Source organism: Vibrio sp. KMM 9700, from assembly GCF_058545285.1.
Window position 1 is genome coordinate 57,672 of the sequence record NZ_CM178590.1, and the last position, 57,671, is coordinate 115,342.

Below are 57,671 nucleotides of genomic sequence, written 5' to 3' on the forward strand. Positions count from 1 at the left end.
CCTCTAGGCTTGGCTGATTGTCATCAAACACGATATGGTTGACCGAGTCACTGCCATGGTCAAAATCAATCTGACCGGTTTCGCTTTGCTCTTGGTCGGTTTCAGTGAACTCAACCCCTGAATCCTCACCAAAGCTTGGGTTTTGGCCATCTTCGATGTTGATGGTGATATTCACATTGGAATTATCATCGTCTGTATCTGTAACAATCATAGGTACATTAATTTGCACCTGATCTTCAGCGATGGTGATAAAATTGCCGCCGCCATCGATATGATCAATTGGCGCACTTTGAGTCACATCCGTGGTGATAGTCATGTCACCATTGGCATCCACGCTTGGCGTAAATCGAATATCAAGCGCCGGTGTGCCGCCAGGCAAGACACCTGAAATAGCAATGCTGCCATCGCTATTTTCTGTGATGGTGAAATCAATCGCTTGACCGTTTGATTTTAAGCCGTCTAGCTCAGATTCAAGTTGGGCTTTCACGTCCGCATCAAAGTGAAGCGAGTCTTCGACCAAGTTATCACTTGGCGAATCAATCACAGTTGAGCTGTTGCCATGCACAGGATAACCATTGCCCGCAGCAGGATCTTCGGTGTCGCCTTCGGTAATCGTCACTTCATCGCGACCACCTTCACTGACTTTGCCGTCATTGATTTGAATATTGATCGAGCCTTCAGCGGTATCGCCGTCAGCATCAGTGCCCGATACGCCAAGGTTAATATCCGTTAGATCACTTGCATCTTGGTCAATCGCACCATCTAAAGTAACTTGATAGTTGCCTTGGTTATCAATGGTCACAGTCAGCACAGGGTCGCCCGATACCGTTTGAAGGATCAGAACATTATTTAACTGATTACCATCTTCATCTGTGCCGTAAACATAGACAGTTTTCTCACCGTTTGAGGTAATGCCTTCTAAGCTTGGCTGATTTGCATCAAACACAATCTCATTGACTTCATCACTGCCGTGGTCAAAATCAATCGAACTTTGGGCTGATTGTGATCCATCGGTTTCCGTGAATGTCACGCCGTTGTCTTCACCAAAGCTTGGATCTTGTCCATCGGCAATGTTGACTTGGATATTAACCGAACTGTCATCACCATCTGTGTCTGTGACCACCAATGGCAAGTTAATTTGAACATTATCCCCGGCAACCGTAATGAAGGTTCCGTCGGCACTGTCATGATCGATTGGCAAGCTTTGCAACACGTCTGTGGTCACCGTCATGTCACCATTGGCATTCACACTTGGGGTGAACGTAATCGCCAAGGCTTCATCACCTTGGCTGCCATCGTCATTGACTAAGTGACCAACAATGTTGATCTCACCCGTTTCAGTATTTTGCGTGATGGTAAAATCAATTTCTTGATCGTTTGACGTCAGCTGATCTAAGTCAGACTTCAATTGCGTGAGGGCCGCATCATCGATATGCAGTGAATTCTCGACCAAATCATCACTTGGTGAGTCCACAACGACAGAGTTTGAGCCTTCCACTGGGTATGCATTACCTGCCGCAGGATCTTCAGTATCGCCTTCCGTAATGTTTACCACATTACCTGCATCTGGATCTGAGCCGTCAGGTACGTCAATGCCAGGTGAAACCGCACCATCGTTGATTTGAATATTGATCGAGCCTTCAGCGGTATCGCCATCAGCGTCTGTACCTGATACACCTAAGTTAATATCCGTTAGATCACTCGCATCTTGGTCAATCGCGCCATCTAAGACCACTTCATATTGACCTTGATTATCAATGTTGACCGTCAGAACCGGCTCTTGCCCATCCACGGTCACCAACATGATGGTATCACCATCTACGATATATTCGGTTTTTTGGCCGTTTGAAGTAATGCCGTCAAGACTTGGCTGATTGTCATCAAACACGATATGGTTGACCGCGTCACTGCCGTGATCAAAATCAATCTGACCGGTTTCACTTTGCTCTTGGTCAGTTTCAGTGAACTCAACCCCTGAATCCTCACCAAAGCTTGGATCTTGGCCATCTTCGATGTTGATGGTGATGTTAACGTTTGAGTTGTCACCATCCGTATCGGTAACGATCATCGGCACATTGATTTGCACCTGATCTTCAGCGATGGTGATAAAATTGCCGCCGCCATCGATATGATCGATAGGCGCACTTTGGGTCACATCCGTGGTGATGGTCATGTCACCATTGGCATCCACGCTTGGCGTAAATCGAATATCAAGCGCCGGTGTGCCGCCAGGCAAGACACCTGAAATATCAATGCTGCCATCGCTATTTTCTGTGATGGTGAAATCAATCGCTTGACCGTTTGATTCTAAGCCGTCTAGCTCAGAGACAAGTTGGGCTTTCACGTCCGGATCAAAATGGAGCGAGTCTTCGACTAGATCATCACTTGGCGAATCAATCAGGGTGGAGCTGTTGCCATGCACAGGATAACCATTGCCCGCAGCAGGATCTTCGGTGTCGCCTTCGGTAATCGTCACTTCATCGCGACCACCTTCACTGACTTTGCCGTCATTGATTTGAATATTGATCGAGCCTTCAGCGGTATCGCCGTCAGCATCAGTGCCCGATACGCCAAGGTTAATATCCGTTAGATCACTTGCATCTTGGTCAATCGCACCATCTAAAGTAACTTGATAGTTGCCTTGGTTATCAATGGTCACAGTCAGCACAGGGTCGCCCGATACCGTTTGCAGGATAATTTCTGAGCCATTGACCACATACTCAGTCGCTTCACCGTTTGAGGTGATGTCTTCTAGGCTTGGCTGATTTGCATCAAACACAATCTCATTGACTTCATCACTGCCGTGGTCAAAATCAATCGAACTTTGGGCTGATTGTGATCCATCGGTTTCCGTGAATGTCACGCCGTTGTCTTCACCAAAGCTTGGATCTTGTCCATCGGCAATGTTGACTTGGATATTAACCGAACTGTCATCACCATCTGTGTCTGTGACCACCAATGGCAAGTTAATTTGAACATTATCCCCGGCAACCGTAATGAAGGTTCCGTCGGCACTGTCATGATCGATTGGCAAGCTTTGCAACACGTCTGTGGTCACCGTCATGTCACCATTGGCATTCACACTTGGGGTGAACGTAATCGCCAAGGCTTCATCACCTTGGCTGCCATCGTCATTGACTAAGTGACCAACAATGTTGATCTCACCCGTTTCAGTATTTTGCGTGATGGTAAAATCAATTTCTTGATCGTTTGACGTCAGCTGATCTAAGTCAGACTTCAATTGCGTGAGGGCCGCATCATCGATATGCAGTGAATTCTCGACCAAATCATCACTTGGTGAGTCCACAACGACAGAGTTTGAGCCTTCCACTGGGTATGCATTACCTGCCGCAGGATCTTCAGTATCGCCTTCCGTAATGTTTACCACATTGCCTGCATCTGGGTCTGATCCGTCAGGTACGTCAATGCCAGGTGAAACCGCACCATCATTGATTTGAATATTGATTGAGCCGTTTGCTGTGTCCCCATCGGCATCAGTACCCGATACGCCAAGGTTAATATCCGTTAGATCACTCGCATCTTGGTCAATCGCGCCATCTAAGACCACTTCATATTGACCTTGATTATCAATGTTGACCGTCAGAACCGGCTCTTGCCCATCCACGGTCACCAACATGATGGTATCACCATCTACGATATATTCGGTTTTTTGGCCGTTTGAAGTAATGCCGTCAAGGCTTGGCTGATTGTCATCAAACACGATATGGTTGACCGCGTCACTGCCGTGATCAAAATCAATCTGACCAGTTTCGCTTTGCTCTTGGTCGGTTTCAGTGAACACAACCCCAGAATCCTCACCAAAGCTTGGGTTTTGCCCATCTTCAATGTTGATCGTAATGTTGACATTTGAGTTATCACCATCGGTATCGGTAACGATCATCGGCACATTGATTTGCACTTGATCTTCAGCGATGGTGATAAAATTGCCGTTGCCATCGATATGATCGATTGGCGCACTTTGGGTCACATCCGTGGTGATGGTCATGTCACCATTGGCATCCACGCTTGGCGTAAATCGAATATCAAGCGCGGGTGTGCCGCCAGGCAAGACACCTGAAATATCAATGCTGCCATCGCTATTTTCTGTGATGGTGAAATCAATTGCTTGACCGTTTGATTTTAAGCCGTCTAGCTCAGATACAAGTTGGGCTTTCACGTCCGGATCAAAGTGAAGCGAGTCTTCCACCAAGTTATCACTTGGCGAGTCAATCAGGGTGGAGCTGTTGCCATGCACCGGATAACCATTGCCTGCCGCTGGCTCTTCGGTGTCACCTTCGGTAATCGTCACTTCATCGCGACCACCTTCACTGACTTTGCCGTCATTGATTTGAATATTGATCGAGCCTTCAGCGGTATCGCCGTCGGCATCAGTGCCCGATACGCCAAGGTTAATGTCAGTTAGATCACTCGCATCTTGATCAATCGCGCCATCTAAGACGACTTCATATTGACCTTGATTATCAATGTTCACCGTCAAAACCGGCTCTTGCCCATCAACTGTCACCAACATGATGGTATCGCCATCTACGATATATTCGGTTTTTTGGCCGTTTGAAGTAATACCCTCTAGGCTTGGCTGATTGTCATCAAACACGATATGGTTGACCGCGTCACTGCCATGGTCAAAATCAATCTGACCGGTTTCACTTTGCTCTTGGTCAGTTTCAGTGAACACAACCCCAGAATCCTCACCAAAACTTGGGTTTTGGCCATCTTCAATGTTGATCGTGATATTCACATTGGAATTATCATCGTCTGTATCTGTAACAATCATAGGTACATTAATTTGCACCTGATCATCTGCGATGGTAATAAAATTGCCGCCGCCATCGATATGATCGATTGGCGCACTTTGGGTCACATCCGTGGTGATGGTCATGTCACCATTGACATCCACGCTTGGCGTAAATCGAATATCAAGCGCCGGTGTGCCGCCAGGCAAGACACCTGAAATATCAATGCTGCCATCGCTATTTTCTGTGATGGTGAAATCAATCGCTTGACCGTTTGATTTTAAGCCGTCTAGCTCAGATACAAGTTGGGCTTTCACGTCCGGATCGAAGTGAAGCGAGTCTTCGACGAGATCATCACTTGGCGAGTCAATCACAATTGAGCTGTTGCCGTGCACTGGATAACCATTGCCCGCAGCAGGATCTTCGGTGTCGCCTTCGGTAATCGTCACTTCATCACGACCCCCTGGGCTCACTTCACCATCATTGATTTGAATATTGATTGAGCCGTTTGCTGTGTCCCCATCGGCATCAGTACCCGATACGCCAAGGTTAATGTCGGTTAGATCACTCGCATCTTGGTCAATCGCGCCATCTAAGACGACTTCATACTGACCTTGATTATCAATGTTGACCGTCAGAACCGGCTCTTGCCCATCCACGGTCACCAACATGATAGTATCGCCATCTACGATATATTCAGTTTTTTGGCCGTTTGAAGTAATACCCTCTAGGCTTGGCTGATTGTCATCAAACACGATATGGTTGACCGCGTCACTGCCGTGATCAAAATCAATCTGACCGGTTTCACTTTGCTCTTGGTCGGTTTCAGTGAACACAACCCCAGAATCCTCACCAAAGCTTGGGTTTTGGCCATCTTCAATGTTGATCGTGATATTCACATTGGAATTATCATCGTCTGTATCTGTAACAATCATAGGTACATTAATTTGCACCTGATCATCAGCGATGGTAATAAAATTGCCGCCGCCATCGATATGATCGATTGGCGCACTTTGGGTCACATCCGTGGTGATGGTCATGTCACCATTGGCATCCACGCTTGGCGTAAATCGAATATCAAGCGCCGGTGTGCCACCAGGCAAGACACCTGAAATATCAATGCTGCCATCGCTATTTTCTGTGATGGTGAAATCAATTGCTTGACCGTTTGATTTTAAGCCGTCTAGCTCAGATACAAGTTGGGCTTTCACGTCCGGATCAAAGTGAAGCGAGTCTTCCACCAAGTTATCACTTGGCGAGTCAATCAGGGTGGAGCTGTTGCCATGCACCGGATAACCATTGCCTGCCGCTGGCTCTTCGGTGTCACCTTCGGTAATCGTCACTTCATCGCGACCACCTTCACTGACTTTGCCGTCATTGATTTGAATATTGATCGAACCTTCAGCGATATCGCCATCGGCATCAGTGCCCGATACGCCAAGGTTAATATCCGTTAGATCACTCGCATCTTGGTCAATCGCGCCATCTAAGACCACTTCATATTGACCTTGATTATCAATGTTCACCGTCAGAACCGGCTCTTGCCCATCCACGGTCACCAACATGATGGTATCACCATCTACGATATATTCAGTTTTTTGGCCGTTTGAAGTAATGCCTTCAAGACTTGGTTGATTGTCATCAAACACGATATGGTTGACCGCGTCACTGCCGTGATCAAAATCAATCTGACCGGTTTCACTTTGCTCTTGGTCAGTTTCAGTGAACACAACCCCTGAATCCTCACCAAAGCTTGGATCTTGGCCATCTTCAATGTTGATCGTAATGTTGACATTTGAGTTGTCACCATCCGTATCGGTAACGATCATCGGCACATTGATTTGCACCTGATCTTCAGCGATGGTGATAAAATTGCCGCCGCCATCGATATGATCGATAGGCGCACTTTGGGTCACATCCGTGGTGATCGTCATGTCACCATTGGCATCCACGCTTGGCGTAAATCGAATATCAAGCGCGGGTGTGCCGCCAGGCAAGACACCTGAAATATCAATGCTGCCATCGCTATTTTCTGTGATGGTGAAATCAATCGCTTGACCGTTTGATTTTAAGCCGTCTAGCTCAGAGACAAGTTGGGCTTTCACGTCCGGATCAAAGTGAAGCGAGTCTTCGACGAGATCATCACTTGGCGAGTCAATCAGGGTGGAGCTGTTGCCATGCACAGGATAACCATTGCCTGCCGCTGGATCTTCGGTGTCACCTTCGGTAATCGTCACTTCATCGCGACCACCTTCACTGACTTTGCCGTCATTGATTTGAATATTGATCGAGCCTTCAGCGGTATCGCCGTCGGCATCAGTGCCCGATACGCCAAGGTTAATGTCAGTTAGATCACTCGCATCTTGATCAATCGCGCCATCTAAGACGACTTCATATTGACCTTGATTATCAATGTTCACCGTCAAAACCGGCTCTTGCCCATCAACTGTCACCAACATGATGGTATCACCATCTACGATATATTCGGTTTTTTGGCCGTTTGAAGTAATACCCTCTAGGCTTGGCTGATTGTCATCAAACACGATATGGTTGACCGCGTCACTGCCATGGTCAAAATCAATCTGACCGGTTTCACTTTGCTCTTGGTCAGTTTCAGTGAACACAACCCCAGAATCCTCACCAAAGCTTGGATCTTGACCATCGGCAATGTTAACTTGCATATTAACGCTTGAGTCATCACCATCTGTATCGGTCACAACTAAAGGTAAGTTTATTTGGATGCCATCATCGGCAATAGTGATGTATGAACCTGATTCATCGAGATGATCTAAAGGCTGACTTTGCAACACATCAGTGGTCACAGTCATGTCACCATTAGCATCAACACTTGGCGTGAAGTTTATTTCAAGCGCAGGTGTGCCGTCAGCAAGTTGACCACTAATGTTAATTGTGCCATCGCTATTTTGCGTAATCGTAAAGTCAATCGCTTGGCCGTTGGAGGTTAAGCTATCTAACTCTGATTCAAGTTGCGTCAAAGCGGCATCATCAACATGCAATGAGTTTTCGACTAAATCATCGCTTGGCGAGTCGACTAAGACAGAGTTAGAGCCACTTACTGGGTATGCATTACCTGCGGCAGGGTCTTCGGTATCCCCTTCAGTGATATTTACAATGTTACCTGCATCCGGATCAGAACCGTCAGGTACATCAATACCAGGTGAATTTTCACCATCGGCAATATCAATATGGATCGATCCTGTGGTGTTATCTCCATCAAAGTCAGTGCCGTTAACACCTAACTCTAGATTTAAAATATCATCTGCATCTTGATCAACAGGGCCAGTAACCGTGACGGCATACGATCCATCAACATTGATTTCAATGGTTAGAATTGTATCGCCATTATGGTCCGTTACGGTTGCTAAATTGCCATCGATTTGATATTCAGTTGCTTGACCATTACTGGTAATCGCGGCAAGATCAGGTTGATTCTCATTGAAAACCAAAGTTTCAAGGTCATCACTCCCCAAATCAATATCAAGTTGACCTTCAATGGTTTGACCTTGATTATCGGTTTCATTAATTGAAACACCTGTATCATCACCAAATTCAGGATTCGCACCATCAAAAATACCGACGCCAATGTTGATTGGGTCATTGATGTCATTGCCACCAATATCGCTACCAGAAACAGGGAAGTTAATGTGGATTTCATCTCCAACATTCGTCACCATGCCTGTATTGTCACCACCTTGAATGTGATCCAGTGGTTTTTCCATTGTTGTGGTAACGATAAGATTAATATTGCCTTGATCGCCTTCTACGAAATCAAGATCAATCGTGACGACCGTTTCACCATCTTGCATACCTATGATGGTGCTTGTCGTTTCATCATACGTGAATTCAACCGGACGCCCAGAAGAAGTCACTTCATTATTTAGCTCATCAAGCAAAGAGGTTAAGGCTTCATCAGGGATATAGAAGCTTTCTGGATCAAGTGGCAAGGTGCCTGATTCAATTTCTACTGTTTGTGAGTTTTCAACTGGATAACCATTGCTTGCATCAAAATCGCCTTCAACGATATCCATTTCAAGCGCTTCACCACCACGTGCACGGATAATAACTGTTTCGTCATCCTCTTCAGGACGATCCGTCTGATAAGCGGTTTCAAAGCCAGCTTGTGCAAGCGTTGCATCGCCATCATAATCAATGGTAACGAATAAGTTATTCGATGAACCAGCTGCAGCGATACCTGCTGCGGCTTCAGGCGCAACTTGCGTCGGATCTTCACCTGCTAAAATGGCTTGTTGAATTTGTTCAATCTGAGCAAGATCGCTTGGATCTAAGTTAAGACCAGCAAATGGGTTATTCCCATCTTCAGCAACGCCTGCTGCACTGGCCTCAAAAATCTTGGTTGGATCTTCGCCTGCTAAAATTTGCTGTTGAAGTGCTGCGACTAAGTCTTGATTAAAGCTTGTTTGCTCTGCTTGATCAGGATTTAATTGGACCTGCTGACCAAGTGGCACAGCTTTGAGTTCACCGTTTTGACTGATAACAACGCATTGAACGCAGTTTCCGTTTTGATCAATTGCCTGTACTTGCTCCCCTGCTTTGACAGACACTTGGCTTTCTGGGTTTATCAGTAATACGTCATCCGTTGACATTTGATAAGCGGCTTTGACAGCAATGATAGCTTTATCAGCTTGGGCGATAAAAGCTACACCACTTTCAACTTGGACTTCAACAACGCTTGGCGTCGGCGCTTCATTTGGATTTTTCATAGACAACTCAACTTGGTCACATTTACTTCAACAATGGAATTTTACTAATTTATGTAGGATACAACTTTCAGGAATGCTTACCTAAGAAGGTAATAGAAGGCGAATTTGTACCACTAAACTAATGAAATACTTAACTTTAACAAATCATACAGTTTCAAAGGTTATATATAATATATTCAGTATAGTGATATTTTTATTAATTTGGTGCACTTGCGCACTAAGTTTAAATGTCAAAGAAGGCTAAATACATTAAAACTGAATAATTAAACCTAAGAGCCATTATACGTGATTCAATAATTTTAACATTAATTTTTCATTGATTATTAGATACAAAAATGGGCACCCTGCTGACAAGGTACCCATTTCGATGTAACGCTATGTAATATTTGGTTTTAGTTATTCATACACAAAATAAACCAAGCTTAAATATCATAATTAGGAATATGAATATCCAAAACAGCTTGCTGAACATGTATATCATGTGAGTCTAACATTGACTCTTTTTGTTGCGTTTGCGTTTGATAACTAATCTCAGGCGCGTTATTTTCTGTTTGAAGCGTTGCAACATTTGCTAATAATGAATCCACGCTTTCTTCCTCTTCTTGCATAAAGTCAAATTTAAAGTCTGTCAATTTATCTAAATCTTGATCATACTTCTCTTCTAACAAATGCGTGATAGAGATATCAATGCTCTCATCTGGTAGCCATGCACTCATATCATCTTGATCGACATAAATATTATCACCCGAATCTAAATGCGTTGATAAATGTAGATTATTTGAATATTGAGTAAATGCACCCAGTACATCCGTTTGCTGCGTTTCTTGGTACCAAGTTGAGAAATCATTAAAGTTTTGCGTAAATTCATCTTGACTTGTGCAGTGTGCAAGCCAATCAGAGGTTAATTCGGGATTGTGAATCACCCACTGAATCGCTTCGTCTTCCTGACCAAAAGTAATGCTGAGCTCTTCGATAAAGCTATCAAATCTTGCTTGATAATTCACGTCATCATGTTCAAGTTCTTGATGTTGCGTGAAGTGCTCAGTTGTCATCTTGGTATGTTGCTGCGCTTCAATTAATTTTTGCGTGTCATATACATTTGCAGACGTTGACAAGATAGTGTCATCGCTATTGATTTGCGCGTCTAAATTGTCAATCTCCTCAACCGCTACCTGACTTTCAAAGGTTTGTGTCTGAGGGGCACTATTTGCATCTGTATCAATGCCTTGAGTTAATGTTTGAGCCTCATTTTGACTAACGTCATCACCCACTTGCGACACTTGTGCAACCGCCACCGCATCTTGTTCATAATGCGCTTTAGACTCAGGTAACTCTTGCGCCACAGCTGCACCTGACAAGAGTAAACTTGCCGCGGTGATCACGCTTGTATTCGCGGCATCAAGTTGCATAAACTGACGCATGCTGCGACTATTTTGCGTGCTGTTATATGACAAAGAATCAGACATCAGCGTAGCAGCTTGCGGCGCAGAGCGGCTCAGATTATTGAGCGCAACGTCGTCACTATCTTGCGCAGAGTCCGCGCCTGCATTATCTGTCGTGGTGATGGTTAAGGTATCAGATGTTGCGCCCTCATCTGCCGTATACCCAAGACCCGCATCAAGCAGTGCATTAATGCTATCAAGATCACCAGTTAAGGTCACTTCATTGCTGCCATTGCCACTAATGCTCACCCCTGCGCTATCCGGTGCATTAATCACGCCATTTTCAACACTCAGCACAACCGTGTAATCGCCATCATAATCTGCCGCATCGACATCTGACACCGACAAACCTGTGATGGTATCATCGCTCACGCTGACATTGTCGACATTGTTAACTGGCGCGTCATTGATTGGGTTGACATCCACATTAATGGTTTCATTGGTCACATCATCAGACAAGACGCCATTATCACTGCCGCGAATTTCAAGCTCAAGCTCGCCATTCCAGTTTGCCGAGTTATTATCCCCAGGATTGAAGATGATTTTATCTAAATCTGAGCCCTCGCTTACCACGGTCCAAGTGCCATCACCATTGTCTGTCACGCTGCCTTCAACGCCATCAGGGAATGAAATCGTTGCGCCATCTGGCACATTTGAGATCACAACTTGAATTTGCTCCGGTGGGTTTTCCGTTTCAAGATTGGTTGAGTTCGCATCATCCAAGTTATGCGCGTTGATGATGAGTTCAATATCCGCATTCTCATCACCAGTGGCATCTGTCACCACATTTGCGTTGACTTTATCCCCAGCAGGTTCGATATGAATCGTTACTGGAATATCTTTTGAAACCGGATCAGACAATGAATCTTCTTGGGTTAAGACGCTTAATGTAAAGGTCACATCACCACTAAAATCTTCTGGCGGCTTAACGGTTACATTTGATAAATCAAAGGTTTCATCTGCACTTATGTCTACCGACCAAATGCCATTACCTAAGTTATCTGCGCCTTCGATGACAAAGCCAACCGGCACATCGGTAAGCGTTACGGATACTATTGTCTCAGAGCCATCAGAGTCTTGAAGTGAGCCGGTTAAGCCCGTAAACGAAACTTCGCCGCCTTCTTCACCGGTAAATTCGATTTCATCGACAACTTTACCATCTTGTTGGTATTCAAGATCATCATTGACCGCTTCAACCGTGAAGCTTAGGTTGACATCAAATGAGCCCTCAGCAACAACCGGATCTCCATTAACATTCGCCGTATCTTTCGAACCACCTGTGATATTCACGCTGACATCACCGCTGAAATCGTCAGCCGGTTTGAAGTAAATATCATTACGATCTTCTGGGCTAATCGTGATGCTGTCACCTAACGAGTTACCCTCCGCATCAACAAACTCACCAGCATCTGGATCATTTAGCGTTAGTGTAATATCGCCATCAAAATCTTCAAAGCCGCCATCATCGATGCCGCCATTATTCGTATCCCCTGATGATGCATTTAGGTTCAGATGAATGATGCCATCTTCTAATCCTTGGCCTGATACTGGTGTGTCCTCACCATCGGTTGGCTGTTGGTTTTCATCCAAACCTGTTGTTTCTTCAATCGTGAATGAGAAGTCAGGCTCATCGACAACAGGATCTACATGGACAGGAATTGTCCCTGTTACAGAGTTCGAGATACCACTACCAGTATCCGTATTGACATACTCAACGTCTAACTCAAAATCACCCGCGTAATCAGGCGGCAAAATCAAAGTGATCTCAGGGAAGGAGAAGGAACCATCATCATTGACTTCAACAATCGCTACCCATTCGCCGGTTGCCGGGTTGTATTCCATGCCCTCGATGTCAGCGCCTTCAGGTAAACTCTCATCAGAAATCACCAATGAGAACTGGTCCCCCTCACTATCTTCAGGGCCAATTGTGACTTCTTCATTAATCATGTCACTAATACTAATGACACCATCTTCATCACCATCAAGTGCGATATCTCCCAAATGAATATCACCTGGTTGTTCTGCATCCTCTGGATTAGTACCAGATGTATCATTGAAGTGAATTTTAACCGTGTCTTCACGCACCACAACTTCACTTGGCTCATTTGGTGCTAAATCATCGTCACCACCATCTTGCACAGAAGTCTCGACTGTGATCCCAACTGTGCCAGAAAAACCAGGAGGCGCGACAATATGAATCTTATCTATGTTTGCAGAGCTAATCGTCCAAGAACCATCGCCATTATCGGTTGCATTGCTGATAAAGAATCTATCTAGGTAGTTACTATCATCAGAAATTACATCACCGTTCTCATCATAAAGGGTATCAAAACGGATCACGACTTGAGTGACAAGCTCATCACTGGACGTATCATCATTAACCCAAACAATACCATTGGCGTTATCACTGGTGTTCGTCATCAAATCAACAGTGCGACCATCTTCAGATGTAATCACATCAACAGACTCGCCATTGGTTTGGATGTCTAAATAGTTATCCGCATCGACGTCTTCCACAACTGAAGTTAAGGTGACATTTAATGTCCCTGTTACATAAGAGGTTGCAGCTGTGTCATCATCTTCTTCTTTATCATGAATCGTCACCTTCGTATTAATGGTGACATCTGTATCCGAGTTTTCAGGCGCTTGCAGGTATAAGCCGCCGGAGATTGCATCAGCGAGTTGATCCTCAGTTAAGGTGTAATCACCGCCATCACCTGTGATCACTTCACCATCTTCACCGCCAATCACTAAGCTGTAACCTTCTGGAATTTCCACTTGCAGCCCTGCGACAAATTCACTGTCATCTGGCCCTGGCACTGGGTTCCAATTTAGTTCAACTAACTCATCTTCATACCCTGTGGAATCAAGGCTAAAGTCTGTCATATCTACATCAGGCTCAACCGTCACATTTATTTCAAAGTCATAAACTTCCTGGTCACCATCATCTTCGGTCACCGTCACGCGCACAGGTAAACTAAAGTCCGCTGAGCTGTTTTCTGGCGGAATAATCTTGATCCCTTCCAGTTGGTTGACATCGATGCGGTAGATATTTGGATTACTGGTGACTAAGGTTGACTCAATTGGATTTCCATCTGCGTCTTCGAACGTCACGCCTTCAGGAATACCTGTAATGCCAAAGGCTAGGCTCTCAGAGCGATATTCTTCACTGTCTCCAAATAAGCCTTCTTCCCCAGAAATAAAGCTAAAGTCAATCACAGCCCCTGTATCTTCTGTGATCGTGATGCTGGCTGTAGGCGTATCAAGAAGCTCGCCGTTTTCATCAACGCCTGGTCTGTAAATATCCCATTTAGATAATTCATCACCTTCAATCACTATAGGTGCATCCGCATCCCCAATCAGGTTGACGTTGATTTCACCAGAAGAAACGATTTGACGATCTGTGGTGCTTGAAACATTGCCGTTTTCATCGGTAAGGCTTGCCGTATCTTCCACCGCAATTTCTACATTGATTGAAAAATCAACGTTACTATCTAATGGCGGGATAAGCTGAGCATTGCCGAGATCATTCAGTGAAATTTCGTACACGCCATTCTCATCTGGTGTAAGTGTCACGCCATTCAACTCAATCGACGCGCCATCTGGCAAATCAGAGAAAAGAACGAAATATTCTTCTGAGCCATCATCGTTATCATCTCGAGGCGTCACATGGACGATACTTGAGAGATCAATATCTGTGTCTTCGTTTGATTTAAGCGCCTCAGTCACCAAGCGCACAGCATCAGCCACAGGGTTAACGTTAATCACAATTAACTGTGAATCATCAGTTTGCGCCGTCTCTTTACCCGGTACATAAGGGCTTGATTCTTGGCTTTCGGCGTAGACTTCTAACTTAATGTCGCCACTATAGTTATCATTTGGGTTCACTTGCAGCGAGTGAATATCATCTGCTGAAACTTGGTAATAGCCATTTGCATCCGGCGCGCCAAGTTTGCCGCCAGATAGCACTAGCTGACCAAAGTCGCTGTAATCAACACCATCTTCTTCGCTAAATTTAATATAATAAACAAGCGCTTCGGAGCCGTCCTCATCATTGAGCACTGCGCTAATTTCAAGATCGACATTGTTGCTATCTTCATCAACCGTGTAATGGTTAACCGTTGCATCTTCATCCCATACTGGAATATCAGCAACCCCAGCTACGCTAATATTAAAGCTGCCGCTCGATGTTTTATCGCCACTGTCTGAGCTGACAACCGCTTCCACGCCAATGCTAATATCAGCTTCATTGGTAGAGAAGTCATCATTTGGCACAAAATACACACCTTCAAGGCTGTATGTGCTGTCGCCATTATCAACAAAATAATCCGAGGTAAGCGTAACCGTATTACCATCAGTTGGTAGTGGATCACCATTTGCATCGACAAAGATACCGTTTGCAGGCGTTGGCAAGGTTAAAATAACTTCTGAAATCGCTTCATTTTGATCTTTATCACCAACATCAATCGTCATCGAAATTTCGATCCCGATATCCGAGTGATCGGTCCCGTCTAGGTTATCAAATGCGTTACCTTGTGAACCGTCTTGCTCGATGCCGTTTGCCGTCTCGGCAATAATTTTTGGATCTTGATCAGACACGCTGAGCGTAATTGTACTTTGATCCGTATCGCCGTCGCCGTCGGTGACAATAAAATCGATAGTTTCAGAGATCACGCCATCCGTGTGATCAAGGTTATCTGTTGCAGCAAAGCGCACATTGCCTTCATCATTGATATACAACACACCTAGATCAACAGGGTTACCATCTAAATCAAAAGCTTGCTCACTTTCGACGTTATACACATGGTAGATTTTGCCATCGATTGTCTCGGTCGGTAAATCAGCTAATAAGATCTCAACGCCATCCACAACAATTGAGGTCACTTTCGCATCATCTGCGCCCTCATTACGGTTGATCAGTACGTCACCAAGATCGGTAATTTCCCCTTCTTCAACTTCAAGCGTAATCGCCTCAGCTGTTGGCACATCATCCACAATCTTGATTGGTACATTCACATTGTTGGTGACATCGCCATCATCATCGACGGCAAACACTGGCAAATAGATGGTGAGCTCTTTGTCTAAATCTGTATCGATGGCATGATCAATCGCGCCAAGGAGCGTGAACGTAAAGTCGCCAGTCGGATCAATACTAAAGCTAAAGACATTGTCGTCAGACGCAGTTTTCCCAAAGTAAGTATTGCTCGATTCATCATAGCTTAAGCTAATTTGCTCGCCATTTGAGGTTAAAAGGCCAATGCCAGAATCAGGATCTGAATAATATTCATTAAAGTAGTCAATATTCACGGTGAAGCTGTCGATGTGATCACTGCCTGTATCAATGATCACTTGACCGGTAGCCGTTTGTGCATCTGAGTTCGGGTTTGAACCTTGGTGATTGTCGCCACCAGAGTCGATTGCACTTTCATCCACCGTAGTCGTTGTCGGACTTTTGATGCTTGGATCAACCCCATCATTCATCTTAATCTCGATGGTGACAGGCTCATCAAGTGGCTGGCCATCAGAGTCTGAGACCTGAATTGGCACATTTAAGGTAATTTGATCACCATCAAAGATAACAAAGCCAGAATCATCAAATTTATCATGATCAAGCGGTAAATATTGGGTAAATGAAACTGTAATATCTACCCCAGCAACACTTCCACCGTCTTCTATTTCTGATTGAATGGCGCTAAAACCAAACTCCAGCACCTTTTCGCCGTTACTTGTGCCGATATATGTTTTGCTTGCTTCATCGTAAGTAAATTCAATCGACTGTCCATTTTGCGTCGTTAATTGGGATTCAAGTTCGGCAAGTAAGGCTTCATTTAAAGTTTGATCGATTTCGACTGTATCTGGGTTTAAATCATCTGTACCAGGCGCAACGTGGAAGCTCGCGCTGTCTGAAACTGGATATGTGCTTGTGCCAGTGCCATTGACATCAAGATCCCCTTCTGTGACTTCTAAATCAACAAGGTTACCACCTTCGGCATTTTCACCATCTTGAGATTGAATAGTGATCACGCCGGTATTAACGTCTGTATCCACATCTTCAATTTCAAGATTAATATCAATCGTTAAAATACCATCAGGTTGGTCAAGTGATTCGTATTGATTGACATCAAAGGTACCATCTTGATGCAAGGTCACTACCATAATAGTGATTTGATTCCCATCCGCATCCGTACCATAAATGGTCAGTGTGTCTTGCGCTTCGTTGACGGCAACCTCTGTCTCTCGCCCACCGTGAGTGATCGCATCAAGCTGACTTTGCTCTGGAACAATACGAATTTCTTTTATTTCATCACTGTTGGCGTTTAGCTCAATACTGCCTGACGCATCCGCTACTTCTAATCCGTCCACATACTCCAATATGACAGGTTCAGTTGCACCAAATTCTGGGTTAAACCCATCAGTAATAACTGTTTCAACATCCACACTAATCGGATCACCATCGTAGTCATCAACTAAAATTGGGAAGTTGATAAATAGCTGATCATCTACAATATAAATCAGATCCGAATTACTGCCGGTATCGATATGATCGATTGGACCATAAAGCACAACTGTTGTACTGATCAATAAGTTACCATCAGTGTCATAGCTTGGAGTAAAGGTAATTTGAATCAGCGGATCGTGCGACTCACAACTACCTGTGACAGTAAAGCCACCCAAAGCTTTGGTGGTATCCGACGCATCATTGACGACAAAGGTAACCTTTTCGCCATTCGATTCGATTAAGTTGCTCGAAGCATTCAAATCACCAATTTTATCGGGATCAATACGTAGCGTAGTGCTGTCTAATGCATCACCTTGTTGATAAACAACGACAGATGTTTTATTCGTTTGTGGGTAAAGCTCAGAGTTATTATCAGTGAAATTACTCTCGAATCTATCATCTAAATCGCCTTCGGTCACAGTTACTGAATCTGTCACTGAATCTGCAACTGAGTCTTCAATGATGACTTTGATCTGACCTTGTGCAATATCCCCATCCGCATCGGTTGCGCTTATATCAAAGATGAAATTAATCAAGTCTTCATTAGCATCGACATGATCAAGCGGCTCAAAGAGTGTTGCATCATATGTGCCATCTGCAAGGTTAAGCACGACAGTCATGACTAAAGTGCCATCTTCAGCAAAGATATTCAACACACTCGCATCATCATCTGCCAATTCATAGCTCAGTGCACGACCATTTGATTTGAGGCCAGTTTCACCATCAATTAATGCAGATAAGTTTGTTTGAGTGTCACTAAACGCATATTCAACAATTTCATCACTATTGGTATCTAGTGGAATATCGCCAGAGTTCTTAATCCCTGCCTCATCTGCAAGCTCTGCGCTTTCAGTAATCGTCGTGCCTGTATCTTCGCCAAACACTGGGTCAGCGCCATCTTGCAGGTTAACTTGGATATTAATTTGAGTTTCATCTTTATCCGTATCACGGATTAATAGCGGCAAATCGATTTGGATATTGTCATCACCTTCACCATTTATCGACACATAAGTGCCATCGGCATAGCCTTCGCCTTTCTCATGATCCAGAGGGCCGCCTTGCGACACAAGTGTGGTCAAGGTTAAATCACCATTTTCATCGACAACTGGACTAAAGGTAATGCTCAACACAGGCGAGCCATCTTCACCTTTTAAGTCAGAAACAATGCTTATGATGCCAGTAACAGTATCTGTCTCAATGGTAAATTCAATCGGTTGACCATTTGAGGTTAAGGTTTCAAGCTCTGTTTTAAGAGCAGACAGAACTTCAGCATCAAAATGAAGTGATGCAGCAACCAAATCATCCGTTGGTGACTCAAGGGTGGTGACAGTTTTGTTTGTCGCTGGGTAAGTATTTTCGCCATCAGCATTTAGATCAGATAAATCAGCTTCTTCAACCACCACGACATTTTGCGCATCGGCATCAATGCTGCCATCAGGCTTTAGCTCTGGCGGCTCAATTGGGGTTGGGTTGGTGCCATCAAGAATATTGATATGAATATTGCCTGTCGCGACATCATCGTCTGCGTCTGTTGCAGAAATGCCAAGCACAAGTTCAAGCACATCCCCATCATCATTGCTTTGATCTAGCGGTCTGTCTTGGGTAACGCTGTAATTACCGTCTTTATCTATGCTAATAGTTAGCACTGGCGACTCGAAATCGAGCGTACCCTCATCATCTGTCTGATATAAGGTGATCGTATTAATGATCGCGCCATCAACTATGCTTTGGATGACCGTATAATCAGTTTGCAAACCGTTTGAAGTGAGATTTTCAAGGCTAGGTTGCTTGGCATCAAAGACGATTTCATTGATCTCATCAGCGTTTTTATCCAGCTCAATCGCACCCGTTGCGGTTTGCGTCCCATCCGTTTCCGTCATGCTGACGCCACCGCTTGCAATACCATTATCGGCTTCAGTGCCAAACACTGGGTCGGCGCCATCTTGCAAATTAACTTGAATATTAATTTGGGTCTCATCACCATCTGTATCACTGATTAACAGTGGCAAATCGATCTGAATATTGTCATTGCCTTCGCCATTTATGGATACATAAGTGCCATCGGCATAGTTTTCGCCCTGCGCATGATCCAGCGGCCCACCTTGGGACACAGCTGTGGTTAGGGTTAAATCACCATTTTCATCGACAACTGGCGTAAAGGTAATGCTCAATACTGGTGAGCCATCTTCACCTTTTAAGTCTGAAACTATGGTTGTGATGCCGGTCTCTTCATCTGTCTCAATGGTAAAGACTATCGCTTGACCATTTGAGGTTAAGGTTTCAAGCTCATCTTTTAAGTCTTCTTTCACTTGATCATTAAAATGAAGTGATGACGCATCCAAATCATCCATTGGGGAGACTAGATTGGTCTCAATTGAGCCTGTGCTTGGGTAAGTATTATCACCATTTTCCTCAACGTCACTTAAGTCACCTTCCGTAATGGTTACAACCATTTCAGTATCGTCAACAATGACTGGATCTGCGCCGTCAACGATATTGATATGAATATCACCTGTGGCAACATCACCATCGGCGTCGGTAGCAGAAATGCCGAGCTCAAGCTTAATCACATCGCCATCTTCATTGTTTTGATCCAGCGGTCTGTCTTGGGTGACGGTGTAATTGCCATCTTTATCGATACTAATGGTTAGTACTGGCGCGTCAAAATCAAGCTCACCGTCTTCACCCACTTGATATAAGGTCACCGTATTGATGAGTTCGCCATCTTCAGTGGTGCTTTGCGTCACTGTATAATCGGTTTCAAGACCATTGGATGTGAGATTTTCAAGGCTAAGCTGCTCGGAATCAAAGACGATTTCATTGATTTCATCTGAGCCTGTATCTAAGTCAATATAACCGGTGGCGTTTTGCGTGCCATCGCTTTCGGTCATGCTGACGCCACCGCTTGCAATACCATTGTCAGTTTCTTTGCCAAAGCTTGGCTCTTGGCCATCAACAAGATTCACTTGAATGCCCACTGAGATGTCATCATCATCTGTATCTGTGATTAACAGCGGTAAATCAATCTGGATATTGTCATCACCCTCGCCATTCACCGACACATAGGTGCCATCGGTAAAGGTGTCTAAATGATCAAGCGGACCACCTTGGGATACATTCGTGGTGACGATCACGTCCCCATTGTCTTGCAGCTCTGGCGTGAAGGTGATTTCAAGTAGTGGTGAACCATCTGCGCCGGTTAAATCAGAAACAATTGAAATTGAGCCATCGTCATCTTTGGTGATAGTAAACTCAATCGCTGCCTTGTTTGAAGTTAATGTGCTTAATTCAGCTTGCAGCCCTGCCAGTGCATCTGGGTCAATGCGCAGCGTGCTTGCCACTAAATCATCACTTGGGGATTCAATTGTTGTCGATGTGCTGCCTTCTTTTGGATAGGCATTACCCGTCGCTGGGTTTTCTAAATCACCTTCTTCAATGACAATAACATTATCAGCGTTAGCATCAATGCTGCCATCTGGGTTCAATGGTGGGATCACAATCTCAGGTGAATTGTCACCGTCAAGAATATTGATATGAATATCACCTGTGGCAACATCACCATCGGCGTCGGTAGCAGAAATGCCAAGTTCAAGCTTAATCACATCGCCATCTTCATTGCTTTGATCAAGCGGTCTGTCTTGCGTGACGGTGTAATTACCATCTTTATCTATGCTAATAGTTAGCACTGGCGCCGTTTCGATCGCAACACCTTCGTCATCTGCTAGATAAAGGGTGACAACATTTACAATCTCTCCATCGACAGTTTTTTGGCTAAAGACATAAGTCGTTTTATCATCATTTGAAGTTAAACCTTTGAGGCTAGGTTGAAGAGCATCAAAAGTAATTTGTTTAACATTATCCGAGCCTTTATCAAAATCGATATAACCTGTCGCCGTTTGCGCATCATCCGACTCGACAATGCTCACACCACCGGTTGCAATCCCATTATCATCTTCGACGCCAAAGCTTGGATTTTGACCATCACTTATAGTTAGTGAAATATTGATATCTTGCTTATCACCGGTTAAGAACCCATCGCCATCATAGATATGCAATGGAAAATCAATCACCAAATCATCACCGCTGATATTCACATTGGTATCAGTTAATGCATCATGATCGATCGGCAAATATTCAAACACTTCTGAATTAATGATGACACCAGCACCGACTTGCTCAGCCGTAAAATTAACTTCAAGTGCCACTTCGCCGGAAGCTGCCATCCCTAGAAACTGTAAGCTTGTACCATTATCAACATAAGTGAAGGTAATCGCTTCACCATCATTGGTCGTCAGTTTATTTAACTGATTGATCAAAGAGATTCTTTCGGCCATTATCATGCCAAAACTTTCAGCATTGAGTGCATCACTACTTGGTGACATCGCGATTTGGCTAGTGGTCGATTTAGGGTATGCATTGCCATCAGCAGGTGCTTCTAAATCCCCTTCAACTAGCGTTAAATCATCCTCAACAACGATTGTAGACTGGTCATCAACTAATAAAACATGAATATTACCCGTTGCGACATCATCATCAGCATCAGTGCCTGACACGCCAAGAGTTAAATACTCATATAAGCCATTGTCTTGATCGATACTGCCATAAGTGGTAACTGTATATTCACCATTTGGGCTAATCTCAATTTCCATCAGCTTCGCGCCACTTGCAGTTGTCACTGTGGCTATATTGCCAACAACTTCATATGTAGTGGCTTCACCGTTTGAAGTTAAATCGGCAAGGCTTGGCTGCTCGGCATCAAAAACAATTTCTTTGACCACATCTGAGCCATTATCAAACTCAATGCTGCTGGTCACGCTTTGCTCATTGACCGAATCAACAAGGTAGGCACCTTTATCCGTACCAAAGCTTGGATCTTGACCGTCTTCAAGGTTAACCTGAATGCCAACGGAGGTGTCATCGCCATCTGTGTCTGAGATTAAAAGTGGCAAATCAATTTGGATATTGTCATCACCTTCGCCATTAACTGACACATAAGTACCATCAACAAAATCAGTGTTGTGATCGAGTGGACCGGCTTGTGAGACGTTGGTGGTTAAAAGTACATCCCCATTACTTTGAAGCTGCGGTGTAAGTGTAATCTCGAGCAGAGGTAAGTCCTCAGCCCCTTTCACATCCGAGACAATTAAAATCGAGCCATCAGACATGTGAGAGATCGTAAATTGAATCGGCTCACCATTATTATTGGTGGTCAATGTTTTTAACTCATCTTCAAGCGCTTTAAGTGCGTCAGGATCAATCCGCAAGCTTGTTTGAACAAGATCATCACTTGGCGACTCAATCAGCGTGACTGTGTTACCTTTTTGTGGGTAACTCGCACCGTTTGCAGGATCTTGTAGATCACCCTCTTCGATCACTATCACATTTTCAGCATCTGGATCTGGCGTGCCATCAGGAGTAAGTGGCGGGATCACAATTTCTGGTGAATCGACACCATCAATAATTTCAATCTGAATTTGACCGAAAGCGGGATCATCATCCGCATCAAGCGCTTCAACGGCTAAATCAAAAATTAGATTATCTTCTGCATTGCTTTGATCAAACGGACGCACTTGAGTGACGGTGTAACTACCATCCACTCGGATTTCTACCGTCATCACTGTTTCACCTTCAGCACTGAAGGTAATGCGAGTGCCATCGTCTGAAATCACATAGGTGACAGTCTCACCGTTTGAGCTCAGAGGGCTTGGCAAGTTTTGCTCGGCGCTAAAAGTAATTTTCTCGACTTCATCCGAGCCTTTATCAAATTCAATTTGCCCGTCTTTAACTGTCTTACCATCTGTTTCTTGGAAACTAACGCCAGTATCTTCGCCAAAGCTCGGATCTTGCCCATCTAGAATTTCCACAACAATATTGACCGTCGCGTCATCGCCATCGGTATCTGTCACCAATAAGGGCAGATTAATACGCACCGTATCATCCTGCACATTGACGTATTCACCGACACTATCAAGGTGATCGATCGGTCCAAATTGAGTGATTTGAACACCAACGGTCAGGTTGCCATTACCATTTTCGGTGGAAGAAGCATCGATTCTAAAAATGCGCTCGCCATCAACTTCACCAAGCAGAACAAACAGCCCATTGGTTATCTCTGTGAGTTGCCAAGTGATAGGATCGCCATTTGAAGTTAATTCAGACAACTCTTGCGTTAACTTGGCTAAATCATCTGCAGCCATATGCAAAGAATCACCAATTAACGGATCACTACCCGCTTCTACTAAGGTGTTTTGATATAAATTCTTTGGGTAATAATTCGTTGGACTTGGGTTTTGTAAATCACCTTCTGAAAGGATCAATAAATTATCTGCATCACGGCTATTTTCATCCGGGATATCTACGCCAGTGGAGTCGGCGCCGTCCAAAATATCGATGTGAATAATGCCTTGGCCAGTATCTGCGTCATAATCGGTCGCAATCACATTCAGCGCTAAGGATAAAACATCATCTTCTTGTTGATCGACCGATGCATATAAAATGACTTGGTATTGTCCATCCACACCAATTTCAATGCTCAGAACAGGGTCGCCATCTAAATTAGAAACCAAGATCTTATTGCCATCAACGGCATATTGTGTCGCTTGGCCACCACTGGTGATGGTTTCAAGTGCAGGTTGGTCTTGTAAAAAGTTTAGGCTTTGCCAATCATCACTTCCAAGATCGGTTTCTATATGGCCATTTTGAATGCTGTCACGCTGGTTGGTTTCATCAATATTAACGCCAAAATCAGCGCCAAAACTTGGATCTAAGCCATCTAAGATTTCGACTTCAACATTTATTGGTGAGCGGATCTCATGACCGCCTTTATCACTACCAATTAAAGAAAAGTTAATTAAAATTTGGTCAGATTCAAGATGATCAAGTGGCGCATACAGATTAGTTATCACCTCAATCCCTAAATCACCTTGGCTTAGAGAGGTAAAAACAAGTTGAATATCTAGGATGACGTCATCGCCTAAACGGCCAATCACTTGTTGCGTTTCTTTGTCATACTCAAAAGTTAAGCTTTGCCCAGCCAAAGTTAAACGCTGGCTTAAATCGAGTAAAAAGCTATCCAGTGTTGCCGGTGTAATTTCAAAACTATCCGGGTCAAGAGGCATGGTGCCTGATTTTAGGACAGCGTTTTGAGAAATTTGTTGTGGGTAGGCCGGCCCTTCAATATTTTGGGCTTTGGTGCTTAATTCAGGCGTCGGATCAAGGTCGCCCTCACGCAGCGAAAGCGCAAGCGAGATGCCACCATCAGCTGGAATAATTGCAGGATCTTCATCCTCATATTGAGGGCGATCAGTGCGATAAGCCGTTTCAAAGCCGGCTTCGGCTAAGATTGCATCACCGTCAGCTGCAACAATCGATGGACGAATAATTGCCGAATGCTCAAATGTCGACTCGCTCACCACTTCGCTTTCATCCACTTGCTCAGGATCGACAAGTTCATCTGGTGCATATTCCAATGCCAGAACATTCTGCAAATAAAAGCTAACATCCAACCCATCTTTTAGGTAGTCCATTAACTCATAAAACTGCGCAAGACTTAATTTTGAAACAATCAGGCCAGATGGAATTTGAGAATTATGAAACAACACATGAAAATTAGTATTAAGCGCACGCTCAATCCATTGTCCATCTTCATAAAAGTAACAAACTGGAAGCCCACTATCGTTAATAAAAGTCGCAGTTTGCCCCTGACTAACAAGTGCAGGGTCAAAAGAAAGTTGGGAGCGAGCATCGAGGATGAGAACTGGGGAGGTAGAAGATTCGGAAGAAGCATTCGTATTCTTTGGAGGGTCTAAAATCAACGCACGCCCTGAAACATTCGCATGCTCCAATGGCATCACCAAAGTCGATGAAGGAGATAAAGCCATAAATAAGTCCTTTCAATAGCTTAAAACACTTAAATTTTTTTAATTTTTGTTGGTTATTATTTAAGTATTATCATATTTTATATGCATACATAGCGCATCAATGTGGGTGGTTATTTACAATATAACTATCAATCATACGGCAAATAATTAATTATTTTTCTTAACATTAACGCTACAATTAATTTAATTACATCCATTCTAAGTCACATTTTGAATGAAATGCAAGCCAAGCTTGGCTAGTTTTATGTCAATTTTAACGTTTATTTGAAGGTCCGCATTTTATTTGCGAATAAAAAATTATGAATGCATTTTCAAAAATTTAGGTTACAATCGACAATGTTAAGGATAACCCAGTTGCCTTTAGTTTTATTTATCTCATGCATGTAAGAAATCAGATCTCGATTAACTATCTAAAAAGAAGTAACATTAATCTTTGTTAAACAGCTGTTATCTCTTTTAATATCTGATAATCTTAAAAAAACTAAAGCGCACAGTCATTAGAGTGAGTCCAAATGAGATTAAAAATAAAAACATTGACCCTAGCGGTTGGAGCCTGTGTAAGTTGCTTCCCTGTGTTCGCACAATCTCTCGAACAAGCTGTCGCACAAACACTAGCAACCAATCCAGATATTCGCAGTGCGTATAACGACTTTATGAGCGCGCACGAGTTAACCAATGCATCACGTGGTGATTATCTGCCGGATGTTGATGTCACCGCAGGCATTGGCTATCAAGAAGATAACGAAACTGACGAAGATTTTGACGCGAAAACCGCTGAAGTAACAATTCGCCAGTTAATTTGGGATGGTTCGATTACGTATAACGATATTCAGCGTAATAAAAAAGAAACTGAATCTTTACGTTATCAACTCCTATCGGATGCCCAAGATCAAGCCCTTTCTGTTGTCGAAGCGTATGTTGGTGTGCTTGAAGCGCAAGAAGTGTTAGCCCTGTCAAAGTCTAACTATGAAGTTCACCAAAAAATCTACGAAGATATCAAAAAACGTGCCGATGCAGGCATTGGCTCAACGGCTGATTTATCTCAAGTTGATGGCCGTTTAGCACGCGCCAACACCAACCTTTTATCTGCCCAAAGTAATCTTGAAGATAAAATCACCGAATATGTTCGTCTTGTTGGTCAATACCCTGAAGATTTACGCGACCCTGAAGTTGATCGCAGATACCTACCTAAGTCACTAGATGATGCCCTTGCGAAAGCCTTTAAAAACAATCCTGTTTTATATATAGCAAGTAATGATATCGACGCTGCAAAGTACCAATATAAGCAAGCGGAAGGTGAATTTTTACCAACATTTGATATCGAAGCAAGCCAAGAATGGGGCGATGAAGTTGATTTTTCTGATGGTAAGAAAGATCAAACCTCAGTCATGCTCAACATGCGCTACAACCTGTTTAATGGTGGTAGTGATGCAGCCAGTGCTCGCCGCGCCGCGTACCAGCTAAATAAATCAAAAGATATTCGTGACCGCTCACACCGCATGCTCAAAGAAAGTACCCGTCTTGCTTGGAGCGCTTTAGAGCTTAACCGCGACCAACTTGGCTACTTGCAAAAACATGTGGATTCATCAGCGCGTACTGTTATCGCTTATGAAAAGCAATTTAAAATTGGTCAGCGTACCTTGCTTGACTTGCTTAACACCGAAAACGAATTATTTGAATCGCGCAAAAACTACCTTGCAGCGCTTTATGATGGCATCGTTGCCCGCTACCGCGTACTCAATGCAACAGGGATGATTTTAGAAGAGATGCGAGTTGAAATTCCTGATGAATGGAAACAAGCAAAATAACGAATCCTCTTTTAAAGAATAAGTTTAGGAATAACAACCTATGTTAATGATAAACAAAAAAGCAATGCTAAAACCGCTAGTGATTGCATCTTTACTTGGTAGCTTGTCTGGCTGTTCGTTACTAAGCGTGGATGAGCCACCTGTTGCCAAGCAAGGTAAAAATCTTGCCGATTATGATGGCGACGGCGTGATTGCTGCGCGCGATCGCTGTGAAGCCACGCCGCAAACCGCTGTGATTGATAACGATGGCTGCCCAGATTATGTACACCGTGACAATTCACAAGATGTGCATGTCTTGTTTGCCAATGATTCAACTGTGATCCCAAGCACTTATTATTCACAGTTTGATACGGTTAAAGCTTTCTTGGATGCGTACCCTGATACCTCGATTGAGCTTCACGGCTATGCAAGTCCTGTTGGCTCTCGTGCGCACAATGAATATCTTGCCAAAACGCGCGCCGATAATGTTCGCCAAGCGTTAATCGAATCAGGCATTGATGCTAATCGTATTCGTAGTATCGGTTATGGTGACAGCGACCCAGTTGCCGCTGAAGATCACGAAGAGTCGATGCGCTTAAGTCGCCGCGTGACCGCAAGTGTGGTGGGCCAAAATACCAATGTGATTGAAAAGTGGACTGTATTTACTACACGTAATAAATAATCCTAGATTTCAGCACAACGCACAGCCCCTGCTTCAAATATGACGAATCATAAGAGCTAAGATCCCCTGCTTATCAGGCGCCATCTTAGCTCTTTTTTTGTGGTTAAACTTGCGTATAATACCTTTCTTCTGATTTACAAAACCTAGAGACCCCTATGGAAATACTGATCGACAAACTGAAAAAAATCGAAAAACAAAACTACCGCGCTTATCAGCAAATCAAAGGTGAATATGATTTTACCGATTTTATGCTTTTTATCGATCATATCCAGCCTGACCCTTATGCCAGCGCATCACGTTTTCGTGCCCGTCGTGCTTGGTCTTTAACTGAGCTGACATGGCTAAAAGAAGAGTCTTTAGATTATCAACGCGCCGCACGTGATTTTATTGCGCGCAGTTTTGCCCACTTTGCCAAGCAAGACAACGATGTTGATATTGCTTTTAATGGTCAAAGCGTTCTTGATAGCACTGCGGTTATCTTTGATGACGAAGGCATTGAGTTAAGATTTCGCATCAATTTGCCTGCTGAAGGACGTCAAATTCTAGCAAAACGCGCGATTAACCTTATCACTTTCCACTTACCTAAGATGATAAGAAAAGCGACTCTGGCACGTGAACTTGACTTAGACGCGCTTAAACAACACTGCCAAGTGATTGAAGACCAAGTTGCATTGCGCAGCCAATTAGCCGAGCATGATTTACTTGCCTTTGTAGCCAATGGCAGTATTTTGCCACGCGCATCGGGCACCAGCGATCTGCCAATGAAAGACGCGCAAGCCTTTCAAGCGCCAGAGACACTTGCTATCACGCTCAACACGCCACATTCTGGTCCAATTACCGGCATGGGTGTACGCCGTGGCATCAACTTGATTGTCGGTGGCGGTTTCCATGGTAAATCAACCCTTTTAACTGCTATTGAGCGCGGCATTTATGATCATATCCCCAATGATGGTCGTGAATATGTGGTGACGGATCCGCAAGCGGTAAAAATTCGCGCTGAAGATGGCCGCTGTGTCCATCATCTGAATTTATCAAACTTTATCAATAACTTGCCTATGGGTAAATCCACAACTGATTTCTCGACTTTGGATGCTTCAGGCTCAACATCGCAAGCTGCGTGGTTGCAAGAAGCCCTTGAATCTGGCGCAAATTCACTACTTATTGATGAAGACACCTCCGCCACCAACTTTATGATCCGCGATCAGCGCATGCAAGCCTTGGTCAGCCAAACCGATGAGCCAATTACGCCACTAATTGATCGCATCGAAGAGCTGTATCAAGACTTTGGCGTCTCAAGTGTGATTGTTATGGGCGGCTCAGGTGATTATTTAGATGTTGCCACGTGCGTGATTCAAATGCACGATTATCAGCCTTTGGATGTGACAGACAAAGCGAAGCAAGTCAGCCAAGATTTGCCAAATGTGCGTCAATCTGAGCAGATTGAAAAATATCAAAACTTTAAGCCTCGCAGCTTCCAAGCCACGTGCTTGCAGCAAATTTTAGCTGAAGGCAAATTCCGCATTCAAGGCAAAGGTACTCAAACGCTACGTTTTGGCAAAGAGCATGTCGATGTCAGTGCGCTTGAGCAGCTTGAGTCGAGCAACGAACTTAACGCCATTGGTTGGCTTTGGTTCTTACTCTCGCAACAAGCAGGTCTTGATCCCAAAGCTGCATGGATGAAGCAACCAGCTAAAGCAATTGACGCCCTCTTAGATGACAACTGGCATAGCCTGATGCCAAAAAATGGTGATTTAGCGAAGCCACGTACACTGGATGTGATGGCTGCGCTGAACCGTCTGCGTGAAGCAAAATTTAAGGTTTAATTATTTCATTTTGCGAACTTTTTTGATTTCTTAGAGTCAGTATAATTTAGTGACTTCTGGATTTAGATGATTTTTGTATGACGCAAAGATCATTTAAATCCCTACTAATGAGAATAAAAAAGGAAACCTCCATGCAAGCCAAGGTCTTTGCAGAGCTACAAGCTTATTTAAACAGTCAAGTAATAGGCCAAACTGAATTAGTCAAACAGCTATTAGTTGCGCTTTTAGCCGATGGTCATATCTTAGTCGAAGGCCCTCCTGGGCTTGCCAAAACCCGCGCCGTCAAAGTCTTAGCCGATTCCATCACCGCAGATTTTCACCGCGTGCAATTTACCCCAGATTTGCTCCCAGCCGATTTAACCGGCAGTGATGTGTATCAAGCGCAAACCGGTGAGTTTAGGTTCCAACAAGGCCCAATTTTTAACTCATTGTTGTTAGCCGATGAAATCAACCGCGCCCCGGCGAAAGTGCAAGCTGCGATGCTTGAGGCAATGGCCGAGAAACAAATTACGGTTGGCAAAAGCTCCTACCAACTGCCTGAGCTATTCTTAGTGATGGCAACCCAAAACCCAATTGAGCAAGAAGGGACTTACCCTCTGCCTGAAGCCCAACTTGATCGCTTCTTACTTCACCTTGAAGTCGATTATCCCGACCATCAAAGTGAACTTGAGATTTTGCGTTTAAACCGTGGTGAAGCCCAAGGTCTAGCCAAACCAACTCCTATTACCATCAGCCAAGCACAAATTTTTGCTGCGCGCCAAGAAGTGCTCAGCATTCAAATGGCAGAAAGCATTGAGCAATATATTATTCGCTTGGTGATTGCCACCCGTAACCCGAGTGAATACAGCCATGAGCTTGCCAATTGGATCAGCATGGGCGTGAGTCCTCGCGCAACGATTGCGCTTGATCGCGCAGCGCGTGCCCACGCTTGGTTATCTGGGCGTGATTTTGTAAGCCCAGAAGATGTCCAAACCATGGCTTATCCTGTGCTGCGTCATCGCATCCTACGCACTTATTCTGCGGCAGCAGAAGGCATTAGCGCAAATCAAGTCGTCGATACCTTACTGAGTGTGGTAGGTAGCGCATGAGTCACGACAATTCCCCTATCATGCCGCCGCATGCCAGTGGAGTTCGTTTGTGTCTTGATGAGCTTATTTATTATAAAAATCATGCTCATGCTTGGCTTGCGCCGAAAAAAAGCCTCTGGTCGCAACTCCATGGTGAGCATCAAAGTAAGCGTTTAGGCCGCGGCATGGACTTTGCTGAAGTGCGTCAATATCAAGCGGGCGACGATGTGCGCTCAATTGATTGGCGCGTGACGGCGCGTACTGGTGAGCCTCATACCAAGCTTTTTACCGAAGAGCGCGAGCAAAGCACAATCATCTATCTTGATTTAACTCCAAGTATGCGTTTTGGCAGCCAGTTATTGTTTAAATCTGTCCAAGCGGCGCACTTAGCCAGTTTAATTGCTTGGCTATCTGTCGCGCAAAAAGACAGAGTCGGCGCTGTGATCAACAACGGCCTTGACTTGATTGAGGTGCGTCCCACTGCGCGCGCGCAAGGTGCGTTGCATTTGGCGCACGCCATTATTAAAGCCAATGACGCAGCCTTGGATGCCCAACTCACTTCCTCAAGTATAGATATGCAAGCTGAAGCGTATAGCCTAAAGCAAATCTTAGACACCATAGCGCGCCTGTCTCCAAAAGGCAGTGACTTGGTCTTTTTGACAGACTTTCAAGAGCTTAGTAATGAGAATAAAGGGCTTTTAAATCAATTAAGAATGCATAACCGAATGCAGTTTGTGCACTTTTATGATCCGCTTGAGCAAGGTCAAACCCGTTTTCGTGGCCAAGAGTATGTCAGTGATGGCAAACACACCTCATGGCTAAACTTTGGTAAAAAAAGCGTGCGCGAGAGTTTGAATCAACATTGGTTTAAGCATCAAAAAATGATTGAAAGTTTAGCAATGCAAATGGGGATCCCGTATCGCACTTTAAGCGCTGCCAATCCCTTGCTGCAAGAAATCGCTAAGCCTTATCTTTCTCATTCATCTTCACAGGAAACTGATCATGGCTGATCCCAAAACGCCTTCAATGACGCTTGATCTTGCCCCGCTGCACTTGCCTGATGCGCCGAGTGCATGGCCGCTTGCATGGGGCTGGTGGTGTTTAATTGCCCTGACCATGCTTGCTGTCGTGGCAATTATTTATGCCCTCAAGCAAAAACGAAACAAGAATAAACTCAAAAACTTAGCCTTAAATGAGCTGAGCACTGCGCACACCCCCGATGCGCTGCAAGCGATTTTGAAACGCTTTTGTTTAAGCTATTATCCGCGCGAGCAAGTGGCAGGTTTAACCGGCCAAGCTTGGACGCAGTTTTTAGATAAGCATGCAAATGTCAGCCCAAGCTTTAGCCAGAACCAAAGCGATTGGGACAAAGCCTTATATCAAGGCCAAGCCGTGGCAGACGCTGAGCTAAAAGTCTTTCAACACCAATGCCAAACTTGGGTCAAGCAAGCTGCGCCGCAACTGATTAAACACCAGCGCCAAGTAAAAAGTAATAATGCAAAGCAGACCCGAACAGGAGGCCAAGATGTTTGAATTCACTTGGTGGTGGATGCTGTGTGCCCTGCCTTTGCCTTGGCTGTTTTATCATGTGCTACCCGCCAAGCAGCCAAAACAAGCGATTATCTTGCCGCACTTGCCACAAACCCAAAGTGTGCAAGCTCAGTCAAATAAGCTATTAAAAATCTTAACTGTTATCGCTTGGCTATGCCTTGTCATCGCTGCTGCCCGCCCGGTTTGGTATGGCGACCCAATCGAATACCAACCTGAGCATCGTGACATGATGCTAGTGGTGGATTTATCTGGCTCGATGGCGCAAGAAGATATCCAAACCCAAGATGGTTTTATTGACAGATTAAGCGCCGTCAAGCAAGTACTGAATGAGTTTATTGATGCGCGCCAAGGGGATCGCTTAGGCTTGGTTTTATTTGCCGATCACGCTTATTTGCAAACCCCATTGACGCTCGACCGTGAAACCGTTCGCCAGCAGTTAAACCGCGCCCAACTGAATATGATAGGCAGCCAAACCGCGATTGGTGAAGGGCTTGGCATCGCCAGTAAAACCTTTATCGAAAGTGACGCGCAGCAGCGGGTGATCGTGCTTTTAAGTGATGGGAGTAATACCGCAGGCGTGATTGAGCCCCTTGAAGCGGCAAAAATTGCGCAAAAAAATGATGTTATCATTTACACAATTGGGATTGCCGCTGGCAAAATGGAAGTACGTGGCCTTTTAGGCAGCCGAGTGGTGGATACTGCAAAAGATCTCGATACAGACACCCTCACCCAGATTGCAGAAATGACGGGTGGCAAATATTTTCGCGCGCGCGATAAGTCTGAGCTTGAAGAGATTTACGACACGATTAATCAATTACAGCCGATTGCCAACGACACCATTAGCTGGCGCCCTCAGAGTGAATGGTTTATTTACCCACTCGCATTGGCTTTATTTTTATCACTTCTGATTGTGATTTTAAGGAGACGAAATGGCTGAGTTACTTGCCCCTTTGTCTGAGTTTCGATTTTTACACCCAAATTGGCTGTGGGGCTTTGTGATCCTTGCGCTCGTTGGGTTATTGTTAAAAACCAAGAAAAAACAAACCCAACTGCTTGCGCCGCATTTAGCGCAAGCGCTTGGGCATGAACAAACTAAATCAAGCAAATGGCTCACGCTTTTATACCTTGCGTGGAGCATTGCCTTGCTGGCATTGGCAAGCCCAAGTTTTCATAAGCAATCGGTGCCAAGCTTTAATACAGGCCAATCTCGCGTTTTGATCATGGACATGAGTCGCTCTGTCTATGCAGATGACTTACAACCGAGTCGCTTGGTGCAAATGCGCTTAAAAGTCTTGGATTTATTGCCAAGCTTTAAAGAAGGTGTGACAGGTTTAATCGCCTATGATCGCATCGCCTATACGATTAGCCCATTAACCCAAGACAGCAAAACTTTGGCAAACCTTGTGCCAAACCTAGATCCTGCGATTATGCCCTATAAAGGCCAAGGCGCAGATGCAGCCAAAGGGGTTGAAGCGGCAATTAACATGCTAAAACAAGCCGGCAAAAACCAAGGCCAACTGCTACTGATTGCAGATGATTTAAGTGATGCCGAACTTGAAAACATTAATCAGCTTCTTGATGGCAACCAATGGCAGTTGTCGACCATGTCTGTCGGCACCAAAGAAGGCGGTCCTGTGCGCAGCGCAGATGGCAGCATGTTATTGCAAGCCACAGCCTCTAACCCTGGCGGCGCGCCCGTCATTGCTAAAACAAATATCGACAACTTGGAGCAAGCCGCGCAATTGCACTCTGGTGTGTATACCCCGCTCACCACCAATGACGCAGATATTCATCGTTTAGATAGACAACTTAACCAAGTAGGCGATCATTTAAAAGCAAACCAAGATAAGGATAAGCAATTTGAAACCTATCAAAACCAAGGCTATTGGCTGCTGCCTATTTTACTCGTGCTCGCCTGTTTTGGTTTTCGCAAAGGTTATATCTTTAGCTTCCTAGCCTTACTTAGCTTGCCTTTGTATACAGCCAAACCTGTTATGGCAGCCGAAGAAACGGCGCAAGCGCCGAGCGCGCTGCAAAGCTTTATTGACTCAGCGTTTAAAAATAAAGCCGAGCGCGCCTATCAAGACTTTCAAAATCAAGATTATCAGGCGGCAAAAGACAAATTTGATTCAAAAGCTTGGCAAGGCGCAGCCAGTTATCAAGCCGGTGATTATCAAGGCGCTATCGACGCACTACAAGGCTTAGAGGATGCTAAATCTCGCTATAACCGCGCCAATGCGCTAGCGCAATCAGGTCAACTGGAAGATGCTAAAACTGAATATGAAAAGCTCTTGCAAGATGAGCCACAAAATCAAGATGCGCAGCATAATTTAGATGTGGTCAACAAGGCGCTTGAGCAGCAGCAAAATCAACAAAATAATTCAAATCAGGATAATCAAAACAGCCAAGATAAAAACTCAGAGAACCAAAACGCTGAGCAAAACCAGCAAAATGGCCAGCAAAGCCAAAATAGTCAGCAAGATAAAGCGCAAAACCAAAATGGCCAGAGTGGGCAAAACCAATCTGGAAGTAATAGCCAAGATCAAGCGAATAACCAAGATAAGCAAAGTCAGGACAATCAGTCACAACGAGGTGCTAAGCAAAGCCAAGCGAAGAATGAACAGCAAGATCAACAGGCGCAAAATCAAAACGCTCAGCAGCAAGATTCACCACAGCAAAATGGTCAGCAACAAGTGGATGCCCAAGGCCAAGAGCAAAGTGATGGTGAAAAAGGTAAGCAAGCCGGCAATATGACGGGCAGCACCAAGGCTGAAGATAAAGCGATGCAAGAAAGCGACAACCAAGCACAAGCGGCAACGCCAAGCCAAGGTCAGCGCAAAAGCAGCAGTGTGGAGCTTAGCCCTGAGTTGCAAAAGTTAAATCAAATTCCAGATAATGCGCGTCAATTGTTAGAAGCTCAGATGCTTTTAGAAGCGCGTCAAAAAGGTCAAGTGGAGGCGCCAGCACAATCATGGTGATCCCTATGCAAGATAATAAATATAAGCGAGTGAATATGCAGCAAATATTCAAAATACGTCATCATCTATTCGGTTTAATTTTCAGCTTGATGCTAGCCCTTTTTAGCCTGCAAGCTCAAGCTGCCACGGCAACGGCATCGGTTGGCAGCACTACGGTCGAATCCGGGGAAATTTTTCGTTTTCGCGTCTCATTGGATGATCTTGCCTCGCGTGAAGACTTAGATCTCAGCCCGCTAGACAAAGACTTTACTTATGGTCGCCTACAATTTGGCAACAGCCGTTACAGCATTAATGGCACTGTCACGCGTCAAAGTGAATGGAACATGACGCTAACCACCAACAAGACAGGCCAAGTGGTGATCCCAAGCTTAGATATCAATGGCGTGAAAACTCAGCCAATTACGCTAAACGTGACTCAAGGCGCCCCGCTGCCGGATGTCAAAGATTTAGTTGAAGTTGAAAGTAGCATTGATAAAACTGAGCTTTATTTAGGTGAAACCGCCAAACTGACGACCAAGCTGTTTATTAAAACCAACCCATATAGCTTGCAAGATCCAGATTTAACGGCGCCGCAAAGTGATGATGTGGACATCAAGGCGATTGGTCAGCAAAACCAACTGCGCACTGTGATTGATGGCATCGACACCATAATGGTGACGCAAGATTATCAAGTCAGCCCGAATGCGTCTGGTGATATTGAAATTGCTCCAATTAGACTAAAAACCACGATTATTCAGCGAGATAACCAAGGTCGCCAACGTATGGTGCCCGTCGATATTGCGGCAGATCCGATTAAACTGACGGTACATGGCAAACCATCGGATTATCAAGGCGCTTGGCTGCCAACCAGCTCACTGAGCCTGATGCAAACTTGGACGGATAGCCAAGGCAAGCCACTAGATAGCAGCAAAGGCGTGTTAGAAGCTAAAGTCGGCACACCGATTACACGTACCATTCGCCTGCGAGTGAAAGATTTAAACGCTGATAAGTTCCCAAGTCTTGCGATTTACTACCCGCAAGGGGTGCGTGTGTATGACGAAAAACCTAAGTTTGATCGTGATGCCAAGGGTTACACCATGATGACTCTCAAACAAGTGGTGATGCCAAGAAGCGCGGGTAAAGTCAGCCTGCCAGATGTTGAGATCCCTTGGTGGGATACGCACTCTCAAAGTAAACAAATGGCGCAAGTGGATGGGATTGAGCTAAACATTGCGCCAGATCCAAATGCGCCGGCGCAAGATGAGCAGGCAAACGCTGCGCAAACTCAGCCTGCGCCAGTGTCACCTGAGCAGCCAAGTCAAGCTAATCAAAACCTAAACGAACCTGCGCAGCCTGACCAAACTCAAGCGGCGCCAAGTCAAACTGAGAATAGTCAAACTGCGGATAATCTTGCCCCGCAAGATGCGTCAAATTCAATTCACAATGCTGGCATTTGGCCTTGGACGACAGCCCTATTTGGCGCATTGTTTATTTGGATGACAGGTATGTATTTCGCGCAAAAACGCAAGTTAAAGCAAGCGACAAATGTGCAACCAGTGGAGCAAGTTGCGCCAGACTCTGATCTTCAAGCCCTTGTGACTGCGCTAAGCCGTAATAATGGCACTTCCGTTAGCCTGTGGGTGAAAAACTTTATTGCGAAACAAAGCCTTACCGATGCGCAAAAAGCTAATATTCAACAAGCCCTTGATGCTGTGATGCATGATGTATATGCCAAAGGTGAGCCAATGAGTGATGCCAATAAAGCGCAACTCCTCGAGCGCATTAAGCAATCTCAAGCGGCTCAATCTAAAGCAAACCAAGATGTGGATTTAGCCAAGTTGTAGTCCATTGAAGCGCTTATCGCTTGAATGCCCCATGCTTGATTAACGAATGCTTAAGAAACAAAAGTTTGCCGCATAAACAATTAAGCCCCAATCGGTAGCATTGATGCTCATTGATTGGGGCTTTTTAATGTATCTTCACCACTAAAATCGTCACTCAACCTTGTATACAATTGAACAAAAAGTTTGTTATATTGAAATTTCATACTCAAGTTTCAATATCAAAATCGACAGGAGGTCAAGATGGGAAAACTCACCACACATATCTTAGATACAGCACATGGTAAGCCGGGGAATGGGATTTTAATTGAGCTTTTTGCATTGCAAGATGACAAGTATGAGCTGATCCACTCTTGCACCAGCAATGATGATGGACGCACCGATGCGCCAATGCTTGAAGGGGAAGCATTTCAACGAGGCAAATATCAACTTGTGTTCCATACTGCGAGCTATTTTAACTCGTTTCAAGATCATAAGCGTAGTATTAGCGCGAAAGATTTCCCTTTTTTAGATGATATAGTGATCCGCTTTGCGATTGCCAATGAAGATGAGCACTATCATGTGCCACTCTTGTGCTCATCATTTAGCTTTTCAACCTATCGCGGCAGTTAATTCAAGCACAGCTTGTTTCGGATCATCCGCATGACAAATCGCTGAAACCAGAGCAATACTATCAACTTTGGTGTCAGCGATAGCTTGGATGTTGTCAGCATGAATGCCACCGATTGCGACCAAAGGCAAACGACTTTTTGTGACAGCGTCACGCAAGCCATCTAGCCCCCAATGCCTCTTGGTATTGGTCTTAGTGGGCGTGGCAAAAATTGCGCTCACGCCAAGATAATCCAAATCAAGATCTTGCGCCTCAATCAGCTCATCCATGCTTTCAACCGACAAACCTAAGATTTTATCAGCGCCTAAAAGCTTACGCGCAATATCAGCAGGCATATCCGACTGGCCTAAGTGCAACCCATCGGCGTCCACAGCCAAAGCGACATCCAACCTGTCATTAATGATAAGCGGAATATTAGCGGCTTTTAAGATAGGCTTCACTGCATTGGCTCTGGCAATAAACTCGCGTACGTCGCCATGCTTTTCACGAATTTGCACCATGCCAACACCCGCTTGCGCAGCGCCTTTAACGACTTTAACCAAGGTTTCCAAATCTTGTCCATCATCGGTGACAAGATAAATAGGATGTGAAAAAAGCGCCATTAGTTTCTCGCTTCCATTAAGCAATCACCTCATAGTCAAGATGTTCAAGCACATCTTCGGCTGTGATTTGGTATAAAGTGTCTAACAGGTTGACTTGTAAGCTACCCGGCCCTTGCGATTTTTGCTCAGCAAGTTGACCGACCACGCCAAGTACTGCTGTCGCGACTATACCAGAGACTTCGCCTATCCCTGCAAACGCAGCAGTAAGCGCTGTATGCGTACAGCCCATGCCAGTGACTTGCGCCATCATAGGATGACCATTTTTAAGATATAAATCGCCATATTTACACACGATTAAATCATGATCGCCAGAGACAACCACTTGCGCATTAAAACGCTTGGCTAGCTCACGAGCATCAAATAATGCTTTGTCTATGCTATCGCGTGCATCCACACCTTTAATTTGCCCGTGTGAGCCGGCTAGCGCAATAATCTCTGAAGCGTTACCGCGAATAATCAGATTATCGGCTAAGTCCGCAAACTCACGTGAGATGCGCGTGCGCAAACGAGTGGCGCCACAGCCAACAGGATCAAGAATGACAGGGACTCTGTTTTTATTTGCTTGCTCAATCGCATAGCGCATTCTTGGGATCCACATGCTATCTAAAGTGCCGATATTAAGCACTAGTGCACTGGCGATTTGCATCATTTCTGACATTTCTTCACGGCTATGCGCCATAATCGGCGATGCACCGATAGCAAGCAGCGCATTCGCGGTATTATTCATCACCACATAGTTGGTAATATTTACGACTAACGGCTTTTGCTGTTTAAGCTCAGAAAGAGCATCTTGGATCAACTCTGAAATTTCATCAAAGCGTGGCAATGTCATAAAAAATCCTTAATTCTTTTTTTATTTGCACTATTTAAATTAGGCAGTTGCAGCATTTAAGCCTTGTTGCCAAAACGCAATTTCCATACGGGTGGCGGTTTTAAAAATCTGACATAACTTTTTACCACGTGGACTCGCTAAGTCAACCTCTGCTAGCTTAGCATTTAAAAATGCCTCTGTTTTTTCGCCGCCCTCTTGAAACTCCTCACTGGCATACATATTGATCCACGAAGCATATGGGGTTTGTTCAAGCTCAGATGCGCTCATTTTGCCAAGGCGCTGACCAATTTCGGTGTAACCAATCGCGCACGGCGCAAGCGCAGTATAAAGATCGAGTAAATCCCCAGCCATGCCAGCATCAAGTACAAAACGCGTATACGCCACTGTGCCAAAATCTTCATCCATGGCTTCAAGATCACCTTCCACGCCAAAGCTTTTGCAAACTTCCACATGATGCGCCATTTCATGATCGAGCAACAAAGCAACACTTGGCAATGCAGCGCGCATGTCTTCAAGGGTATCGGCTTTATAAATCGCCAACGCATAAGCACGGGCATATTGCTTTAGAAATAAGTAATCTTGAATTAAATAATGCTGATAGGCTTTTTGATCTAAGCTGCCATCGGCAAGTTGAGCGACAAATTCATGCTGGGTGTATGCATCCCAGTCACTTTGGCAAGATTGGATTAAATCATTCAGAGTCATATGTTTTCCTTTACCCTCATTTAGGCAAAATATAAATAAATACGCTCCCCAAATTTCAGGAAAGCGTATGGTTTATTTTTATCTCAAAGCTTGAGGATTAAAATTTAGCTAAAATATCTTCTGCTTTGACTTCTTTTTTAAGCAAACCAGTTTCAAACATAAAATCAGCAAAGTTTTGATATGCGATAGGATCCGATGCTTGCGGACGCAATGCAAAACGGTTTAGTGTATCTGCCCATGCCATTTCATTAAGCTTAGTATTCAGCGTATCTGGTGAGTATTGAATAAACTCTTTCCACGCATCATCTGGATGATTCACAATATATAAGGTTGCACGTTCCACCGCATGGTTAAAGGCTTGGATCACTTTTGGATCAAAGGTTTTGCTGTTGGCTACAAACACAAGTTCATCATAAGTTGGTACGCCATGCTCTTCTGGGAAGAATTCATTCACCGGCTTGCCTTCAAGTTCAAGTTGATTTGACTCAAAGTTACGCATTGCGCCCCAGACAGCATCAACCTTTTCAGATGCAAGCGAAGAAGACAACGCCCAACCGACATTCACAATCTTCACATCAGAGAATTTAAGCCCTGCGCTTTGCAGCATATTGCCAATCGTGCCTTCTTCGTTGCCAGCAACGGATACGCCAATGGTTTTACCTTTAAGCTTATCCAGTGAGTCAATGCCGCTTGATTTTAGCGTTAAGAGTTCATTTAAAGGGGTTGAAATAAGCGTGCCACTGCGCACAACAGGTAAACCTGCCGCCACATCAATGGTTAAACTTGGTTGATAAGACACAGCTAAATCAGCGCGACCTGCCGCCACCATTTTGGTTGGCACACTTGGATCAGCCGGCTCTTGGATTTCAACTTCAAGACCTGCTTCTGCAAAATAGCCCTTCTCTTGCGCCAGTACAATTGGACCATGATTTGGGTTCACAAACCAATCCAGCATTAAGGTTAACTTGGTTTTATCTTCTGCTTGCGCATTCAAGCTTAATGCCAAACAGCCCAAAGCAAACATGCTGTGTGAGAGTTTTTTCAGTGACGCTAATTTCATTTTTTATTCCTTTTCAATGATATATTTTTATTTATTCGCCCAAAATACAAGGCGTTTTAATAACTTGTCAGTCAAGACATATAAACCCATAGACATGCATGCCAAAATAATTAACGCAGCAAACATTTCATCTATCATCATGCGCGCATTGGCTTGGAGCATTAAATAGCCAAGCCCTGCACTTGAGCCCACCCATTCGCCGACAACTGCGCCAATTGGCGCCATCACAACCGCCACACGCACGCCCGAAGCAAGTGTTGGCATGGCAGCAGGCAGGCGAATATGCCACAAGCGTTTCATCTTGGTTGCGCCCATAGTTTTGGCTAAATCTAAATACCCATTTGGCGTCTGGCGTAAACCGTCATAACAGCACATGGTGACAGGGAAGAAAATCATCAAACCCGTCATTAAAATCTTCGACGCGATGCCATAACCAAGCCAGATCATCAAAATTGGCGCAATCGCAAAGGTTGGGATCGCTTGGCTAACAATCAAAATCGGCAGCAGCCAGCGGCGCACAGGGTTAAACATCAGCATCATCAGAGCAAATAACAGCCCCATGAGAAGCCCAAGCCCTAATCCCCAAAAGATCTCTTGCACCGTCACCCAAGTGTGTTTAAGCAAAACATCTTGGCGTAGCCATAAACGCTCGAGCACAGCTTTGGGCTCTGGCAGAATAAAGGATGGCAAGTCAAACAGCATCACCACACCTTGCCAAGTGCCAAGTAGTAGCACCACTGTGACCAAAAGGCGCGCATAATTGCTTGATGACAAAGATTTTGCCTTGCCTAAAAGTGAATAGGTTTGACTCGCTTCAGCTAATTTACTGTCAATGCCTTGGCCTGAATGGCTCTGTTGTGAATCGCTCTGTGGTAAATGGCTCATACACCAAGCTCCTCCAACATGGTTTGAGTAAAGCGTGCTAAATCGCCATCCATCACTCGTGGCATCGGGCTGTCTTTCACCTCTAACTCAATTAAATTAGCTGGGCTGCCTTGCATCAGATAAATCTTGTGCCCCAGGCGATAAGCTTCTTGCGGATCGTGCGTGATAAGCACCACGGTTTTATCTTTTAATAACTCTGCTGCAAGGTTTTGCAACTCAAAACGCGTCACCGCATCAAGGGCTGAAAACGGCTCATCCATTAAAACCACAGGTTTATCTTGGATCAAGGTACGTGCCAAAGCGATTCGCTGACGCATGCCACCAGAAAGCTGATTTGGATAAAGCTTTGCAGCATCTTTTAAGCCTACTTTTTCAAGTAAATCCAAAGCCTTCTTCTCAAAATTTGCTTTATCAACTGGCGTGAACTTTGCCATTAAACACAAATTATCCATCACATTCAGCCAAGGCAATAGTAAGTCTTGCTGCGCCATATAAGCCAGCGCGAGATTTGGCTGCTGAACTTGATTGGCATCAATAAAAGTTTGCCCTTGCCAATGGATTTGGCTGTCATCTAAAAGTCCAGCCAAATAACGCAGCAGTGACGTTTTACCGCAACCACTACGCCCAACTAAGACGCTCCATTTACCTGCTGGGAACTCAAGATTGACCTTCTCAAACACTGGCGCTGTGGCATCGGTATAACGCAGCGATGCATTGCAAAAACGAATTGTTGGGACATGGCCTGTCGTATCCATTTGCCTGCCTCGTTATAGATCTAAGATTTGAATATCAATCAAAGCGCTTGGATCGCTTTCTTGGCTGTGCTTTTGCGCATAAAAATGATGCACAGGCCCATGCCCTTTGCCCACGTCAAGCTCATCTGCATAACGCAGCGCCTGGGTCAAAAAGCCTTTGCCCGCAACAATTGCATCTTGCAAACTTAGCCCTTGAGCCAAATAAGATGCAATCGCAGATGACAGCGAGCAGCCCGTACCGTGCGTATTTTCAGTTTCAATTCGCGCCGTAGACAGTTCAACAACTTGATTTGGGGTAATGAGAAGATCTGTGCCTTGCGCATCACGGGCTAAGTGACCACCTTTTAATAGGCAAGCTTTGGCAGGCAATTGACGAAGTTGAGCGACGAGATCGCGCATCGCTTGTTTGCTAGTTGGGATATCAATATCTTGATTTGGCGCAGTTAACGCCGCCGCTTCTGGTAGGTTTGGGGTGATCAAATCTGCAAGCGGCAAAAGATGCTCAATCAAACTTGTGACAGCATTTTGCTCAAGTAGCATATCACCACTGGTTGCCACCATGACAGGATCAAGCACCACAAATTTAGGTTGGTATTGTTTTAGCTTTTGCGCCACAACTTCAATGATTTTGCTATCACTGAGCATGCCAATTTTTACCGCTGCGATATTTAAGTCCGTAAACACAGCGTCTAATTGGCTCGCCACAAATTCAGGCTCAATCGATAAAATGCCGCTGACGCCTTGGGTATTTTGCGCCGTTAATGCGGTGATCACCGAGGCCGCATAACTGCCGGTTGCGCTCATCGCTTTGATATCGGCTTGAATGCCTGCGCCGCCGCCAGAGTCCGATCCGGCAATGGTTAAAACATTCGGCGTAATGTGAGAAGAGTTGTCGAAACTAGAGGCTTGATTTTGAGCTTGCATGATTCTTCCTATAGGGCATAAGAAACAAGCTCGAGATGCAAAGTGAGATGGTGAAACCACCCCATTGTTGCAAACTATTAGCTATTAGTTTCCTACGCCAGTCTTAACTGGATCAGGTTCTACGGGTCCGCAAATAGCGATCTCAGCGCTAGATTTTCCATAATCATCTAGGCACCCCGACTAATTGGCTTAAGACTAACATTAAATAAAATTTAGCTGCAAGTATTATTCTTTTATTTTAAAGTTTTGAGATCAATAGCGGATATCTAAAGATTTAACCAGTAATGCGAGATAGGATAAGGGCAGACACGCCCCATGATGGTATGACTATAAATCCCCCCACTATCTAAAATGACTTTTTTTGAGGCGATATTATTATCTTGGCAGGTGATCAGGACTTTTTCTAAACCAATCTTTTTCATCTCAAGACGAGCGAGCTTGAGCATAATCTTAGCATAACCATGCCCCCGAAACTTAGGCGCGACATCATAGCCGATGTGCCCTGCTTCGTTCTCAAGATACAAGTTATTGATATGATGACGAATACTTAGACTTCCGACCATTTCGCCGGCAGCATTAAACGCCCAGAGTTGGGTGGTAGGAACCGCATGTTTGGGGAGGTGTTCCCCTCGGCTTAAAAATTGGATCAATTGGATATGTTTGTCAAAGTCTTCAAAGCCTTGGGTATGAAAGCTGACATTTTCAGGGTCATTTTCCAAGTAATTTTGGTAAAAGCTCAAAAATGCAGCTTTATCTGTTAATTGTGGGGCCCGTAGGGTAAGACTTTGACGCATAGGCTTTCCAAGTCATTAAGATTGCAAAAATTTTATCACATTTTGCGTGAAAGGAGCTGCATCGCCTCACGATATTGGATATTTTTGGAGGACAAAATGCCACCATTGGAATCAAACGCATCAACAAACCATTCACCAACAGTTTCGTGGTTGGGGATCTTTTCCCAGACATTGTCAAAATCAGTTTGAGAGGTAAACGTTTTCTCGTGAACGCGGATGATTTGGCGCTCGGATGGTTCTAAACAGCAAACAACAAGTGAAGCAATAGGATTATTCAAAACAAACCTTTATTTATTGTTAATTATTACCTATTTAGGGTAACAGATTTGTCCCACTCCTCACAAGGTTTTTGACTTATATATTATTGTAATAGGGTTTAGATCCCAAGTTAACAATTCTCTGCTTTTTGGGGTAATTGTCTTGATATATAAGACAATATCTGTGACCTACTTACCTACAACTGGGTATAATCGAACCTAGGTTATAAAAATATGAGGTGATATATGAAACAACTAACCAAGGTTTTCACACTAATTTTCGCCCTTTTATTAACCGCTTGCTCAGCGCATGTTGATACGAGCGCAAGCAACCTTAGTGAGCACGATAAGCAATTTATTCGTGACTACGAAATGGCGCAATATACCTTTATGGATCATCGCGTGTTGAAATATTACAGTGGTGAGGATATTAAATTTTATCCGCTCAACAAAAATGTCGTCGCGATTGAATCTTCCCTTTATTGTGATGAAACCTCTTGCACCCCACAGTTTTATAAACGTATTGATGAGACGAACTTCTGCCGTGTTCCGGGTGAATTTATCCGTTCAGCCGATCTCGTCATAGAGGGGAGCACATCGATTAAAGAAGATGCCATCAAACAAGTACTTGCGGCGCAGTGTATGTAACACTTCGTCATTTTCATGTTTAAGCCTCTGGTTCTTCGTACTAGAGGTTGATCTTTCTCTCGCGTGATGGCCCCATCTCAAAAGCCTTACCTGTCTGTTTTTTATACTGCAAATCGACACTATTTTAGTGATTTTGTGTGTCCTATTTTACTCACCAATGGATGTGATGGTGATCACAAATTTCACCCACCTAGCAGGTATAATGAAATTGAATAAATCAGAAAAAGAGGTGAGTTATGAAAAGTTTAGCTTCTACCCAAGTACGATTTTGCATCAAAAGTCTCGCTCTGCTGCTCACACTTGGTCTTGTTGCCTGTACCAATAGTGTTGATACCGCAGACACCAATGGCGATGACTTATGTCTCAACCCAAGAGCTTTATTAGGTTTTAGTCTCTGTCCAACCAATGCAAGTACGAACTCTACCACTCTCAGTGAGATCGATAAAACATTTATACGTGATTACGAAATGGTTCAGTACACCTATATAGATAAGGGTAAACTGAATTTCTATAGTGGTGATGACATCGCGTTTTATCCACTTAATCAAAATGTTGTAGCGATTGAATCTTCAATGTATTGCGATCAAACTAGCTGCAAACCACAATTTTACAAACGTATTGATGACAATGATTTTTGTCGTGTTTCGGGTGATTATCTTCGCAGTGCTGATCTTCTTATCGATGGCCCCACAAGCGTCAAAGAAGATGCGGTGAAACAAGTTCTTGCGGCGAAATGCATGTAAAGTGCATTCCAATATACTCACCTTCACAGCCTCTAGCCATATAAAGTTAGGGGCTTTTTTTGTAGCCCTGCACATATAAAACAGTGTTTGATAAATTTCTCTTATCTTTGTTATAAATTTATTTTGTTAGACGTAAATGAAAAAAATGCTACGATGCATTTGTTCTCGCAGAAAGTACCAGTGGTATTTTTATTTCATTAAATATCATTGCAAATCAAAAACTTGAATCAAGTTAACCTTTGATAGATTCAAGTGAAAGTCGATGAATTTTATTTATTTTGTAAATCAAAGTTCAACCTGACCCAAATCAGTTCAACCCCAAAAGGCAGAGTCTAGAAGGAAGATACTGGCGCTAAGCTAGGTTGGTGTGCATAAACATTTCCCGCTTATATTTTTGTAATCATCACAAAAGCTGGGATTTATATTTAAGGCAAACCAAATGTCAAAGAAAGTGATTTCTCTTGTTGCAGCATCTGTTGCAGCGACTTTATTCGTCCCAACATTCGCAAACGCGGACGAGAATACCCTTCACGTTTATAACTGGAGTAATTATATCGGTGAGCAAACTATTGCTAATTTCGAAAAACAAACCGGTATTAAAGTTGTTTACGATGTATTTGATAGCAACGAAGTATTAGAAGCTAAATTATTAGCCGGTCACTCTGGCTACGATATTGTTGTGCCTTCTAATCAATTTTTAGCGAAACAAATTCGTGCAGGTGTGTTTCAAAAGTTAAATAAAGATGAATTACCGAACTGGAAGAATTTAGAGCCAAAACTTTTAAATACTTTATCTGTTAGTGATACTGACAACCAATATTCAATGCCATATTTATGGGGTTCAATTGGTATTGGTCTAAATATCGATAAAGTCAAAGCAGTGTTAGGTGAAGATGCACCGATTGACTCATGGGATCTAGTCTTTAAACCTGAAAACATTGAGAAATTAAAAAGCTGTGGCGTATCTTTCTTAGATTCACCAACAGAAGTGCTACCGATTGCTTTAAATTATTTAAAACTGGATACCGCAAGCCAAAATGCTGCGGATATTCAGAAGGCGCAAGATTTGTTTTTATCAATTCGCCCGAATATTCGTTATTTCCATTCATCTAAATATATTTCTGATTTAGCGAATGGCGATACTTGTGTGGCGATTGGCTATTCAAATGATGTGTTCATTGCACAGGCGCGCGCGCAAGAAGCAAACAATGGTGTGCATATTCAATATGTGATCCCAAAAGAAGGTGCAGGCAGTTATTTTGACATGATGGCGATCCCACAAGATGCAGCCAATCCAAAAGCGGCGCACGCATTCTTGAACTATTTAATGCAGCCAGAAGTGATTGCTGAAATCACCAATGAAGTAACAGCAGCCAATGGCAACCAAGCGGCAAATGATTTGGTTGACCCGCAAATTGCTCAAAACAAAGGCATTTATCCAGATGCTGAAACCATGGGCAAGATTTATGCGATTGCTGATTTGCCAATGAAAGTTCAACGCGTGATGACTCGTGCATGGACTAAGATTAAAACTGACAAATAAGACTCTTCAGTCTTGACGCTGCCACTGCGTTAGCGACGCATCAGAGTCCTAGTTACATAGTTTTGGTTAAAACCGATAAATGATTTAACAACAATATACTCAAAATAGTTGGAATTGCAGCAAGGCAACAAGCGAGGAATCCCTAGGAGCATATAAGAATATGTGACTAGGGTGACGCAGAACAGTTAACGCCGCTGCAGTTTCAAATATGAAGAGTATAAATAAGGGAATACACCTCATGGTCATGACCTCCAGCGCTTACCAAAAAGCCCTTGAACGTCAATCTAAACCTAAGAAAGTCCTTGTTGAAGTAAAAAAAGTCAGCAAGCAATTTGATGATACCTTGGCGGTCGATAATGTCTCGCTTGAAATCACCCAAGGCGAGATCTTTGCCCTACTTGGCGGATCCGGCTCAGGCAAATCAACCTTGTTGCGTATGCTTGCTGGCTTTGAACGCCCAACTGAGGGTCGTATTTTCTTAGATGGTGTCGATATTACAGATATGCCGGCGTATGAGCGCCCAATTAATATGATGTTTCAGTCGTATGCGTTATTCCCGCATTTAACGGTGGAGCAAAATATTGCCTTTGGCCTTAAACAAGATCGCATGCCAAAAGCAGAAATTAAAGTGCGCGTCAGCGAGATGCTCAACCTTGTGCACATGAGCCAATATGCAAAACGTAAGCCGCACCAACTCTCTGGTGGGCAGCGTCAACGTGTGGCACTGGCGCGTTCATTAGCTAAGCGTCCTAAGCTTTTGCTATTGGATGAGCCGATGGGCGCTTTGGATAAAAAACTGCGCAGTCAAATGCAGTTAGAACTCGTTGAGATCATCGAAAGCGTTGGCGTGACCTGCGTGATGGTCACCCATGATCAAGAAGAAGCCATGACCATGGCGCAACGTGTGGCAATCATGAACCTTGGCTGCATTGAGCAAATTGGTAGCCCGATGGATGTGTATGAAACACCGGTCAATCGCTTGGTGTGTCAGTTTATTGGTAATGTAAACTTGTTTGAAGGCGAGTTGGTGGAAGATGAACTGGCGTATGCAACCATAGCTTGCGCAGATTTAGAGCGTCCAATTTATGTCGGCCACGGGATCTCATCCCAAGCTGAAAACAAGCAAGTGACCTTTGCGCTGCGCCCTGAAAAACTATTAATGAGCACGCAAAAACCGCAAGACTTGGAGCATCAAAACTTCAACTGGAGCGTCGGCCATGTGTTTGATATTGCGTATTTAGGTGGGCACTCTGTGTACCATGTACAACTGCCTTCAGGCAAGATTGTGCAAGCCTTCATGGCAAACTCAGAGCGTTTAGGCAAAAGACCAACTTGGCAAGATGAGGTCTTTGTGTATTGGGAAGACGTAAGTGGTGTGGTACTTCACGCATGAATAGCCTAACTATCAAGAAAAAGAGTGTCGGGATCTTTAACCCTATTTGGGAAAAGTTTTCTTGCCACTTTGGCAGACGTCTAATTATTGGCATTCCAATGTTATGGCTGTTTGTGTTTTTCTTATTGCCTTTTGTGATAGTGTTAAAAATAAGCTTTGCTCAAGCTGAAATTGCGATTCCACCTTATTCAGAAATTATTTCTTGGGTGGATTCACAACTCTCAATTGTGCTTGATATGAGTAATTATCAACTGTTAGCAGATGATTCCTTATATATTCAGGCTTATTTAAGTTCGATTAAGATGGCGGCAATTAGCACCTTAGCTTGTTTGCTGATTGGCTACCCAATGGCGTATGCCATCAGCCGTTTAAATAAACAAAAACAAGCTGTGGTTTTATTGCTCATCATGATGCCAACTTGGACGGCGATTTTAATTCGCGTTTATGCTTGGATGGGTATTTTGGGCTCAAACGGGATTTTAAATAGTGTTTTATTATATTTACATATTATTGATACGCCGCTTGAAATCCTAAATACAGATTTGGCGGTATATATCGGGATTGTCTATTCCTATTTACCTTTTATGGTGATGCCTTTATACGCCAACTTGGTCAAACAAGATCATAGTTTGTTGGAAGCGGCGTCAGATTTGGGCTGCAAACACACCAGCGCCTTTTGGCAAGTGACAGTGCCTTTATCAAAAAATGCAATTTTAACCGGTTGCATGTTGATATTTATCCCTGCTGTCGGTGAGTTTGTGATCCCTGAATTATTGGGCGGTCCAGACACCCTGATGATAGGGAAAGTGTTATGGCAAGAGTTCTTCAACAACCGTGACTGGCCCGTTGCGGCATCACTTGCGGTGATCATGTTGATTCTTTTGATGTTGCCAATCTTGTGGTTTAATCACCAACAAGCAAAAGGAATGAAATAGAAATGAAACGTTTTGGGTTTGCTAACATCATGCTGCTTGCAGGCTTGAGTTTTATTTATATCCCAATGATCTTAATGGTGGTGTATTCATTTAATGCTTCAAAACTGGTGACGGTTTGGGGCGGGTTTTCAACCAAGTGGTACAGCCATCTATTTGAAAACAAGCAGTTAATGTCGGCGGTTGGGCGCTCACTAGAAATTGCCTTTTATACTGGCATTGCCGCAGTAGCGCTAGGCACGCTTGCCGCGATTGTACTAACACGTTTTGGTAAATTTCGTGGTCGTTTATTTTTGGGCGGTATGGTCAATGCGCCGCTTGTGATGCCAGAGGTGATCACAGGTTTGTCCCTGCTATTGATTTTTGTTGCGATGAATCAACAAATTGGCTGGCCGGTTGAACGTGGTATGCTCACCATTTGGATTGCGCACACCACTTTTACCTCAAGCTATGTGGCGGTGATTGTTTCCTCGCGCTTGCGTGAGTTGGATTTATCGATTGAAGAAGCGGCAATGGATTTAGGCGCGAAACCTTGGAAAGTCTTTTTCCAAATCACTTTGCCGATGATAGCGCCCTCTTTACTTGCAGGCTTTATGATGGCGTTTGCTTTGTCGTTAGATGATTTGGTCTTGGCAAGTTTTGTCTCAGGCCCAGGTGCAACCACATTGCCAATGGAGATTTTCTCATCGGTGCGATTGGGCGTAAAACCTGAAATCAACGCGATTGCGAGCTTGATTTTACTCGTGGTGTCTTTGTTTACTTTCATCACTTGGTTTGTGATGGCAAGTGCTGAGAAAAAGCGTAAGCGTGAGATACTTGAAGCGAAGTAAATTCACTTCACCACCTATCAAATGATTGATTAAAGCTGAGTGCAAAGTGTGCTCAGCTTTTTTATTGTAAAATAATCCGCCGAAAGATTGCGTTAACCACTTGTTTAAAGAGATAATCAGTCTGCATGTACTTTGACTTGGTAAACTTGAGGCAAATGTACTCACTTAAACAAAAAGGACGAACAAATGAAGATCTCCGCTTCCACAAGGACAAGCCTTCCTGTTATTGGCTCCATGGCTCTTTTCTTAACTGCGTGTAGCAGCATGCCATCCTCCATTAGCTTGCCAGCACTTGCCGATACACAAGCGAAAGCAGAAGGCACTGTGATTTGGCGTGACCTTGCAACCACTGCGCCAGAGAAAGTTAAACCTTTCTATACCAATGTATTTGGTTGGGAATATCAAGAAGTTAACAGCGACTATAGCCTGATTACCTACCAAGGTAACTATATTGCTGGTTTGGCGACCATGCCAAGCAACAGTACAACAAACTATTGGTTGCCTGTGCTCTCAAGCGCGGACTTAGATGCCACTGTTGCGAAATCTGAAGCGGCAGGCGGCACAACTTTAATCGAAAAAACTGAGCTCAAAAGTCGTGGTGAGATTGCTGTATTGCAAGATCCACAAGGCGCGGTATTCTCTGTGTTAGATACAGTTTCAGGCGATCCTGCGCCGCTGCCTAAAACAGCGGGCAACTGGATCTGGCAAGAAGTCTGGAGTCAAGATATTGCGCAAAGCCAGTCTTTTTATCAACAACTTGGCGCATATAAGCAAGAAACTCAAACCATTGGCGAAAACGACTATGCTTATTTAAGTGTTAATGACACACCAGCAGTTGGTTTTGTCAAAAATGCAAATCAAGACATTCCAACCGCTTGGGTCAACTACATTAAAGTCGATGATGTGAATGCAACCGTTGCAAAAGTCACCGCCAACGGTGGGATTGTATTAATGGCGCCAAACGAAGCCGTTCGTAATGGCACAGTGGCCGTTGTGCGCGACCCAGCAGGTGCAGGCTTTGTGGTACAGGAGATTAAGAAATGAGACATTTAAAACGTATTGTAATAATCGCTGCGACTGCGCTGATGCTTGCATCATGCTCACCTTATGCAAGTCTAGATATTGGCGTACCATTTAAAGTTGGTCCTGTCTATGTGAACCCTAGCATTGGTGTTGGCGGACGTCTATAAGACCTTTTCGTTCAATAGATAAGCGAAAACTACTAAAATCAAAAATGCCCAGTGAGCCCCAAATAGTATGGGAACCTCACTGGGCATTTTTATTTATATCACTATGCGATTCGGGCGAAGCAGCGCAGTTAACGCCGCTGCAGCTTCAAATATCAAGCCTATATACTCAAAATAGTTGAAGTTGCAGTAAGGCAACAAGCGATGAGACCCGATGAGCATATATCAATATGTGATTCGGGCGAAGCAGCGCAGTTAACACCGCTGCAGCTTCAAAATCAAGTGTATATACTCAAAATAGTTGAAGTTGCAGCAAGGCAACAAGCGATGAGACCCGATGAGCATATATCAATATGTGATTCGGGCGAAGCAGCGCAGTTAACGCCGCTGCAGCTTCAAATATGAAGAGTATAATTAATTATGTTTTACATCAATCTTATAAAACGTCGCTTCAGCAAAATCATCCGCTCGGCCAGTTTTGTTTTGGTTGTATACGCCTGCTTTGAAGTACATGTATTGGTCTGGATCGTTATAGCCAGATTTTGACATATCAACGGTTTTCACCACATCTGGCTTTCCTGGGCGCATAATGCTCACTGTTAGTGCATCGCCTTTTACATCAATACGGTAGCTAAATTTCTCGCCTAGTTTGATACCATCTTTTGGCTCGACACCTTCTTTATCTTGGCTGAAATAGTCTGGTGTTCTTGAGCCGATCATATCATACCATTGCTCATCACCATGGCCTTCACGCGGTTCGTGGGCAAAATAGATTGAACCGTGTTCATGGTTTGGCAGTTTGCGATAATAAAGACGCACAGGTTCATCATCATTGGCGTGAATTTGGCCGATAATAACGCGCCCTACCTGCCAGTTTTCACCTGTTGTCGTTACGTGTTCAACTTTAAGTGTTGCGTCTAGTGTGCCGTCTACACCGCCTGCTTTCTCTTGCGCTTCTTTTGGCGCACTTGAGAATACCCAGTTGTTACCATTGACGCCTTGGGTTTTAAATTGCGTATCCCCACGACGGATCATCTCACGTAACTCAGAGCGCGTGTAAGTTGTATTTTTAGATGTTTTTGGACCTTTTACTGGCGCATTGAAAACCATCCCACCATCATCTGAAAGGTAGAAGAAATTAGGATGAACATAACCATTTGATAGTTCTTTTTCTTTGATTTGATCTGATTTGCCATCGCCATCTTCATCAACGGGCACACTGATAGTCCAACCTTTTAGATCATACTTATCAGATGGTGCATCCGCCGCATAAACATTTGTAGCAGCGCCTAGCGTTAAGGCTAATGTCGCCAATTTCAAGCTTTTTGAACGAGGGAAAGATTTAGACATTTTTATCTACCTTAGTTATTGGATTACTAATTATTAATATTGTATTACTTTTAGTTAGATTATAATTTTTTTAGAAGCTTGTTAACGTATTTCAAAGATCTTTGTGATATGGATCAATTGGGATGAGATGCTAACGTAATGATATTATTATATTTTTAAAATAAAGTAATAAGTATTCAATCTTTTTTGAAAACGATTGGCCCATACATTCTTATATCTTAGCAACGCTCAGTTACGCACTCAATTTCAAGCCTGCAATTCCAAGAACAACTAGCCCTAAGCTCGCCATTTTAAGCAAACTGACTGACTCACCAAAAAGATAAATCCCACCAATTGCAGTACCAATTGCTCCGATTCCAACCCAGATCCCGTACGCTACGCCAAGTGGCAGATGACGCAGTGCAATACCAAGTAGCACAAAGCTTACGACTAAGCTTGTCAGTGTGATCATACTTGGAATAAGTTTACTGAAACCTTCAGAATATTTGAGCCCGAGGGCCCAGATGACTTCTGAGAGACCAGCTAAGATGAGAATAAACCATGGCATAGAATAACCCTTTTCTTCGTTTAGTTGGGGTCGTCCCCGAAGATAGACTCTTTGGCTACACGTGAGCAAAGAGATAAGGTCGTCCTTATTTTTAAAAATTCAGTAAATAACTGTTATACAGAAATATTATAACACAATGATTTTTTAAACGATAAGATAATGATAACCCTACAAATAAGGAGATACAGATGAAAAACAAAAATATAATGCTATTTCTTGTCCCAACCTTATGCTCGACATTTGCTTACGCTGATCTAGACCCGCAAAAAGCCCCTTCTGAGAATTTCGATTTATCGCATTGGAAAATGGTTTTGCCGATGGAAGATACTAAACCTGAGCGTGCTGGCCAAGTCATGGAAATTTCACTTGAACAACTCAATAAAGGCTATCAGCAAAAAGATTGGTTTTATACCGACCCACAAACTGGTGCTATGGTTTTTAAAGCACCAAACATGGCGATGACGACACCAAATTCCAAAAATGCGCGTGCAGAATTACATGAGGTGATTTCAGGTGAATCTGTAATTGCAAAAGATTCTAAGATTGATGAAAATAAACCCAAAAATAATTTTGTATTAGCATCTCATCCAGAAGCAGACACATTTGGTGCTATTGGTGGCAAGATGAGCGCAACCTTAGCGGTTGATCATGTAAGTGAAAGTGGTGATCATAGACATAATGATTCTTTTGCCGTTGTGATTGGACAAATCCACGCTGGCACCAACGAACCGTTAAAAATATTTTATCGTAAACTACCCGATCAAGAGTATGGCTCTGTGTACTGGAGCTATGAAAACAATGCCTTAGGTGATGATTATAATAAACGCCTTGATGTGACGCATGATGTATTTGGTAAAGCTAAAATACGCTTTGGTCAAGCAGAGCCAACCGATGGCATCAAGCTAGGTGAAAAATTTAGTTATAATGTACAGGTTTCTGGCGACATTATGTATCTAGATTTTGCGAAGAATTTAGATGATAAAACGCCAGTGACACGCCATTTTGCAATTGATTTAGGAAAAGGTAAATACTTAGGAAATCCATATGATTCTGGGTATAAAAATGATTTCTTTTTCTTTAAAGCAGGCGCTTATAATCAATGTAATGTTGGTGTTGTAGGTTGTAAAAATGAAGGTATTGAAGTAGGCGATTATGCACAAGTTAGCTTCTATAAATTAGATTTGTCGCACTAATAATTATACCCAATCCAAATAAACATCAGCAGCATCAAGGTATTTGAATCAATATCTTGGTGCTTTTTAGTTTAAAGTGATGAGTAAATAAATTTTTCTTATAATACAAAAAAACCCAAGTCAGTGGAACCATGAATCCACTCACTCGGGTTTTATTTATTCTTCAATAAGATGAAGTCTTAGATTATTTGTTTAGCTTTAGGAAATAATCGAAGATTTCAGGAACGTTACCGTTACCCATACCTTCATCAAATGCAGCTTGAAGGTTAGCAGAAGTACCTTCAGCGATTTGTGCACGAGTACCTAGATCTTCAACCATTTTTAGGAAGTAGCCAAGGTCTTTGTTTGCGTTAGCAATTGAGAAACCAAGGTCGCTCACACCGTCAACTGCGTAGTTTTTGCAGAAGTGCATGAATGGAGAGTTCGAAGGACCAGTAGACATGATTTCGAAAAGTTGTTGACGATCAACACCAGCGCGGTCTGCAACAGCGAATGCTTGAGACATTGCACATACAGTTGTCATACCCATGAAGTTGTTCACAAGTTTAGTTGTGTGACCAGCACCTAGCTCACCAAGGTGGAAAACATTCTCGCCTTGCTCGTCAAGAACAGGCTTAACTTTGTTGAATGTTTCGATATCACCAGCAGCCATGATGTTTAGAAGACCATCTTTAGCGTGTGCAGGAGTACGGCCAAGAGGAGCATCGATCATGCCTGCGCCTTTCGCTGCAAGGTCAGCACCGATTTTGCGAGTTGAAGCTGGGATAGAAGTACCGAAGTCGATTACAACTGCGCCTTCTTTAATGCCTTCTAGGATACCGTTTTCACCGTAAACGATTTTTTCTACAACTTCAGAAGTTGTTAGGCAAAACATTACGATGTCACTTGCAGCTGCAAGTTCTTTAGGGCTAGTTGCTTCTTTTGCACCACGTGCAACACAAGCAGCCACAGCATCCTTGTTAAGATCCATAACATTCAGTTCATAGCCGCGCTTTTGCAGGTTTTCAACCATGTTGCCGCCCATAAGACCAAGGCCAATAAAACCGATGACTGGTTTAGACATATCTTTAACTCCTATTGTATTATTATATGCTTTTACACTGTGAATACTAAACATTCCTCACGCTTTACGCAATGTTTGATGCATAAAAAAGGTAAATTTATGTGACGCATAGCATATTTATGAATAAATCTATTAATTTAGGAAAATAATTTATGAAACCTTGTTTTATCTTCCATCTACTTTATTCAAATGTAATACAAAATTACTAAAATATAAAGTGAAAATTTTATTGCTCCACATCCATTATTTGATATGAACTGCCTACAAATTGACCTTTTGATTATAATTCAAACAATAAAAGTGTTAACTCGCTCGATATTTTACCAAGGCTTAGACTGGTCCAACCTAAAACCCTCCCTTTTATTGTATGAGATCATAGTTTGCTATTTTAGATGCATGATAATCAGTTGATAGATTGACATAAATATAATAAGCCGCGACTCACACTGATTGGAGCCATGCTTCCAAGGGTGCGACGTACAATGCCGAGCATGAAGCAATGAGAGCAGATATCATGAATATCATCATAAATGGTCAAACCTACAGCGTCGAAGGTGAGCAAAACCTTTTAAACGCTGCAAAATCACAACATATTGAAATCCCTTCTTTATGTGGCCTCAATACACAAGCTGAAAAAATTGCTTGTGATTTATGCCGCGTCGAATTAAGTGATGGCGGGACAGCGCGCGCGTGTGAGCTTGAAGTCCAAGAAGGCTTAAATGTTGTCACAGAATCAGAAAAGTTATCTGCGCATCGTAAACAAGCATTGCAAAAGATCCTTTCTGATCACTACGCAGATTGCGAAGCGCCATGTAAAGTCGCCTGCCCTGCTAACGTCGATATTCAATCGTATCTGTATCATATTTCGCAAAATGATCACCAAAAAGCCATTGAAGTCGTCAAACGCACTTTGCCAATGCCATTATCAATTGGTCGTGTGTGCCCTGCATTTTGTGAAGCAGAGTGTCGCCGCTCAGTGGTCGATGAGTCCATTGCGATTCGCCAACTCAAACGTCATGCTGCGGATGCAGATTTAAAAGCGAGTGAATCCTATGTGCCGCCGCGCAAGGCTGACAAAGGCAAGCGCATTGCGATTATTGGCAGTGGCCCGGGTGGTTTAACTTGTGGTTATTATCTTTCAAATGAAGGCTACGAAGTAAAAGTCTTTGAAGCCATGCCCAAAACAGGCGGCTGGCTGCGTTATGGCATTCCTGAGTACCGCTTGCCAAAAGATATTCTAGATAAAGAAGTTGAATTGATGTGTCGCAACGGCATGCAAATTGAAGTCAACAAAAAGCTAGGTGAAGACTTTAGTTTAACTGAGCTGAGCCAAAACTATGACGCCGTATGTCTTGCGGTAGGCGCTTCGCTTGCGGTAGAAATGAACTACACAGGATCAGAGCTTGATGGCTGCTATTTAGGTGTTGATTACCTGAAAGATTATGTCACGGATAAACGCTTTTTGACCGGTAAAAAAGTTGCCGTCATTGGGGGCGGTAACACGGCGATTGACTGCGCGCGAACAGCGGTTCGTGATGGCGCCGAAACGACTATTATTTATCGCCGCACCCGCGCAGAAATGCCAGCTGAAGAATATGAAATTGATGAAGCTGAGCATGAAGGTGTGAAGTTTTTAATGCTTACTAATCCGGTTGAAAATATTGCCGATAGCAATGGCCGCGTTTGCCAAGTGAAACTTGAAAAAATGCAGCTGGGTGAAGCGGATGCCTCTGGTCGCCGCCGCCCTGAGCCGACCGGTGAATATATTATTCAAGAGTTTGATACTGTGATTG

Annotated in this window: 34 protein-coding genes and 1 riboswitch (2 of these 35 cut by a window edge); of the genes, 20 read left to right on the top strand and 14 right to left on the bottom strand. The window is 43.8% G+C overall.

All coding sequences use genetic code 11. The features are described from left to right. Together AC2VOY_RS11680 and AC2VOY_RS11685 are read right to left on the bottom strand one after the other, a co-directional pair. Positions 1-9,496, bottom strand: the beginning of a protein-coding gene (locus AC2VOY_RS11680) for a retention module-containing protein (RefSeq protein ID WP_491833684.1). Its footprint begins 14,090 nt before the window's first position; 9,496 of the gene's 23,586 nt are visible here — the first part of the coding sequence; the start codon lies at positions 9,494-9,496; its stop codon lies beyond the left edge, outside the window. Between the two features lie 422 nt (positions 9,497-9,918). Beyond that, on the bottom strand, positions 9,919-25,317 hold the full coding sequence (locus AC2VOY_RS11685; protein WP_491833686.1) for a T1SS-143 repeat domain-containing protein: 15,399 nt from the start codon (positions 25,315-25,317) through the stop codon (positions 9,919-9,921). 512 nt (positions 25,318-25,829) lie between these two features. Here AC2VOY_RS11685 and AC2VOY_RS11690 point away from each other — a divergent pair. From AC2VOY_RS11690 to uraH, 10 genes are all read left to right on the top strand, one after another. Beyond that, positions 25,830-27,125, top strand: a complete 1,296-nt coding sequence (locus AC2VOY_RS11690) for a TolC family outer membrane protein (RefSeq protein ID WP_491833688.1) — start codon at positions 25,830-25,832, stop codon at positions 27,123-27,125. A gap of 40 nt (positions 27,126-27,165) precedes the next feature. Further along, on the top strand, positions 27,166-27,786 hold the full coding sequence (locus AC2VOY_RS11695; RefSeq protein WP_491833689.1) for an OmpA family protein: 621 nt from the start codon (positions 27,166-27,168) through the stop codon (positions 27,784-27,786). 155 nt (positions 27,787-27,941) lie between these two features. Further along, the gene (locus tag AC2VOY_RS11700; protein WP_491833691.1) at positions 27,942-29,609 is read left to right on the top strand and encodes a P-loop domain-containing protein; all 1,668 of its coding nucleotides are present in this window, start codon (positions 27,942-27,944) and stop codon (positions 29,607-29,609) included. Positions 29,610-29,740: 131 nt separating this feature from the next. Next, positions 29,741-30,697 (top strand): AAA family ATPase, encoded by a 957-nt coding sequence (locus AC2VOY_RS11705; RefSeq protein ID WP_491833692.1) that lies wholly within the window; start codon positions 29,741-29,743, stop codon positions 30,695-30,697. Next, complete coding sequence (locus tag AC2VOY_RS11710) at positions 30,694-31,686, top strand: DUF58 domain-containing protein (protein WP_491833693.1); 993 nt, start codon at positions 30,694-30,696, stop codon at positions 31,684-31,686. The genes AC2VOY_RS11705 and AC2VOY_RS11710 overlap by 4 nt, the downstream gene beginning before the upstream one ends. Continuing rightward, complete coding sequence (locus AC2VOY_RS11715) at positions 31,679-32,209, top strand: DUF4381 domain-containing protein (RefSeq protein ID WP_491833694.1); 531 nt, start codon at positions 31,679-31,681, stop codon at positions 32,207-32,209. The genes AC2VOY_RS11710 and AC2VOY_RS11715 overlap by 8 nt, the downstream gene beginning before the upstream one ends. Continuing rightward, positions 32,202-33,164 carry a vWA domain-containing protein gene (locus tag AC2VOY_RS11720; RefSeq protein WP_491833695.1) on the top strand — a complete coding sequence of 321 codons (963 nt, stop codon included), beginning with the start codon at positions 32,202-32,204 and terminating at the stop codon, positions 33,162-33,164. Before AC2VOY_RS11715 ends, AC2VOY_RS11720 begins: the two co-directional genes overlap by 8 nt. Next, on the top strand, positions 33,157-35,205 hold the full coding sequence (locus AC2VOY_RS11725) for a VWA domain-containing protein (protein WP_491833697.1): 2,049 nt from the start codon (positions 33,157-33,159) through the stop codon (positions 35,203-35,205). Before AC2VOY_RS11720 ends, AC2VOY_RS11725 begins: the two co-directional genes overlap by 8 nt. Before the next feature lie 5 nt (positions 35,206-35,210). Beyond that, positions 35,211-37,028, top strand: a complete 1,818-nt coding sequence (locus AC2VOY_RS11730) for a BatD family protein (protein ID WP_491833699.1) — start codon at positions 35,211-35,213, stop codon at positions 37,026-37,028. 240 nt (positions 37,029-37,268) lie between these two features. Then, positions 37,269-37,637: a hydroxyisourate hydrolase gene (uraH, locus tag AC2VOY_RS11735; RefSeq protein ID WP_491833701.1), complete on the top strand. Its 369-nt coding sequence runs from the start codon at positions 37,269-37,271 to the stop codon at positions 37,635-37,637. Here uraH and thiE read toward each other — a convergent pair. The 9 genes from thiE to AC2VOY_RS11780 all read right to left on the bottom strand — a co-directional run bounded on the left by thiE (position 37,617) and on the right by AC2VOY_RS11780 (position 44,470). After that, positions 37,617-38,237 (bottom strand): thiamine phosphate synthase, encoded by a 621-nt coding sequence (gene thiE, locus AC2VOY_RS11740; RefSeq protein WP_491833703.1) that lies wholly within the window; start codon positions 38,235-38,237, stop codon positions 37,617-37,619. The two genes, uraH and thiE, sit on opposite strands and share 21 nt — an antisense overlap. Positions 38,238-38,253: 16 nt before the next feature. Then, entirely contained in the window at positions 38,254-39,069 is an 816-nt protein-coding gene (thiM, locus tag AC2VOY_RS11745) for a hydroxyethylthiazole kinase (RefSeq protein WP_491833705.1), read from the bottom strand. Positions 39,070-39,108: 39 nt separating this feature from the next. Further along, positions 39,109-39,774: a thiaminase II gene (tenA, locus tag AC2VOY_RS11750; RefSeq protein ID WP_491833707.1), complete on the bottom strand. Its 666-nt coding sequence runs from the start codon at positions 39,772-39,774 to the stop codon at positions 39,109-39,111. 97 nt (positions 39,775-39,871) lie between these two features. Next, entirely contained in the window at positions 39,872-40,834 is a 963-nt protein-coding gene (locus tag AC2VOY_RS11755) for an ABC transporter substrate-binding protein (protein WP_491833709.1), read from the bottom strand. 27 nt (positions 40,835-40,861) lie between these two features. After that, a complete protein-coding gene (locus AC2VOY_RS11760) occupies positions 40,862-41,719 on the bottom strand; it encodes an ABC transporter permease (protein WP_491833711.1) in 858 nt (285 codons plus the stop codon). Continuing rightward, complete coding sequence (locus AC2VOY_RS11765; protein ID WP_491833713.1) at positions 41,716-42,474, bottom strand: ABC transporter ATP-binding protein; 759 nt, start codon at positions 42,472-42,474, stop codon at positions 41,716-41,718. The genes AC2VOY_RS11760 and AC2VOY_RS11765 overlap by 4 nt, the downstream gene beginning before the upstream one ends. A gap of 12 nt (positions 42,475-42,486) precedes the next feature. Continuing rightward, positions 42,487-43,398: a bifunctional hydroxymethylpyrimidine kinase/phosphomethylpyrimidine kinase gene (thiD, locus tag AC2VOY_RS11770; protein ID WP_491833715.1), complete on the bottom strand. Its 912-nt coding sequence runs from the start codon at positions 43,396-43,398 to the stop codon at positions 42,487-42,489. Positions 43,399-43,470: 72 nt separating this feature from the next. Continuing rightward, positions 43,471-43,587, bottom strand: a riboswitch (TPP riboswitch). Positions 43,588-43,664: 77 nt separating this feature from the next. Further along, positions 43,665-44,192 carry a GNAT family N-acetyltransferase gene (locus tag AC2VOY_RS11775; RefSeq protein WP_491833717.1) on the bottom strand — a complete coding sequence of 176 codons (528 nt, stop codon included), beginning with the start codon at positions 44,190-44,192 and terminating at the stop codon, positions 43,665-43,667. A gap of 35 nt (positions 44,193-44,227) precedes the next feature. Further along, positions 44,228-44,470 carry a hypothetical protein gene (locus AC2VOY_RS11780; protein ID WP_491833719.1) on the bottom strand — a complete coding sequence of 81 codons (243 nt, stop codon included), beginning with the start codon at positions 44,468-44,470 and terminating at the stop codon, positions 44,228-44,230. Positions 44,471-44,695: 225 nt separating this feature from the next. On the opposite strand from AC2VOY_RS11780, the gene AC2VOY_RS11785 reads away from it, so the two are divergent. From AC2VOY_RS11785 to AC2VOY_RS11820, 8 genes are all read left to right on the top strand, one after another. Continuing rightward, positions 44,696-45,097: a hypothetical protein gene (locus AC2VOY_RS11785; protein ID WP_491833721.1), complete on the top strand. Its 402-nt coding sequence runs from the start codon at positions 44,696-44,698 to the stop codon at positions 45,095-45,097. A 236-nt stretch (positions 45,098-45,333) separates the two neighbouring features. Then, positions 45,334-45,840, top strand: a complete 507-nt coding sequence (locus AC2VOY_RS11790; RefSeq protein WP_491833723.1) for a hypothetical protein — start codon at positions 45,334-45,336, stop codon at positions 45,838-45,840. 439 nt (positions 45,841-46,279) lie between these two features. Then, a complete protein-coding gene (locus tag AC2VOY_RS11795) occupies positions 46,280-47,383 on the top strand; it encodes an extracellular solute-binding protein (protein WP_491833725.1) in 1,104 nt (367 codons plus the stop codon). Between the two features lie 238 nt (positions 47,384-47,621). After that, positions 47,622-48,776, top strand: coding sequence for a polyamine ABC transporter ATP-binding protein (gene potA / locus AC2VOY_RS11800; RefSeq protein ID WP_491833727.1), 1,155 nt, complete (start codon positions 47,622-47,624; stop codon positions 48,774-48,776). Then, the gene (locus AC2VOY_RS11805; RefSeq protein WP_491833729.1) at positions 48,773-49,711 is read left to right on the top strand and encodes an ABC transporter permease subunit; all 939 of its coding nucleotides are present in this window, start codon (positions 48,773-48,775) and stop codon (positions 49,709-49,711) included. Before potA ends, AC2VOY_RS11805 begins: the two co-directional genes overlap by 4 nt. A 2-nt stretch (positions 49,712-49,713) precedes the next feature. After that, a complete protein-coding gene (locus AC2VOY_RS11810) occupies positions 49,714-50,538 on the top strand; it encodes an ABC transporter permease subunit (RefSeq protein WP_491833730.1) in 825 nt (274 codons plus the stop codon). Between the two features lie 186 nt (positions 50,539-50,724). Next, positions 50,725-51,582 (top strand): VOC family protein, encoded by an 858-nt coding sequence (locus AC2VOY_RS11815; protein ID WP_491833732.1) that lies wholly within the window; start codon positions 50,725-50,727, stop codon positions 51,580-51,582. Continuing rightward, positions 51,579-51,728 (top strand): hypothetical protein, encoded by a 150-nt coding sequence (locus tag AC2VOY_RS11820; protein WP_491833734.1) that lies wholly within the window; start codon positions 51,579-51,581, stop codon positions 51,726-51,728. The genes AC2VOY_RS11815 and AC2VOY_RS11820 overlap by 4 nt, the downstream gene beginning before the upstream one ends. A gap of 411 nt (positions 51,729-52,139) precedes the next feature. Here the strand turns inward: AC2VOY_RS11820 and AC2VOY_RS11825 are convergent, their stop codons facing one another. Together AC2VOY_RS11825 and sugE are read right to left on the bottom strand one after the other, a co-directional pair. Then, positions 52,140-53,075 carry a polysaccharide lyase family 7 protein gene (locus AC2VOY_RS11825; RefSeq protein ID WP_491833736.1) on the bottom strand — a complete coding sequence of 312 codons (936 nt, stop codon included), beginning with the start codon at positions 53,073-53,075 and terminating at the stop codon, positions 52,140-52,142. 232 nt (positions 53,076-53,307) lie between these two features. Further along, positions 53,308-53,622: a quaternary ammonium compound efflux SMR transporter SugE gene (gene sugE / locus AC2VOY_RS11830; RefSeq protein WP_491833737.1), complete on the bottom strand. Its 315-nt coding sequence runs from the start codon at positions 53,620-53,622 to the stop codon at positions 53,308-53,310. A 188-nt stretch (positions 53,623-53,810) separates the two neighbouring features. On the opposite strand from sugE, the gene AC2VOY_RS11835 reads away from it, so the two are divergent. Continuing rightward, positions 53,811-54,815 carry a polysaccharide lyase family 7 protein gene (locus tag AC2VOY_RS11835; RefSeq protein WP_491833738.1) on the top strand — a complete coding sequence of 335 codons (1,005 nt, stop codon included), beginning with the start codon at positions 53,811-53,813 and terminating at the stop codon, positions 54,813-54,815. Between the two features lie 184 nt (positions 54,816-54,999). On the opposite strand, the gene AC2VOY_RS11840 is transcribed toward AC2VOY_RS11835, so the two are convergent. Continuing rightward, positions 55,000-55,932 (bottom strand): NAD(P)-dependent oxidoreductase, encoded by a 933-nt coding sequence (locus tag AC2VOY_RS11840; RefSeq protein WP_491833740.1) that lies wholly within the window; start codon positions 55,930-55,932, stop codon positions 55,000-55,002. Positions 55,933-56,389: 457 nt separating this feature from the next. Between AC2VOY_RS11840 and fdhF the strand changes: the two genes are divergently transcribed. Then, positions 56,390-57,671 carry the 5' portion of a formate dehydrogenase subunit alpha gene (gene fdhF / locus AC2VOY_RS11845; protein WP_491834125.1) on the top strand. 2,906 nt of this gene lie beyond the right edge of the window, so the window shows 1,282 of its 4,188 coding nt (coding positions 1-1,282); its start codon is at positions 56,390-56,392; its stop codon lies off the right edge, out of view.

Bases quoted from the DNA above. Each gene is read 5' to 3' on its own strand.
- AC2VOY_RS11760 (WP_491833711.1), bottom strand. From the start codon at position 41,719: ATGAGCCATTTACCACAGAGCGATTCACAACAGAGCCATTCAGGCCAA.
- sugE (WP_491833737.1), bottom strand. From the start codon at position 53,622: ATGCCATGGTTTATTCTCATCTTAGCTGGTCTCTCAGAAGTCATCTGG.
- AC2VOY_RS11790 (WP_491833723.1), top strand. From the start codon at position 45,334: ATGAAAAGTTTAGCTTCTACCCAAGTACGATTTTGCATCAAAAGTCTC.
- AC2VOY_RS11685 (WP_491833686.1), bottom strand. From the start codon at position 25,317: ATGGCTTTATCTCCTTCATCGACTTTGGTGATGCCATTGGAGCATGCG.
- AC2VOY_RS11785 (WP_491833721.1), top strand. From the start codon at position 44,696: ATGAAACAACTAACCAAGGTTTTCACACTAATTTTCGCCCTTTTATTA.
- AC2VOY_RS11835 (WP_491833738.1), top strand. From the start codon at position 53,811: ATGAAAAACAAAAATATAATGCTATTTCTTGTCCCAACCTTATGCTCG.
- AC2VOY_RS11765 (WP_491833713.1), bottom strand. From the start codon at position 42,474: ATGGATACGACAGGCCATGTCCCAACAATTCGTTTTTGCAATGCATCG.
- AC2VOY_RS11705 (WP_491833692.1), top strand. From the start codon at position 29,741: ATGCAAGCCAAGGTCTTTGCAGAGCTACAAGCTTATTTAAACAGTCAA.
- AC2VOY_RS11810 (WP_491833730.1), top strand. From the start codon at position 49,714: ATGAAACGTTTTGGGTTTGCTAACATCATGCTGCTTGCAGGCTTGAGT.
- thiE (WP_491833703.1), bottom strand. From the start codon at position 38,237: ATGGCGCTTTTTTCACATCCTATTTATCTTGTCACCGATGATGGACAA.
- AC2VOY_RS11715 (WP_491833694.1), top strand. From the start codon at position 31,679: ATGGCTGATCCCAAAACGCCTTCAATGACGCTTGATCTTGCCCCGCTG.
- AC2VOY_RS11825 (WP_491833736.1), bottom strand. From the start codon at position 53,075: ATGTCTAAATCTTTCCCTCGTTCAAAAAGCTTGAAATTGGCGACATTA.
- AC2VOY_RS11690 (WP_491833688.1), top strand. From the start codon at position 25,830: ATGAGATTAAAAATAAAAACATTGACCCTAGCGGTTGGAGCCTGTGTA.
- AC2VOY_RS11710 (WP_491833693.1), top strand. From the start codon at position 30,694: ATGAGTCACGACAATTCCCCTATCATGCCGCCGCATGCCAGTGGAGTT.
- AC2VOY_RS11730 (WP_491833699.1), top strand. From the start codon at position 35,211: ATGCAAGATAATAAATATAAGCGAGTGAATATGCAGCAAATATTCAAA.
- AC2VOY_RS11725 (WP_491833697.1), top strand. From the start codon at position 33,157: ATGGCTGAGTTACTTGCCCCTTTGTCTGAGTTTCGATTTTTACACCCA.
- AC2VOY_RS11755 (WP_491833709.1), bottom strand. From the start codon at position 40,834: ATGAAATTAGCGTCACTGAAAAAACTCTCACACAGCATGTTTGCTTTG.
- AC2VOY_RS11795 (WP_491833725.1), top strand. From the start codon at position 46,280: ATGTCAAAGAAAGTGATTTCTCTTGTTGCAGCATCTGTTGCAGCGACT.
- tenA (WP_491833707.1), bottom strand. From the start codon at position 39,774: ATGACTCTGAATGATTTAATCCAATCTTGCCAAAGTGACTGGGATGCA.
- AC2VOY_RS11805 (WP_491833729.1), top strand. From the start codon at position 48,773: ATGAATAGCCTAACTATCAAGAAAAAGAGTGTCGGGATCTTTAACCCT.
- AC2VOY_RS11840 (WP_491833740.1), bottom strand. From the start codon at position 55,932: ATGTTTAGTATTCACAGTGTAAAAGCATATAATAATACAATAGGAGTT.
- thiM (WP_491833705.1), bottom strand. From the start codon at position 39,069: ATGACATTGCCACGCTTTGATGAAATTTCAGAGTTGATCCAAGATGCT.
- thiD (WP_491833715.1), bottom strand. From the start codon at position 43,398: ATGCAAGCTCAAAATCAAGCCTCTAGTTTCGACAACTCTTCTCACATT.
- potA (WP_491833727.1), top strand. From the start codon at position 47,622: ATGGTCATGACCTCCAGCGCTTACCAAAAAGCCCTTGAACGTCAATCT.
- AC2VOY_RS11695 (WP_491833689.1), top strand. From the start codon at position 27,166: ATGTTAATGATAAACAAAAAAGCAATGCTAAAACCGCTAGTGATTGCA.
- AC2VOY_RS11775 (WP_491833717.1), bottom strand. From the start codon at position 44,192: ATGCGTCAAAGTCTTACCCTACGGGCCCCACAATTAACAGATAAAGCT.
- AC2VOY_RS11720 (WP_491833695.1), top strand. From the start codon at position 32,202: ATGTTTGAATTCACTTGGTGGTGGATGCTGTGTGCCCTGCCTTTGCCT.
- AC2VOY_RS11815 (WP_491833732.1), top strand. From the start codon at position 50,725: ATGAAGATCTCCGCTTCCACAAGGACAAGCCTTCCTGTTATTGGCTCC.
- uraH (WP_491833701.1), top strand. From the start codon at position 37,269: ATGGGAAAACTCACCACACATATCTTAGATACAGCACATGGTAAGCCG.
- AC2VOY_RS11700 (WP_491833691.1), top strand. From the start codon at position 27,942: ATGGAAATACTGATCGACAAACTGAAAAAAATCGAAAAACAAAACTAC.
- AC2VOY_RS11820 (WP_491833734.1), top strand. From the start codon at position 51,579: ATGAGACATTTAAAACGTATTGTAATAATCGCTGCGACTGCGCTGATG.